Here is a 57,671-nt window from a genome sequence, read left to right on the forward strand (position 1 = left end):
CATGCCGGTATAAACCAGTTCATGACCTTCGGCGTCCTTCGCCTTCACGATACGGCCTTTCTCGTCGCGCTCCACAATCGCATCAACCGGAGAAACCCAGTTACGTTCACCGTTCGCGCCAACGTAGTAGAACGCATCTGCCAGCACCATACCCTGACACAGCAGCTGTTTTGCCGGTTCGTCGGAGTTGACCAGGCCTGCGTCACGCATCAGTTTGTGGAAGAAGCGGAAGTAGAGCAGGTGCATGATGGCGTGTTCAATGCCACCGATATAGATGTCTACCGGCAGCCAGTAGTTTGCAGCATCGGAATCCAGCATGCCTTCTTTGTACTGCGGGCAGGTGTAGCGCGCATAGTACCAGGAGGATTCCATAAAGGTGTCAAAGGTGTCGGTTTCACGCAGCGCTGGCTGACCGTTGACGGTAGTTTTTGCCCACTCAGGATCGGCTTTGATCGGGCTGGTGATGCCGTCCATGACCACGTCTTCCGGCAGGATCACCGGCAGCTGATCTTCCGGCGTTGGCATCACGGTGCCGTCTTCCAGGGTCACCATTGGGATTGGCGCACCCCAGTAACGCTGACGGGAAACGCCCCAGTCGCGCAGACGGTAGTTCACTTTACGCTCGCCCACGCCCAGGGAGGCCAGTTTGTCGGCGATGGCGTTGAAGCCCTCTTCGAAGCTCAGGCCGCTGAACTCACCGGAGTTAAACAGGGTGCCTTTTTCAGTCAGCGCTTGCTCAGAGAGATCGGGTTCAGAGCCGTCAGCAGCAAGAATAACAGGCTTGATGGTCAGGCCGTATTTGGTGGCAAATTCGTAGTCGCGCTGATCGTGACCCGGCACGGCCATCACGGCGCCTGTGCCGTATTCCATCAGTACGAAGTTGGCGGCCCAGACGGGGATGGCTTCGCCCGTCAGCGGGTGGATCGCTTTGAAGCCGGTATCAACGCCTTTTTTCTCCATCGTCGCCATGTCGGCTTCGGCCACTTTCGTGTTGCGGCATTCGTCGATAAAGGTCGCCAGCTCCGGATTGTTTTCCGCCGCTTTTTGCGCCAGCGGGTGACCTGCGGCCACGGCCAGGTAGGTCGCGCCCATGAAGGTGTCCGGACGGGTGGTGTAGACGGTCAGCGTCTGGTCGTAGTTTTCTACGTTAAAGGTAATTTCCACACCTTCGGAACGGCCGATCCAGTTGCGCTGCATGGTCTTAACGGTGTCAGGCCAGTGATCCAGATTATCCAGATCGTTCAGCAGTTCGTCAGCGTAGGCGGTGATTTTGATAAACCACTGCGGGATCTCTTTACGCTCTACTTTGGTGTCACAGCGCCAGCAGCAGCCATCGATAACCTGCTCGTTCGCGAGAACGGTCTGGTCGTTCGGGCACCAGTTAACGGCGGACGTTTTCTTGTAGACCAGGCCTTTTTTATACAGCTCGGTGAAGAACTTCTGCTCCCAGCGGTAGTATTCCGGGGTACAGGTTGCCAGCTCGCGGCTCCAGTCATAGCCAAAGCCCAGCATTTTCAGCTGGTTTTTCATGTACGCGATGTTGTCGTACGTCCACGGAGCCGGTGCCGTGTTGTTTTTCACCGCCGCGCCTTCAGCAGGCAGGCCGAACGCATCCCAGCCGATAGGCTGAAGTACGTTTTTGCCCAGCATACGCTGGTAGCGTGCAATCACGTCACCGATGGTGTAGTTACGCACGTGGCCCATGTGTAGTCGACCAGAAGGATAGGGAAGCATCGACAGGCAGTAATACTTCTCTTTGCTCTCGTCTTCGGTTACTTCAAAGGTGCGCTTCTCGTCCCAGTGTTGCTGGACTTTTGATTCTATCTCTTCCGGGCGGTATTGCTCTTGCATGGCAGCCAGTGGTCCTGTGTTCAATACAGCTACAAATGTAGCCAATGGATGTGGTAATTCAGATCCGCATAGCATAGCCCAAACGCCCGCGTCAAAACAGCCTTTCACGCAAATGCACTTTGCAGGAATTTACCGGGTCTGTGCTTCACCTGACAAAGCGGCGACGAAATAAGGTCTATTATTAGAGACAGTTACTTACCCGGGAGGCAAAATGATGAACAAGGTTGCTCAATTTTACCGTGAACTGGTAGCGACTCTGACGGAAAGGCTGCGTAACGGCGAGCGTGATATCGACGCGTTGGTCGAACAGGCACGCGCACGCGTGACGCAAACGGGTGAGTTATCGCGAACCGAAGTGGAAGAGGTGACGCGCGCCGTGCGCCGCGACCTGGAAGAGTTTGCGCGAAGCTATGAAGAGAGCCAGGACGAAATCGCCGACAGTGTTTTTATGCGGGTAATTAAAGAGAGCCTGTGGCAGGAGCTGGCGGATATTACCGATAAAACCCAACTGGAGTGGCGCGAGGTATTCCAGGATTTAAACCACCACGGTGTCTATCACAGCGGCGAAGTGGTGGGGCTGGGGAACCTGGTGTGTGAGAAGTGCCACCACCATATCGCCGTTTATACGCCGGAGGTGCTGTCGCTGTGTCCGAAATGCGGGCACGACCAGTTCCAGCGTCGGCCGTTTGAGCCGTAGGTAAAAGCAAAACGGCAACGTCGTTGCCGTTTTTAGTGTCTGCTCCCTCTCCCTGTGGGAGAGGGCATCAGGCCGCAGAATAATAAGCCAGCCTCTCCGCCAGCAAATCCACAAACGCTTCCCGATCGATATCCACCATCACTGTGGTATTCGGCTTGTTTCCCGTCAGCGAGTAATAGTCCACCACCGTCATTCCCTGGGTATATTTCCCCTGTGTTTCCACACCAACCCAACGCTCGACCGTGGTAAACATTTCCGGCTTCAGTAGCCAGGCGATGGTGCATGGGTCATGCAACGGGGCGCCGTGGAATCCCCACTTCTCGGCTTTGTGATACTCCATAAAGAAATCGAGCAGCTCTGCCACGGTTGTTGCAACCGGGTTACCCACAGTACGAAATCGTTCGATGTCCTGCGCCATAATTTGTGCGCGGTGGGTAACGTCCAGCCCCGCCATCACAATCGGCAGGCCCGACTGGAAGACGATTTCTGCGGCTTCCGGGTCAACAAAGATGTTGAACTCCGCGGCTGGCGTCCAGTTCCCCAGCCCCATTGCCCCGCCCATGATGATGATACGGGCGATATTGCTGTGCAGTTCAGGATGGCTGTTCAGCAGCAGCGCTACGTTGGTCTGTGGGCCGGTCGCCACCAGCGTCACGGGCTCTGCGCTTTCACGCAGAACTTTCGCCATGAGCTCGACGGCAGTACAGTTTTGTGGTGCGAAACCCGGCTCCGGCAGCGCCGGGCCATCCAGCCCACTTTCACCGTGAACGTTATCCGCAATGATCAGCTCGCGCATTAGCGGCTTAATGGCGCCACCTGCGACCGGAATATCGGTGCGTTTTAGCAGCGTTAACATGCGCAACACGTTTCGCAGGGTTTTATCCGGCGTCTGGTTCCCTGCAGAGGAGGTGACAGCTTTTACGTCCAGTTCAGGGGAGGCAAGAGCAAGGACGAGTGCGATTGCGTCATCATGACCCGGATCGCAGTCGAGAATAATAGGCTGTGCCATGGCGTTCTCCATTCTTAGCATTATTTGTGACAAGGTTAACGCTGCGATGTGACGCCGAATAGAAAAAGAGATCTAAAGCGTGAAGCAGTGCGCAATCCACAGATTGCGCACTAAAAAGATTAATGCAGGATTTTGGCGAGGAAGTCTTTTGCACGTTCAGATTTAGGATTTGCGAAGAACTCTTCTTTCGGTGAGTCTTCAACAATTTTCCCTTCATCCATGAAGATCACACGGTTGGCCACTTTACGGGCGAAGCCCATTTCGTGCGTCACCACCATCATGGTCATCCCTTCGTGCGCCAGTTCCACCATAACGTCCAGCACTTCGTTGATCATCTCAGGATCGAGCGCGGACGTCGGCTCATCAAACAGCATCGCCACCGGATCCATGCACAGCGCACGCGCGATTGCCACGCGCTGCTGTTGGCCACCTGAAAGCTGCGCCGGGAACTTATCCGCATGTGCAGACAGCCCGACGCGTTCCAGCAACTTCAGTCCCTTTTCACGCGCCGCTTTTTTGTCGCGCTTCAGCACTTTCACCTGCGCCAGCGTCAGGTTCTCAATGATGGAGAGGTGAGGGAACAGCTCAAAATGCTGGAACACCATCCCAACGTGGGAGCGAAGCTGGGCAAGGTTGGTTTTGCGGTCATTCACTTTGGTGCCGTTAACGACAATCTCGCCCTGCTGGACAGGTTCCAGCCCATTAACGGTTTTGATAAGCGTCGACTTACCGGAGCCGGACGGGCCACATACCACCACCACATCGCCTTTTTTCACTTCTGTTGAGCAGTCGGTCAGCACCTGAAAGTGCCCATACCATTTAGAAACATTTTTCAGGGAAATCATTATACGGTCCTTTTCTTCAGCCAGCTGACCAACAGCGATGCGCTTAAACTAATCACAAAATAGACCCCGCCCGCGAAGAGGATCATCTCAACCTGCGTTCCGTCACGTTCGCCAATGGTGGAGGCGGTACGGAAGAAGTCTGCCAGGCTCAGCACGTAGACCAGGGAGGTATCCTGGAACAGGACGATGCCCTGCGTCAGCAGCAGCGGAACCATGGCGCGAAACGCCTGCGGCAGAATAATGAGCTTCATGGACTGCCAGTGCGTCATACCGAGCGCCAGCGCAGCGCTGGACTGCCCGCGCGAGATACTCTGAATACCTGCGCGGATGATCTCGGAGTAGTAGGCGGCTTCAAACATGGAGAATGCCACCATGGCAGAGATCAGGCGGATATCGGTTTTCGGCGACAGTCCCAGCACGTTCTGTAAAAAGCCGGGAACAATCAGGTAAAACCACAACAGCACCATGACCAGTGGAATGGAGCGGAACACGTTAACGTAAGCCGTAGCAAACCAGGCGAGCGGTTTAAAGCTCGACAGGCGCATCACTGCCAGCAGGGTGCCCCAGACAATACCGACGATAATGGCGATTACGGTGATCTTTAAGGTGATCGCCAGTCCATCCAGCAGATAAGGCATGGAGGGAACAATGGAACTCCAGTCAAATTCGTACATTATTTGCCCCCCAGATTGCCCGGCAGGCGTACTTTGCGTTCAACCAGGTTCATCACCAGCATGATGAAAGCGTTAATCAGAACATAGGCGAGCGTGATTGCCGTGAAGGATTCCCATGCGTGAGCGGAGTAATCCAGCAGTTTGCCCGCCTGCGCCGCCATATCTACCAGACCAATGGTTGAGGCGATGGCCGAGTTTTTTACCAGGTTCATCATCTCGGAGGTCATCGGCGGAACGATGACGCGGTAAGCGTTAGGCAGCAGTACGTAACGGTAGGCTTGTGGCAGGGTCAGGCCCATCGCCAGTGCCGCATTCTTTTGTCCGCGTGGCAATGACTGTATGGCGGCACGCACCTGCTCGCAGACGCGCGCAGCGGTGAACAGTCCCAGACACAGCATGGAGGAGACAAAGAATTGTACGTTAGGATCCAGCTCGGCCTTGAACCACATGCCGAGATCTTCCGGCAGCAGTTCCGGGATCACCAGATACCAGGTAAAGAACTGCACAATCAGCGGAACGTTACGGAACAGTTCCACATAGAGCGTGCCAATCGAAGAGAGAAAACGGTTAGGGACGGTACGCAGAATACCGAACAGCGAACCGACAAGAAACGCGATAATCCACGCCGTTATCGATAACGCAACGGTAACCTGAAAGCCGCTCCACAGCCAGCCGAGATAGGTGGTGTTGCCGAACGGGGCTTGTTGCAGAAAGATGCCCCAGTTCCAGTCAATTGACATAGTAAACTCCAGAAAAAAGAGGGTAGCAGCGCTACCCTCGAAGATTGGTGAGAAGCTCAATTTTTGCGCTGAGTGGGGAACGACCACTCAACGTATAGTCTGTCCATGCTTCCCGACAATCGAGAGGGCAGGAGATCCCGCCCCTGTCGTTCTAGTTAGTTAAGAGCTTTGTCGTTTGGTGATTTGAACAGCGCTTTCATGTCGTCAGACAGTTCAAAGTTCATGTTCAGGTTTTTTGGTGGAATTGGGTTCTTGAACCATTTGTCGAACCATTTTGCCGCTTCGCCAGAGGTTTGCGCCTGAGCGATGGTGTCATCGATCAGCTTTTTGAAGCCTTCATCGCCTTTACGCAGCATACAGCCGTAAGCTTCTTTCGACTGCGCAGTCCCGACGATTTCCCAGTTGTCTGGTTTCTTCGCCTTGGCGCGCTCGCCTGCCAGCAGAGCGTCATCCATCATAAACGCAACGGCACGACCGCTTTCCAGGGTACGGAAGGAGTCGCCGTGATCTTTCGCGCTGATGATGCGCATGTCCATTTTCTTCTCGTCGTTCAGCTTGTGCAGCAGCACTTCGGACGTGGTACCGGAGGTCACGACAACCGCTTTGCCTTTCAGGTCAGCAAAATCTTTGATATCGCCGCCTTTCTTCGTCAGCAGGCGGGTGCCTACAACGAAGATAGTGTCCGAGAAAGCGGCCTGTTTCTGACGCTCAAGGTTGTTGGTGGTTGAGCCACATTCAAAATCAAATGTGCCGTTTTGCAGCAGAGGAATACGGTTCTGTGAAGTGATGGGGATCAGCTTCACTTGCAGGTCAGGTTTGTTCAGCTTTTTCTTCACGGCTTCAACGATGGCGTTGGAGTAATCCTGTGAATAGCCCACGACTTTTTGCGTGTTGTCGTAGTAAGAGAACGGGACAGAAGATTCACGGTGGCCGACCACGATCACGCCGTTTTTGGCAATCTTGTCGAGAGTGCTTCCTGCTGCCGGAGCGTCTTCAGCGTGAACGATGCCCGCAGACATTCCCATAACCAGCATTGCTGTGGCCAGTTTACGTAATTGCATACCCAACTCCTTTCTTATCAGCGCCAGTGACGCTTTGATACCCATTGTGATGTTGTTATATCTCGCGCAATGCGAGTGCAGTGTTATGCAAGCTTGTTAACATTTAGTCTGGCTTAATGTAAAGATTTTGCTGCGTTATTGTTTATTTTTGCGAAGCGCGCCGCACCATTCAGAGGCAATAATCTCTCGTTGCACCGTTTCGGTGCTACCGGAGATCCATGCTGGTGCGACAAGGTTGCACGTTAAGCCAGACAGCGTTTGCGTAATTAAACAAAGCAACAGGCGTGCCAGAATTGAATTTTAGGAGGAAATTGTCGGGTGGCGGCTGCGCCGGAGAGTAGGCCGGGTAAGGCGTAGCCGCCACCCGGCAACAGAAGGCCAGGTTATCTACGACGCTGACGCAGGCTCATCACTACGGCGGCAAAACCGAACAGCGTGGTCAGGATCCACAGCGGCCAGTTCCCGGTGCGCGCATAAGGCGTCAGGCCCGTAGCTGGCGTCACTTTCGTGGTCAGCACCTCACGGGTGAACTGCGGGATCATGGCCTGGATTTCACCCTGCGGGCCAATCACGGCGGTGATGCCGTTATTGGTGCTGCGCAACAGCGGACGTGCCAGCTCCAGAGAACGCATTCGTGCCATCTGGAAGTGCTGCCACGGACCGATCGATTTACCGAACCACGCATCGTTTGAGATGGTCAGCAGATAGTCGGTGTCCGGGCGGAAGTTATCGCGCACCTGCTCGCCGAGGATAATCTCGTAGCAAATAGCGGCCGTCAGGGCAAAACCGTGCGCATGCAGCTGCGGCTGAACGTAAGGGCCCCGGCTGAATGAGGACATCGGCAGGTCAAAGAACGGTGCCAGTGGGCGCAGAATAGACTCCAGCGGAACAAATTCGCCAAACGGTACAAGGTGATTTTTGTTGTAACGATTGGTGGAGGTATAGCTGTATTCGCTGTCCTTACCGAGCGTAATGATCGTGTTGTACGTGTCATAGCGGTTCTGCTGATTGAGACGCGCATCCACAATTCCGGTAATCAGCGTACTGCCGCGCGCGCGCAGCAGATCGTCCATCATCTTCAGGAAGGGCTGCTGATTGATCTCCAGATCCGGGATCGCAGACTCAGGCCAGATGATGAGCTGCGATTTACCCATCACCTTTTCGGTGGCGTTGGCGTAGATTTTCAGCGTGTTCAGCAGCTGATTCTCATCCCATTTCAATGACTGCGGGATATCGCCCTGTATCAACGATACCTGCGTGGCGCGCGCGGGCTCCAGCGTGAACCACTGGATATAACGCAGTGGGAAAGGCAGGGCAAACAGGATTAACGCGGCAACCAGCGGCTTCCAGTTACGTGTCACCAGAGCCAGCACCAGCAGGCCGCTGACCGCCATGAGCAGGAAGTTAATCGCCTCTACGCCCATGACGGGAGCCAGACCTTTCAGCGGGCCGTCCACCTGGCTATAGCCGAACTGCAACCACGGGAAGCCGGTCAGTACCCAGCCGCGCAGAAATTCGGTGATTTGCCAGACAACGGGAGCCGCTATCGCGACGCGCAGCCAGGTCGTTTTAGGCCACAGACGAGATAGAATACCGGCGAACAGGCCAGTGTAGAGCGAAAGATAGGCGGCGAGCAGCACAACCAGGAAGACGTTAACCGGCCCCGGCATTCCGCCAAATTGCGCGATACTGACGTAAACCCAGTTGATACCAGAGCCAAACAGCCCCAGCCCCCAGAAGTAGCCTATGGCCGCGGCCTGTACCGGACGACGGTTCAGGGTAAGACCCTGTAGCCCCATCAGGGAGAGAATAGCGGCTGGCCAGATATCGTAAGGAGAAAAAGCCAGCGTACCGCTGGCTCCGAGTAACAGCGCCAGCAGCAAACGGACGCGCTGGCGTTCAAAGAGTGGGGCAAATGCCATTTACATTAATCTTCCAGTTTTGGCACCGGTGAGTCGTCCGGCATTCTGACATGAACCTGAATAATACGTCGGCTGTCAGCCATTGCGACCTTGAACTGGTAACCATCGATGTCAACGGTTTCACCGCGGGCCGGAAGATGGCCGAAGGCCTGCATCACCAGACCACCAATGGTGTCCACTTCTTCATCGCTGAAGCTGGTGCCAAAGGTGTCATTGAAGTCTTCAATGGAGGCCAGCGCGCGCACGGTCCAGGTGTGGCGGCTCAGCTGACGGAAGTCGATATCCTCTTCTTCGTCATATTCATCTTCGATTTCGCCCACAATCAGCTCGAGGATGTCTTCGATTGTGACCAGACCGGAAACGCCACCAAATTCATCAATAACAATCGCCATGTGATAGCGCTGGGAGCGAAACTCCTTCAGCATCCGATCCACACGTTTACTTTCCGGCACAACCACGGCCGGACGTAACACTTTTTCCATACTGAAGGCTTCGGCATCGCTGCGCATAAACGGCAGCAGATCTTTCGCCATCAAAATCCCTTCGATGTGATCTTTGTCTTCGCTGATGACCGGGAAACGTGAGTGAGCCGATTCGATAATCACATCGAGGCACTCGTCCAGCGTCTGGTTGCGTTTCAGGGTAATCATCTGCGATCGGGGGATCATGATGTCGCGGACGCGCTGGTCGGCGATGTCCATCACCCCTTCGAGCATTTCGCGCGTATCTTCGTCGATAAGGTCGTTCTGCCCGGAATCACGAATCAGCTCCAGCAGTTCGTCACGGTTTTTCGGTTCGCCGTGGAAAAGCTGGTTCAGGATGAGGGAGAAAAATCCCTTTTTAGTGGTTGTCGTGTCGCTACTGTGTGAATTGTCGTCGCTCATGGCGTTTGTTAAGGGTTCTCTTGTTAGTTCAACGTTAACCGCCGCGCTATGTCCCTGCGCGGCGGCATGGTAGTCAGTGACTGACTATTCTTTCTCGGCAATGTACGGATCCTCATAGCCCAGAGCAAGCATTATCTCTGTCTCGAGGGATTCCATCTCTTCCGCTTCGTCATCTTCAATATGGTCGTAACCCAGAAGATGCAGGCTACCGTGCACCACCATGTGTGCCCAGTGCGCTTCCAGCGGCTTTTGCTGCTCTTTGGCTTCCTGCTCAACCACCTGACGGCAGATGATCAGATCGCCCAGCAGCGGCATCTCAATGCCCGGAGGGGCTTCGAATGGGAAAGAGAGCACATTGGTCGGCTTATCTTTCCCGCGATAGGTCAGGTTGAGCTCATGGCTTTCTGCTTCATCCACCAGGCGAATCGTGACCTCTGATTCTTCCTGAAACTGGGGGATAACGGCATCCAGCCATTTCTGAAACTGTGCCTCTTCTGGCATGCTGGAATTATCTTCACAGGCCAGCTGTAGATCGAGGATCACCTGACTCATTTCTGTTCATGCTCCTGCGCTTCGCGCTTACGTTCTGCGGCCAGTTCGGCTCTGCGCTTCTGATCTGCCTCTTCCCAGGCCTCATAAGCGTTAACGATACGCGCGACCACCGGGTGGCGTACCACGTCTTCACTGTGGAAGAAGTTGAAGCTGATTTCCTCTACCTCGGCCAGGACTTCGATGGCGTGACGCAGACCCGATTTGGTGTTACGCGGCAGGTCTATCTGAGTGACGTCACCGGTAATAACCGCTTTCGAGTTAAAGCCAATACGCGTCAGAAACATCTTCATCTGTTCAATGGTGGTGTTCTGGCTCTCATCCAGAATGATGAACGCGTCGTTAAGCGTACGCCCACGCATGTAGGCCAGCGGGGCCACTTCAATCACGTTACGTTCGATGAGCTTTTCAACTTTCTCGAAGCCGAGCATTTCGAACAGCGCGTCGTACAGCGGGCGCAGGTAGGGGTCCACTTTCTGACTTAAATCGCCCGGCAGGAAGCCGAGTTTCTCACCGGCTTCTACAGCAGGGCGGGTCAGCAGGATACGGCGGATCTCCTGACGCTCAAGTGCATCGACCGCAGCAGCAACGGCCAGATAGGTTTTACCCGTACCCGCCGGACCCACGCCAAAGGTGATGTCATGGTCGAGAATGTTGGCGATGTACTGTGCCTGGTTCGGGGTACGAGGCTTAATCACGCCGCGTTTGGTTTTGATGTTGATGGCTTTGCCATAGTCCGGCACGCTTTCCGCGCTCTGCTCAAGCACGCGCGCCTCTTTGATGGCCAGGTGGATCTGTTCAGGTTCAATATCCTGGATCTCACCGCGCATCGGGGCGGTATCAACATACAGGCTGCGGAGAATATCTGCCGCGGCGTTGACGCAGATTGGGCGTCCGGTGAGTTTGAAATGGTTATCGCGACGATTGATTTCGATACCCAGACGTCGCTCCAGTTGTTTGATGTTGTCATCAAACGGCCCGCACAGGCTCAGCAGGCGAGCGTTGTCTGCGGGCTCAAGGCTAATTTCACGCGTATCTATGTTCAAACTGTTCCTCTTTATTTGGTTAACTGACCTGTGGCCACACGGCGTAATAAAACGGTCATTACCGAAATTATTCACGCCATAGAATAAAGGCGCAAGCGTTGCGGTAGATATTGGGGGTGATGAGAGGAAATACAAGGCCTGCCGGACAGGCAGGCCAGAGGGATCAGGGCTGGTAAATACCTACGCCAGAATCGTTGACTTTACGGGTGCGAGAGATAACGGATTCCGGAGTCTGTGCAATACGCAGACCCATTTCGTCCTCAGTGCGTACCACCTTCCCGCGCAGCGAGTTCGTGAGCACTTCGACAATCTCGACGTCCACAAACTTACCAATCATGTCCGGGGTGCCTTCAAAATTCACCACGCGGTTATTTTCGGTTCGACCAGACAGTTCCATGATGCTCTTACGGGAAGTGCCTTCCACCAGAATACGCTGGACAGTGCCGAGCATACGACGGCTCCAGGCGTTGGCCTGCTGGTTGATACGCTCCTGCAAAATATACAGACGCTGCTTTTTCTCTTCTTCCGGCACATCGTCAACCATATCGGCCGCTGGGGTGCCCGGGCGTGCTGAGAAGATGAAGCTGTAGCTGACGTCGAAATTCACCTCGCCGATGAGCTTCATGGTGCGCTCGAAGTCATCAGCGGTTTCGCCAGGGAAGCCGACGATAAAGTCGGAGCTAATCTGGATATCCGGGCGCGCTTCACGCAGCTTGCGGATGGTGGACTTATACTCCAGCACCGTATGTGGACGACCCATCAGGTTCAGCACGCGGTCAGAGCCGCACTGGATCGGCAGGTGCAGGAAGCTCACCAGCTCTGGCGTATCGCGATAGACGTCAATAATGTCGTCGGTAAATTCCATCGGATGGCTGGTGGTAAAGCGAATGCGGTCAATGCCGTCAATCGCCGCCACCAGACGCAGCAGTTCAGCAAAGCTGCCGGTGGTGCCGTCGTAGTTTTCCCCGCGCCAGGCGTTCACATTCTGGCCCAGCAGGTTCACTTCGCGAACGCCCTGCGCGGCAAGCTGCGCGATTTCAAACAGGATATCGTCTGCCGGGCGGCTCACTTCTTCACCGCGGGTGTAAGGTACCACGCAGTAAGTACAGTATTTGTTGCAGCCTTCCATGATGGAGACGAAGGCGGTCGGGCCATCAGCGCGCGGCTCTGGCAGACGGTCAAATTTCTCGATCTCCGGGAAACTCACGTCAACCACCGGGCTACGGCTGCCGCGAACCTGATTAATCATCTCTGGCAGGCGGTGCAGGGTCTGAGGGCCAAAAACGATATCCACATAGGGTGCTCTCTGGCGGATCAGCTTACCTTCCTGCGATGCGACGCAGCCCCCCACGCCAATGATCAGGTCCGGATTTTTCCGTTTGAGAAGCTTCCAGCGGCCTAACACATGAAAGACTTTTTCCTGTGCTTTTTCACGAATTGAACAGGTGTTCAGCAGCAGCACATCGGCTTCTTTCGCATTTTCAGTCAGTTGGTATCCGTGGGTGGTATCCAGCAGATCGGCCATCTTCGATGAATCGTATTCGTTCATCTGACAGCCCCAGGTTTTTATATGGAGTTTTTTAGTCATCGACTTGCTCAGCTCAGGATTGCAAGCCGCGTATTGTAATGCTTTGGTGCGGTTGTGACCAGTATGAAGGTTGTCAACCTCAGGGTCGCAAAAATCCGGTAAACTTAAGGTATTCTCCAATAAGGAATAGTGACCATGACACTCCTGAACACCGAAGTTGCCGTTGTTGGCGGCGGTATGGTCGGCGGCGCACTGGCGCTGGGGCTGGCGCAGCAGGGATTTGACGTAACCGTTATTGAACAGGCGGCTCCGCCGGTATTCGATCCTTCCAGCCAACCGGACGTGCGTATTTCCGCCATCAGCGCGTCCTCTGTTGATCTGCTTCGCGGGCTGGGCGTCTGGGAGGCGGTGCTGGCGATGCGCGCGCACCCCTACAGCCGTCTTGAAACCTGGGAGTGGGAAAATGCTCACGTCTCGTTTGACGCCGCCGAGCTGAAACTGCCGCGTCTGGGCTATATGGTGGAAAACAACGTGCTCCAGCAGGCGCTCTGGCAGGCGCTGGAGGCGCACCCGAAGGTGACGCTGCGCGTTCCGGACTCGCTGAAAGCCCTGCATCGTCATGAAGGTGGATATCTCCTGACGCTGGATAACGACGATGAGCTGGCCGTGAAGCTGGTGGTGGGGGCGGATGGCGCGAACTCGCAGGTCAGGCAGATGGCAGGCATTGGGATCCATGCCTGGCAGTATCAGCAATCCTGCATGCTGATCACCGTGCAGTCAGAAAACGCGCCGGGCGAAAGCACCTGGCAGCATTTTACGCCGAACGGCCCGCATGCATTCTTACCGTTGTTTGATAACTGGGCTTCGCTGGTGTGGTACGACAAACCGGCGCGTATTCGACAGTTGCAGGGGCTGTCCATGGAACAGTTGCAGCGCGAAATCCGCCAGCACTTCCCGCGCCGTCTGGGTAACGTGACCCCGGTTGCCGCTGGCGCATTCCCGCTGATGCGACGCCATGCGTTGCAGTATGCCCGTGAAGGGCTGGTCCTGGTGGGAGACGCGGCGCACACCATTCATCCGCTGGCGGGGCAGGGGGTTAACCTGGGATACCGTGACGTCGATGCGTTACTGGATGTGCTGGGTAACGCTCGCGCCCACGCGGAAGCCTGGGCCAGCCATCAGGTACTGAAGCGCTACCAGACGCGCCGTATGGCGGATAACTTCATTATGCAGTCGGGGATGGATCTGTTCTATGCCGGGTTCAGCAATGACGTGGGTCCGGTGCGGATATTGCGCAATATTGGATTGATGGCAGCGGAACGTGCCGGTGGTCTGAAGCGTCAGGCACTGAAATACGCCCTCGGACTCTAATCTTTATTCCCTCTCCCCGTGGGAGAGGGTTAGGGTGAGGGCATCAGGCCGCACTATTCTGAGCAACAAAAACAAAAAAGCCCGCAGAGCGGGCTTGTTTGTTTTAAGTGGCTGGGGTGCAGGGATTCGAACCCCGGAATGCTGGTATCAGAAACCAGAGCCTTACCGCTTGGCGACACCCCAATTGCGTTAAACAAACTGCTTAACGACTTTAAAGTGGCTGGGGTACGAGGATTCGAACCTCGGAATGCCGGAATCAGAATCCGGTGCCTTACCGCTTGGCGATACCCCAACAATGTTCAGTTTACCGAATCGTATTCGATAACATAAATATGGTGGCTACGACGGGATTCGAACCTGTGACCCCATCATTATGAGTGATGTGCTCTAACCAACTGAGCTACGTAGCCAGTACTGCAATCTTCGATGGCTGGGGTACCTGGATTCGAACCAGGGAATGCCGGTATCAAAAACCGGTGCCTTACCGCTTGGCGATACCCCAATACCGCGGAGAACCGCATGATCGAAGAAATATGGCTGGGGTACCTGGATTCGAACCAGGGAATGCCGGTATCAAAAACCGGTGCCTTACCGCTTGGCGATACCCCATCCGTGCAACGCTTACCTGGGAATGGTGCGGGAGGCGAGACTTGAACTCGCACACCTTGCGGCGCCAGAACCTAAATCTGGTGCGTCTACCAATTTCGCCACTCCCGCAAAAAAGATGGTGGCTACGACGGGATTCGAACCTGTGACCCCATCATTATGAGTGATGTGCTCTAACCAACTGAGCTACGTAGCCATCTTTTTTTCGCGTTACCTTATCGGCGTTGCGGGGCGCATTATGCGTATAGACCCTTGCAGCGTCAACACCTTTTTCAATGAAAATAGCCGGAATGTGACTGTTTGGTTAGGTTGCGAACAGCGAGGCCGAATATTCGACAATTATTGGTTATTAATCGATTTTATGCGGGGAAAAGAGAGGCAAAAAAATCAGGCCCCGGAGGGCCTGATGATAATCTGAACATTATTTATAGGCAGACTGGTGAACGCCCACTGCGCGTCCTGACGGATCGTTCATGGCTTTGAAGGATTCATCCCATTCAATGGCTTTAGCAGAAGAGCAGGCGACCGATGGACCACCCGGTACGCACTCGGCTGCACTTGGAACCGGGAACAGCTCCTCAAAGATTTCACGGTACAAATACGCTTCTTTCGAGGCTGGCGTGTTGTACGGGAAGCGGAAGCTCGCAGTTTCCAGTTGTTGATCAGAAACCTGTTTTGCCGCCACCTCTTTCAGGGTGTCGATCCAGCTGTAACCCACGCCATCGGAGAACTGCTCTTTCTGACGCCACGCCACGCTCGCCGGCAGGTAGGATTCAAAACATTCACGCAGGATATGTTTCTCCATTTTGCCGTTGCCGCACATTTTGTCCTGCGGGTTGATGCGCATCGCCACATCGAGGAATTTCTTATCGAGGAACGGCACGCGGGCTTCCACACCCCAGGCGGACATCGCTTTGTTGGCGCGCGCGCAGTCAAACATGTGCAGCGCCTGTAGCTTACGCACCGTTTCTTCATGCAGCTCTTTGGCGTTTGGCGCTTTGTGGAAATAGAGGTAACCGCCAAACACTTCGTCAGAACCTTCGCCGGAGAGCACCATCTTGATGCCCATCGCTTTGATCTTACGCGACATCAAATACATCGGCGTGGAGGCGCGAATGGTGGTCACATCATAGGTTTCAATGTGATAGATCACATCGCGGATCGCATCCAGACCTTCCTGTACGGTGAAGTGAATTTCATGGTGCACCGTGCCGAGATGGTTCGCCACTTCCTGGGCGGCTTTCAGGTCAGGTGCCCCTTCCAGACCCACGGCAAAGGAGTGCAGCTGCGGCCACCAGGCTTCAGAGCGCTCCTGATCTTCCACGCGACGTGCGGCGAATTTCTTGGTAATCGCGGAGATCACGGAGGAGTCCAGACCGCCGGAGAGCAGTACGCCATAAGGTACGTCTGACATCAGGTGGCTTTTCACTGACTCTTCCAGGGCCTGACGCAGTTCGGCTTTATCCGTCACGTTGTCTTTCACCGCTTCATAATCAAACCAGTCGCGCTGGTAGTACGGGCGGATCTCGCCGTCTTTACTCCACAGGTAGCTACCTGCCGGGAACTCTTTGATGGTGCGGCACACCGGTACCAGGGCTTTCATCTCTGAGGCAACGTAGAAGTTACCGTGTTCATCGTGTCCCATGTACAGCGGGATAATACCAATATGGTCGCGGCCAATCAGGTAAGCGTCTTTTTCGCTGTCGTACAGCGCGAAGGCGAACATACCTTGCAGGTCGTCGAGGAACTCCGGGCCTTTCTCCTGATACAGCGCCAGGATCACTTCGCAGTCTGAGCCGGTCTGAAACGCGTAGCGATCGCCGTACTCAGCGCGCAGCGCCTGATGGTTGTAAATTTCACCGTTAACAGCCAGCGCGTGCGTTTTTTTCTCGTTATACAGCGGCTGTGCGCCAGCGTTGACATCAACAATGGAAAGACGTTCGTGAGCCAGAATCGCTTTATCGCTGGCGTAAACGCCTGACCAGTCCGGACCGCGATGGCGCATCAGGCGGGACAATTCGAGTGCTTTTTTACGCAGTTCGCCCGCGTCAGTTTTGATATCCAGTACGCCAAAAATAGAACACATAACCTTCTCCGTTAACCCTGTTGCGTTGTGATGTTGCTTGCTTATGAAAATGCCGCAAAAAGGGGAGGGGGCGCAAGCGTTTTACCGATGAAAACGTAAAAAGTGCAATGGCAATTGCCGAATCTTAAAAAAAGAGTATGCATTAAGCCATTCTATTGATGATTTCTCAATGAAGAGCTGATTTCGTTAGATGAAGTGATGTTTTCAGGCAGCAGAAATGAAAAACCACGCCCTGAGACGTGGTTCTGAATCAAATAACGTCGATTTCGTCGACAGAGGGGTAAATCCAGCTTGGCCGGAACGGCATCGTATCAATGTCATCAAGCTGTGAAACGCCAGAAAGCACCAGGATGGTTTCAAGCCCGGCCTGGAAGCCGGCCAAAATATCGGTGCGCAGGTTGTCGCCAACAATGACGGTTTCTTCTGAGTGTGCCTGCATCGTATTCAGTGCAGCGCGGATGATCCACGGGCTCGGTTTGCCGACAACAAACGGCTTACGGCCTGAGATTTTTTCGATACCGGCGCACAGCGCACCGCAGGCGGGATAAAAACCACGACCATGCGTATCCGGGTTAGTGGCGATAAAACGTGCACCATTGGCGACAAAGTAGGCTGCTTTATGCATCATCTCCCAGTTAAAGGAGCGCGTTTCGCCCACGATGACAAAGTCCGGATTCACGTCGGTGATGGTGAAGCCCGCTTTATACAGCTCGTGGATCAGCGCGCCTTCGCCAACCACGTAGGCTTTTTTGCCTTCCTGACGCTTCAGGAAATCCGCGGTCGCCATCGCAGAGGTATAAAACACGCTGTCCGGGACGTTGACACCCGCAGTAGCAAAGCGATTTGCCAGATCCTGACCAGTCTGTGAAGGGTAGTTCGTGAGAAGAACCAGTGGCATTCCTTTGTCGATGATGCGGTGAAGAAACTCCGCAGCACCTGGCACGGCAACGTTGTCGTGCATCAGCACGCCGTCGATATCACAAATTACATTCTTAATGGTCATGGACTATCCGACATCAAAAAAAGAAGGCGTTACTATAAGGTCCGATCAGGATTCCAGCAAATGTTGCAGCAGGATCCCGTTGAGCATGGCACGTTTTACCAGGGCGAATGCGCCAATTGCCGAGCGGTGATCGAGCGTAGATCGCACCACCGGCAAATTCTGGCGAAATGCCTTCAGCGCCTGGGTATTGATGCAGCCTTCAATGGCAGGCAGTAATACTTTTTCGGCTTCAACGATCTCGCCGGCAATCACCACTTTTTGCGGATTAAACAGGTTGATGGCAATGGCGATGGTCTTACCCAGGTGGCGTCCTACCTGTTCGATCACTTCGCAGGCCAGCGCATCGCCTTTGTTTGCCGCTTTGCAGATGGCACCGATCTTACAGTCGCCCAGCGTGACGCGGCTCTGATAACCCTGCTCCAGCAGGTGGCGGACGCGATGTTCAATGGCGGCATTGGCGGCAACGGTTTCAAGACAGCCAAAGTTACCGCAGTGGCAGCGCTCGCCAAGCGGTTCCACCTGGATATGACCGATCTCGCCTACGTTACCGTTACGACCAATAAAAATGCGGCCATTCGAGATGATACCCGCGCCTGTACCACGGTGAACGCGCACCAGAATAGAGTCTTCGCAGTCCTGGCTCGCACCAAAGTAGTGCTCCGCCAGCGCCAGCGAGCGGATATCGTGACCAACAAAGCAGGTCAGCTTGAAGCGTTTTTCCAGTGCCTCAACCAGCCCCCAGTTCTCTACCTTAATGTGCGGCATGTAGCGAATAACGCCGCTTTCCGGGTCAACCAGACCGGGTAAAATCACCGAGATGGCGATGAGTTCACGGATCTTGCGCTGACAGCTTTCGATAAACTGCGCGATGGTATTCAGTAACGCGTGTTCGAGCGTCTCCTGCGTGCGCTCAGGAAGGGGGTAATGCTCTTCGGCAATGGCCTTGCTGCTCAGATCGTAGAGCGTAAGCGTGGTGTCATGACGGCCTAAGCGAACGCCAATGGCCTGAAAATTGCGGGTTTCAGTGACGATGGAAATCGCGCGGCGGCCGCCGGTGGAGGCCTGCTGATCCACTTCTTTGATCAGGCCGCGCTCAATAAGCTGACGTGTAATTTTTGTCACGCTGGCGGGAGCAAGCTGGCTTTGTTCGGCTATCTGAATGCGTGAGATTGGCCCGTGCTGGTCAATCAGGCGATAAACTGCCGCGCTGTTAAGTTGTTTAACGAGATCGACATTACCGATTTGAGCTTGTCCGCCTGGTGTCATACTTTTACTTACTCAGTGACGACCTCGTTACCATTAACGATGGTCTTAATAATTTTATAATCGTGTGTGAACGCCGTCAGGTTTGCAACCATACCTGGCGCAATACCGCCGAGCTGTTTATCGACGCCAATAGCGCGCGCCGGATAAAGCGTGGCCATGCGCAGCACTTCCTCAAGCGCAATGCCGCAATGTTCAACGAGGTTACGTACCCCTTCGATCATCGTCAGAGAAGAACCGCTCAGCGTGCCGTTCTCATCCACACACAGTCCATTCCGGTAGTATATTGTTTTACCAGCAAAAATGAACTGGTCAATATTCGCTCCTGCCGGAGCGGTAGCATCCGTGACCAGGCAGAGCTTGTTGCCTTTAAGGCGCTTGGCGTTGCGGATGTTGGTGTAATCGACATGCAAGCCGTCGGCGATAATGCCGCAGTAGACGTCTGGTTCATCCAGAATTGCGCCAACCAGTCCCGGTTCGCGACCGGTAATATACGGCATCGCGTTATAAAGGTGTGTGGCAAATGTAATACCTGCGCGGAAACCGGCCTTCGCCTCTTTCAGCGTCGCGTTCGAATGGCCCGCAGATACCACAATCCCGGCGGCGGCCAGTTTGCTGATAACGTCCGTGCCGGTCATTTCCGGTGCCAGCGTCACTTTGGTGATCACATCGGCATTGGCGCACATGTAATCCACCAGCTCGGCATCCGGTTTGCGCACGTAGTTCGGGTTATGGGTGCCTTTCTTGACCATATTCAGCCATGGTCCTTCCAGGTGCAGACCCAGCGCCTGATTCGGATGTTTTGCCAGGTATTCGCGCATGACGCGGATACCCTGTTTCATCAGGTCATCGCTGCTGGTAATCAGCGTTGGCAGATAGCTGGTGCAGCCCGATTTCTCGTTGGCGTTTTGCATGATTTCCAGCGTTTCAACCGTTACCGCCTCTGCGGTATCGTTAAACTGGACACCGCCGCAGCCGTTAAGCTGTACGTCGATGAAACCGGGGGAGATTACTGCTCCATTGAGGGAACGTTGTTCGATCTCCGGCGGCAGTTCCGCCAGCGGGCAAACACGTTCAATCAGGCCATTGGCGATTACAATCGCATGGTCATCCAGAATTTCATGGCCGGTATAAATCCGACCGTGGGTTAAAGCGTACATATCGACCCCCGGTTAAAAAAGCGACCGCCCCTGATAAAAGAGGCGGTTATTCAATTACAGACCTTTAATGTTCTCAGCTTCCAGCTCGTTGAAGTATTTCAGCGTTTTCACTTTCAGCTCCATGGTGGACGGTTCGTCACACACGACAACCGCTTTTGGATGCAACTGTAAGCAGCTGATCGTCCACATATGGTTCACGTTGCCTTCAACGGCAGCCTGAAGCGCCTGCGCTTTCACTGCGCCCAGCACCAGAATCATCACTTCTTCGGCATCCAGCAGTGTACCCACACCCACGGTCAGCGCGTATTTAGGCACCTGATTGACGTCGCCGTCAAAGAAGCGGGAGTTAGCCACACGCGTGTCATGGGTCAACGTTTTAATACGGGTACGGGAAGCCAGTGAAGATGCCGGTTCGTTGAACGCGATATGACCATCGTTGCCTACGCCGCCCATAAACAGGTGGATTTTACCGTAAGAACGGATTTTTTCTTCATACTGACGGCATTCTGCGTCAATATCAGGCGCGTTTCCATTCAGCAGGTTAATGTTTTCAGCCGGAATATCAACGTGATCGAAGAAATTACGGTGCATAAAGCTGTGGTAACTTTCCGGATGTTCCTTTGGCAGGCCGACATATTCGTCCATGTTGAAGGTCACAACATGTTTAAAGCTAACCTGGCCCGCTTTGTGCATTTCAACCAAAGCCTTATACGCGGTCAGGGGAGTACCACCGGTTGGAAGACCGAGTACGAAAGGACGATCGGCTGTTGGTTTGAACGCGTTGATGCGGTTAACGATATGACGAGCAGCCCATTTTCCGACTTGTTCAGCTGTTGCCAGGGGAATCAGTCTCATTATTCACCTCTAAAGTTTAAGTAAAAGTGGGCGGATGATTAGTGCAACCTGAACTAAGCGTAACCTGGAACCTTTCAGGCCGGATCAATCCGTCTTGATTTTTTGAATGATAAAATAAGTTTTCATGGTTAGCCAGTGAAAGGGAGGGTTTAATACGATATTTGGTGACAATAATCACAAAAAATAGGTGTTTAATTTGCGATACGAATTAATTTTTCACACACTCACACTGCCAGTGAATCATCAACAGTATCTATCGTTCGTGACACAATAAAAACATAGTTTATGCGCGAGTCTTAACAAAGGGTCTCGTAGGGGGAATAGGATGAATATTTTAGGTTTTTTCCAGCGCCTCGGTAGGGCTTTGCAGCTCCCTATCGCCGTGCTACCGGTTGCAGCATTGCTGCTGCGATTCGGGCAACCCGATCTTCTTAATGTGCCGTTTATTGCCCAGGCAGGCGGCGCCATTTTTGACAACCTTGCGCTGATTTTCGCCATCGGCGTGGCGTCAAGCTGGTCAAAAGACAGCGCCGGTGCAGCGGCACTGGCAGGGGCGGTAGGTTACTTCATCCTCACGAAAGCGATGGTAACCATCAACCCGGAAATCAACATGGGTGTACTGGCGGGTATCATTACCGGTCTGGTCGGTGGCGCCGTGTACAACCGCTGGGCGGGTATCAAACTGCCTGACTTCCTGAGCTTCTTCGGCGGTAAACGTTTTGTGCCGATTGCGACGGGCTTTTTCTGTCTGATCCTCGCCGCCATCTTTGGCTACGTTTGGCCACCGGTTCAGCATGCTATCCATGCGGGTGGCGAGTGGATCGTGTCTGCGGGCGCAATGGGCGCGGGCATCTTCGGTTTCATTAACCGTCTGCTGATCCCAACCGGTCTGCATCAGGTACTGAACACCATCGCCTGGTTCCAGATTGGTGAGTTCACCAACGCGGCTGGCGCGGTATTCCACGGTGATATCAACCGCTTCTACGCAGGCGACGGCACCGCGGGCATGTTCATGTCCGGCTTCTTCCCAATCATGATGTTTGGTCTGCCTGGCGCCGCGCTGGCAATGTACCTGGCTGCGCCGAAAGCGCGTCGCCCAATGGTTGGCGGGATGCTGCTGTCCGTTGCGATCACCGCCTTCCTGACCGGCGTGACCGAGCCACTGGAATTCCTGTTCATGTTCCTGGCTCCGCTGCTGTATCTGATGCACGCGATCCTGACCGGTATCAGCCTGTTCGTTGCCACCCTTCTGGGTATCCATGCAGGCTTCTCCTTCTCCGCAGGCGCTATCGACTATGTGTTGATGTACAACCTGCCGGCGGCAAGCAGCAACGTCTGGATGCTGGTGGTGATGGGCCTGATCTTCTTCGTTATCTACTTCGTTCTGTTCAGCGCGGTTATTCGTATGTTTAACCTGAAGACGCCGGGCCGCGAAGATACGAAAGATGATGTTGTGACCAGTGAAGCCAACAGCAATACCGAAGAGGGTTTAACCCAGCTGGCAACCAGCTATATTGCCGCTGTGGGTGGCACCGACAACCTGAAAGCGATCGATGCCTGTATTACCCGTCTGCGTCTGACCGTGGGCGACTCCGCGCGCGTGAGCGATGCAATGTGCAAACGCCTTGGTGCGTCTGGTGTGGTGAAGCTGAACAAACAAACCATCCAGGTTATCGTGGGTGCGAAAGCCGAATCTATCGGCGATGAAATGAAAAAAGTGGTTGCCCGTGGGCCGGTCGCTGCCGCCTCAACGGATAACGCGCCAGTAGCTGACGCGCCGGTTGCAAAACCGCAGGCTGTGCCAAATGCGGTGACCATCGCTGCGCTGGTTTCTCCGGTGACAGGTGACGTTGTTACGCTTGAGCAGGTGCCTGACGAAGCGTTCGCCAGCAAAGCGGTCGGTGATGGCGTGGCGGTGAAACCAACGGACAAAACCGTGGTCTCTCCGGCAGCCGGTACTATCGTGAAAATCTTCAACACCAACCACGCGTTCTGCCTGGAAACGGAAAAAGGCGCGGAGATCGTTGTCCATATGGGTATCGATACCGTTGCGCTGAACGGTCAGGGCTTTACTCGCCTGGTGGAAGAGGGCGCTGAAGTGGCGGCAGGCCAGCCGATTCTGGAAATGGATCTGGAGTTCCTGAACGCCAACGCGCGCTCCATGATAAGCCCGGTAGTGTGCAGCAACATCGACGACTTCAGCGGTCTGGTGATCCAGGCGCAGGGGCAGGTAGTTGCAGGCCAAACGCCACTGTATGAGATTAAAGGCAAGTAATCGCTCCTGAGTAGAGTTATGCCTTTAGCGGCGGGGGATATCCTCCGCCGCTTTTTTTTGCAGCAATTGCCCCCATTATTTTCTTCCGGGACGTTTTAAGGGTTGTCACTACGTCCGGCTTATAAGATCATATGCCGTTATACGTTGTTTACGCTTTGAGGAATCCACGATGAGTGAGGCAGAAGCCCGCCCGAGTAACTTTATTCGTCAGATCATCGATGAAGATCTGGCCAGTGGTAAGCACACCACAGTCCACACGCGTTTCCCGCCGGAGCCAAATGGCTACCTGCACATTGGTCACGCCAAATCGATCTGCCTGAACTTTGGTATTGCGCAAGACTACCAGGGGCAGTGCAACCTGCGTTTCGATGACACCAACCCAGTAAAAGAAGACATCGAATACGTTGAGTCGATTAAAAACGACGTGCAATGGCTGGGCTTCAACTGGTCTGGCGATATCTGCTACTCCTCAGACTATTTCGATCAGCTGTATGCCTATGCGGTTGAACTGATTAACAAGGGTCTGGCATACGTCGACGAGCTCTCTGCTGACGAAATCCGTGAATACCGCGGTACGCTGACTCAGCCCGGTAAGAACAGTCCGTTCCGCGATCGTAGCGTGGAAGAGAACCTGGCGCTGTTTGAAAAAATGCGTGCCGGTGGCTTCGAAGAAGGTAAAGCGTGTCTGCGTGCTAAAATCGATATGGCGTCTCCGTTCATCGTGATGCGCGATCCGGTGCTGTACCGCATTAAGTTCGCAGAACACCACCAGACCGGTAACAAGTGGTGCATCTACCCGATGTACGACTTCACCCACTGCATCAGCGATGCGCTGGAAGGCATTACGCACTCTCTGTGCACGCTGGAATTCCAGGACAACCGTCGTCTGTACGACTGGGTGCTGGATAACATCACCATTCCTGTGCATCCGCGTCAGTACGAGTTCTCTCGTCTGAACCTGGAATACACCGTGATGTCCAAGCGTAAGCTGAACCTGCTGGTCACTGACAAGCACGTTGAAGGCTGGGACGACCCACGTATGCCGACCATTTCTGGCCTGCGTCGTCGTGGCTACACCTCTGCGTCCATTCGTGAGTTCTGCAAACGTATCGGCGTCACCAAGCAGGACAACACCATCGAAATGGCGTCTCTGGAATCCTGCATTCGTGAAGACCTGAACGAAAACGCGCCGCGCGCGATGGCGGTGATCGATCCAGTGAAACTGGTTATCGAAAACTATCCGCAGGGCGGGAGCGAACTGGTCTCTATGCCTAACCATCCGAACAAACCGGAAATGGGCACCCGCGACGTGCCGTTCAGCGGTGAAATCTGGATCGATCGTGCCGACTTCCGCGAAGAAGCGAACAAGCAGTACAAGCGTCTGGTGCTGGGCAAAGAAGTACGTCTGCGTAACGCCTATGTAATCAAAGCCGAGCGCGTAGAGAAAGATGCGGAAGGTAACATCACGACCATCTTCTGTACGTACGACGCAGAAACGCTGAGCAAAGATCCGGCGGATGGCCGTAAAGTGAAAGGCGTAATCCACTGGGTGAGCGCGCAGCATGCGCTGCCGGTTGAGATCCGTCTCTACGACCGTCTGTTCAGCGCGCCTAACCCAGGCGCAGCGGAAGACTTCCTGGCGGTTATTAACCCTGAGTCTCTGATTATCAAGCAGGGGTATGCCGAGCCGTCTCTGAAAGCCGCTGAAGCCGGTAAAGCGTTCCAGTTCGAACGTGAGGGTTATTTCTGCCTGGACAGCCGTTACAGCACGGCAGAAAAACCGGTATTTAACCGTACCGTGGGTCTGCGTGATACCTGGACTAAGATCGGCGAATAATAACGCTGCTCTGGTCAATGAGAAACAAACGCCGCGTAACGCGGCGTTTTTTTATTTAACGATCATGTCGTTAAGCATCGGGATAATCTTTTAAAGCCCACATTCCAGGTCAATGTGGTGCTACTTATTTTATTTAAAAAAAGTTTGTTGTTTTCCAAAAACAGAAACGCTGAAAAATATATTCTCATTCTCAATGTTACTTACTGAAAATTAGCGTATTCCCCCGCCAGTACTCGCTTCCCGGTAAATGTTACAAAGCACTACGAAATATGTGCTCTTCGTCATAATCCTGACTTTTGCCTGATTAAAAGCATTGATAATTCGCGTCGCGAAAAATAACCTAAAGACGGTAGTTAATTTGAGGGTATTTCTGACTACCCCTGACCATTTGGTCTTTTCTGTTTTTCGCCGTTTAAGGCGTTTTAATTCGTCAAAGAGGAATAATCTATGCGTACGTTCAGTGGCAAACGTAGTGCGCTGGCGCTGGCTATCGCCGGTGTGACAGCAATGTCGGGCCTGGTGGTTGCGCCAGAGGCAAAAGCAGCAGGTTTCATTGAAGATTCCACCCTTACGGGCGGTATTTATTACTGGCAACGTGAGCGTGACCGTAAAGACGTCACTGAAGATAAATACAAAACTAACCTTTCTCACTCGACCTGGAACGCCAACCTGGATTTCCAGTCGGGATATGCCGCCGATATGTTCGGGATCGATATTGCAGCGTTCACCGCAATTGAAATGGCCGAAAATGGCGACAGCGGCCATCCGAACGAAATTGCGTTCTCCTCCAGCAATAAAGCTTACGACGAAGACTGGTCCGGCGATAAAAGCGGAATCAGCCTGTATAAAGCGGCTGCAAAATTCAAATATGGCCCGGTCTGGGCGCGTGGTGGTTATATCCAGCCAACCGGTCAGACGCTGTTAGCGCCGCACTGGAGCTTTATGCCAGGTACCTATCAGGGCGCGGAAGCCGGTGCTAATTTTGACTACGGCGATGCGGGGGCGTTGAGCTTCTCCTATATGTGGACCAACGAGTACAAAGCGCCGTGGCACATTGAGATGGACAAGTTCTATCAAAACGATAAAAAAACCAAAGTTGATTATCTCCACTCGCTGGGGGCGAAGTACGACTTCAAAAACGATCTGGTGCTGGAAGCGGCTTTTGGTCAGGCTGAAGGTTATATTGATCAGTACTTTGCTAAAGCCAGCTACAAATTTGATATCGCAGGTAGCCCGCTGAGCACCAGCTATCAGTTCTACGGTACGCGCGACAAGGTCAGCGATGGCAGCGTAAATGATATTTATGACGGCACCGCGTGGTTACAGGCGCTAACCTTCGGCTACAAGGTGGGTCAGGTTGATTTGCGTCTGGAGGGAACATGGGTCAAGGCAGAAGGGCAGCAGGGCTATTTCCTGCAACGTATGACGCCAACCTACGCCTCTTCCAACGGTCGTCTGGATATCTGGTGGGATAACCGCTCTGACTTCAACGCCGACGGCGAAAAGGCAGTCTTCTTCGGCGCAATGTATGACCTGAAGAACTGGAACCTGCCTGGCTGGGCAGTGGGCGCGTCCTACGCGTACGCCTGGGACGCGAAGCCAGCGGATATGGCTACGCCAGACGCCTACTACGATCCGAACTACCGTCTGAAAGAGTCTTCATACAGTCTGGATGCGATTTATACCCTGCAGGAGGGCCGTGCGAAAGGCACGATGTTCAAACTGCACTTCACCCAGTATGACAACCACTCCGATATCCCGAGCTACGCGGGCGGTTACGGCAACATCTTCCAGGATGAGCGCGACGTGAAATTCATGGTCATTGCGCCATTTACCATCTTCTGATGAATGCTGCGGCGGGCTGTGTCCCGCCGTTATGGAGAATGAACATGATGAAAAAAAGGGTAATCGTTGCGCTGCTGGCATTCGGGCTGGTGGCGTGCGCGCAGGATCAGGCGCCGAAAGAAGACTCCCGTCTGAAAGAGGCGTATAGCGCTTGCATCAATACCGCACAAGGTTCACCTGAGAAGATTGAAGCCTGTCAAAGCGTGCTGAACGAGCTAAAAAAAGACAAAGCCCATGAGCAATTCGCCACGCAGGAAAACGTTCGCGTGATGGATTACCAGGCCTGCATTCAGGCGCGTAAAACCGGTAACGATCAGGAAGTGGCGAAGCGTTGCGATAAGATATGGGACGAGATTCGCAATAACAATAAATAAGTTGCTTTACGCCCGGTGGCGCTGCGCTTACCGGGCTTTTTCCAGGCAAAAAAAAGCCAACCTCACGGCTGGCTCAGAGTATGAACACTGACTTATTTTGCGTCGTGCGCATGTTCATTTTCGCGGCAATCCCCTTCAGCACAGTGACCGTACAGGTACAGGCTGTGGTTGGTCAGGCGGATGCCATGACGGGCGGCGATTTCACGCTGGCGTGATTCAATGGAATCATCGCTAAATTCAATGACCTTGCCACAGTCGAGGCAGATCAGGTGATCGTGGTGGTGCTGCTGAGTCAGCTCGAACACGGATTTACCGCCTTCGAAATTATGACGAGTAACAATGCCCGCGTCATCAAACTGGTTCAGCACACGATAGACGGTTGCCAGCCCAATCTCTTCACCCATATCGATAAGACGCTTATAAAGGTCTTCCGCACTGACATGGTGATTGTCTGGCCCCTGAAGCACTTCAAGGATTTTTAACCGAGGAAGCGTTACTTTCAGGCCAGCTTTCTTTAATGCGGTATTGTTGTCAGTCATGCGGAATCTGTCCTGTTGCTAAACGATTCACTTCAAAAGAAGAAGTGACAGAAAATGCACTTGGGATAATGCGTCTCATTATAGAACTGCCATGGCTAAATGAAAACTGCAAGTCTCAAGCAAAGTATGCTTATAAAAACGTGGTATCACCAACAAACTTGTTCGATGGCACCCACTTTTTACCAGGGGGATATTGTACAGGTCTGGACGAAAAAGTTAAAAGTTTGTAGCAATTAATTTAATCGGTTTTACCTGGACAACGGGCGCAACCGGAGTTGCGCCGCAGGGATATCAGGCGTTAAGGATATCGTCCAGGTTCAGCTCTTCACGAACCTGCTTAACCCATTTTTCTACACGCTCTGCGGTCAGCTCTGGCTGACGGTCTTCATCAATGGCAAGGCCAACGAAGTGATCGTCATCTGCCAGACCTTTGGAAGCTTCGAAGTGGTAACCCGCTGTTGGCCAGTGACCAACGATCGCCGCACCGCGCGGCTCAATGATGTCGCGAATAGTGCCCAGCGCATCACAGAAATACTCAGCGTAGTCTTCCTGATCGCCACAGCCAAACAGGGCAACCAGCTTGCCGTTGAAGTCGACTTCTTCCAGCGTCGGGAAGAAATCGTCCCAGTCACACTGTGCTTCACCGTAGTACCAGGTCGGGATGCCCAGCAGCAGGATGTCATAGCCCTCGAGATCTTCTTTGCTGCTCTTGGCGATGTCATGCACATCAGCAACGTCTTTACCGAGCTGTTTTTGAATGTTTTTTGCGATATTTTCTGTATTGCCGGTATCACTGCCAAAGAAAATGCCGATGATTGCCATGAGTAAAATAACCTCTTGAAACTTAATGGTATGGTGGCGCAAATTGTCCACGGATAAGGGCAATAATAGCAGAACAGGCAACCCTGCGGAAACAGCTATCACGCAGGACTGCACTCTGTGCTACATGAAAAAGGTAATATTGGGGATTTTCTGACTCACGCCTTGCCGCGTAACGTCTCAAGCTGGGCGATCAGCATCTCTTCGATCAGTTCGCTGCGGCTGATGTTGCGCGCGTCAGCTAACTCGTTAAGCGCATCGACGGCATCGGCATTCAGCTTGAGTTCGACACGCTTAAGCCCACGATTTTTATCGCGTTTAAGCTGGTTGCGTTTATTGATACGCAGCTGTTCATCGCGCGAAAGCGGATTCGTTTTCGGTCGTCCCGGTCGACGCTCATTCGCGAACAGATCTAGTGTCGTACGGTCCGTTTGTTCTTTGGCCATGATTCTGAGACTTCGGGGGAAACACGCCGCCCTGCTAATGCCCGGGCGATAAGCGCGCCATCATACATCACCCAAATCCACACGCCAACGACTGGAAGCCCGTCGTCTTCCGGTCGCTGGCTTTTTAATCAATTCGCTGTATCAGTAAGATAGCGGCGAATGGCGCGCAGGACCGCATCCGGTTTTTCCGCGTGGACCCAGTGCCCGGCACCGGCGATGACGTGAGCGCGAGCCTGCGGAAATTGCGCCAGCAGCGTGTCACGGTACGCGTCAGTGACGTAAGGGGAGTTGCCACCGCGAATAAAGAGGGTAGGGTGCGGCCAGGCGGGGACATTTTCCCACCCCACAATATGCGAATACTGATCCCACAGTACCGGGACGTTAAAGCGCCATTGTCCGTCAACAAAGGATTTCAGCAGGAACTGGACCACGCCTTCTTCATCGAGATGCTCGCGCATAACGGCTGCCGCCTGCTGGCGTGTGGAGACGCCTGACTCTGTCACGGCATTGATCGCAGCGAAAATCTCATCGTGACGGCGAACGTCGTAATTGACGGGCGCAACGTCAATGACCACCAGACCGGAAATTCGCTCAGGGGCCAGCGCTGTAAGCGCCATCACCGCTTTACCGCCCATTGAATGCCCGATGAGCGTCGCTTTCTGGATATTGTTCGCATCGAGGGCGTCACGCAGATCCTGCGCCATGGCTGCGTAGGTCATCTCCTCCGAGCGCCCTGAAAGACCGTGATTGCGCATATCAACCTGGAGGATCTCGTGATCGGTCACTAAATCGCGCGCCAGCACGCCCAGGTTATCCAGGCTACCAAACAGGCCGTGAACCAGTACGATGGGAGAATTATTGTTCGGCGATTGTGCAGTTTGCGCTCGGGTATTCAATTTCATGGCAAAGTTCTTTTTTTAGGTTTGTCAGGTTAGGGTATCATGTTGACCATTCTGCCGCCCGGGGGCAAGGATCCAGTTTAATCTGACTTTTGCCGCCAACCTGGTTTGACGCTATCCGCTGTTGGGATTAGACCTTATAATCTCAACGACTTGTATTCAGATAAGATATCGCACTGGATTAAGATGAAAACAATCGAAGTTGATGACGAACTCTATCAGTATATTGCCAGCCAGACGCGGCATATTGGGGAGAGCGCGTCCGACATTTTACGGCGCATGCTTAAAATTTCCGCCGCCTCACAGCCCACTCCTGTCACTAAAGATGTCGTGTCTCAGCCGAGCGTTGTTGCACAAGTAAAACCTGCCGTCATGCCGGCAAAAGACAAAGTGCGCGCGATGCGCGAGCTGCTGCTGTCCGATGAATATGCAGAGCAGAAAAAGGCGGTTAACCGCTTTATGCTGGTGCTGTCTACACTTTATTCACTGGATAACAACGCATTTGCAGAAGCGACAGAGTCGCTGCACGGTCGCACGCGCGTTTACTTCGCAGGTGACGAGCAGACCCTGCTGCAAAATGGCAACCAAACCAAACCCAAACATGTTCCCGGTACGCCATACTGGGTGATCACCAATACCAATACGGGCCGCAAGTGCAGCATGATCGAACATATCATGCAGTCCATGCAGTTCCCGGCGGAATTGATCGAAAAGGTTTGCGGTACAATTTAACCCTTGCATCAGAAGGACCAGGCAATGGCAAATCACAGCCGTGCAGGACAACCTGCACAACAACGCGATTTGATTAACGTCGCTCAACTGACCGCGCAGTACTACGTGCTGAAGCCGGTGGTAGGCAACGCAGAACACGCAGTGAAGTTTGGTACATCTGGCCACCGCGGCAGCGCGGCGCGCCATAGCTTTAACGAACCGCACATTCTGGCCATTGCTCAGGCCATCGCGGAAGAGCGCGCCAAAAATGGCGTCACCGGTCCGTGCTATGTTGGGAAAGATACCCACGCCCTGTCTGAACCTGCTTTTATCTCCGTGCTGGAAGTACTGGCGGCAAACGGCGTAGACGTGATTGTTCAGGAGAACAACGGTTTCACGCCAACGCCTGCGGTTTCTAACGCTATTCTGGTACATAACAAAAAAGGTGGCGCGCAGGCGGACGGTATTGTGATCACCCCGTCCCACAACCCACCGGAAGATGGCGGCATCAAGTACAACCCACCTAACGGTGGCCCGGCGGATACCAACGTCACGAAAGTGGTGGAAGATCGCGCCAACGCGTTACTGGCTAACGGTCTGAACGGCGTGAAGCGCATCTCGCTGGATGAAGCCATGGCGTCCGGCCACGTGAAAGAGCAGGATCTGGTGCAGCCGTTCGTGGAAGGGCTGGCGGATATCGTCGATATGGCCGCTATCCAGAAAGCCGGTCTGAAGCTGGGCGTGGATCCGCTGGGCGGCTCCGGTATTGAATACTGGAAACGCATTGCCGAGCACTACAAGCTGGATCTGACCATCGTGAACGATCACGTCGATCAGACCTTCCGCTTTATGCACCTGGACAAAGACGGCGCGATCCGTATGGACTGCTCCTCCGAATGCGCAATGGCTGGCCTGCTGGCGCTGCGCGACAAGTTCGACCTGGCGTTTGCCAACGACCCGGACTACGACCGCCACGGTATCGTCACCCCGGCTGGGCTGATGAACCCTAACCACTACCTGGCTGTTGCGATCAATTATCTCTTCCAGCATCGTCCGCAGTGGGGCAAAGAGGTTGCGGTGGGTAAAACGCTGGTCTCTTCCGCCATGATTGACCGTGTGGTCGATGCGCTGGGCCGCAAGCTGGTGGAAGTGCCGGTGGGCTTCAAGTGGTTTGTTGACGGTCTGCACGACGGCAGCTTCGGCTTTGGTGGTGAAGAGAGCGCGGGGGCATCCTTCCTGCGCTTCGACGGCACCCCATGGTCAACCGATAAAGACGGCATCATCATGTGCCTGCTGGCGGCGGAAATCACCGCGGTTACCGGTAAGAACCCGCAGGAACATTACAACGACCTGGCAGCACGCTTTGGTGCGCCAAGCTATAACCGTATTCAGGCTGGCGCGACCTCTGCTCAGAAAGCCGCTCTGTCCAAACTCTCTCCGGAGATGGTCAGCGCAAGCACCCTGGCAGGTGACCCGATCACCGCGCGTCTGACGGCGGCACCGGGTAACGGCGCATCCATCGGCGGCCTGAAAGTGATGACCGAAAACGGCTGGTTCGCCGCGCGTCCATCCGGTACGGAAGATGCGTACAAAATCTATTGCGAAAGCTTCCTCGGCGCTGAGCACCGCCAGCAGATTGAGAAAGAAGCGGTAGAGATTGTCAGCGAAGTGCTGAAAAACGCGTAAATGGTGTCTGGTGCGGGCTGATGCCCTCACCCCGGCCCTCTCCCACAGGGCTGAGGGTTCCCCACAAATTAATGCGAGCACTGAGCAATCCCCTCGCCCCTCCGGGGAGAGGGTTAGGGTGAGGGGAACATACGGCGGTGGTGGTCATTCCGTTCACTTTATGTTCCTTGCTACTCTGTAACGACATGACCGGTGAACGTGCCAGGGTGGCTCAGTCGCCACCACCCTGGCGACCCGGGCTCCCGGCGGTAAATCGCCGCTTCGCGGTGCCCTCGGCTTATTCCTTCCGGCTTATCGGGTACGGGGGGAGGCAACGTCCCTGTAAAGCCGCCCTCTCGGCGCATCCCTGCGCCTCGCCCCGGCCTGCAGGAAACGCCTCAGCGATTTACAGCCGGACCAGGGCATCGCTGACAGCCCTCAGTCATTTAGAAAGCAACTTTATTGCTTCTGCATAAAAAAATTACTGGGGAACCCTCTCCCACAGGGAGAGGGAGAAAACATTAATCTCGTAGGCCCGGTAAGCGTTAGCGCCACCGGGCTTCTTTTTTAACTATGCTTATTCTTCAGTTCAAACCGTGGTGACACCAGACCGTACAGCGTCCAGCCCATAAAGGTCACCATCGCGCCATACAGCATCGCCTCCTGACCGGACGAGTAGAGCGCATAGAAGCTGTAAATCGCCCCAATCAGCGCCACGATATTGGCCGCCCGGGCTTTGCGCGGATCCACCTTCGCCACCTTCTGAATAATCACCAGTGCCGCCATCGACAGAATGTACGGAATGATGTTCGTCACCACCGCCAGGTTGACCAGTACATTAAACTGGCTGTTCAGTGACGGGCTGATGGTCATCAGCGACAAACCGCTCTGGAAAATCACAATCGCCAGCATACCCTGTACCGGCGCATCCGCTTTGGTGACGCGGGAGAAGATTTTCGGGAAATAACCTTCGTCAGCGGAGGATTTGAATACCTGGGCGATGGTGAACTGCCAGCCCAGCAGCGAGCCGCAGCAGGACATCACCATCAGTCCCATGATCACTTTCCCTACCTCTGGCGTAAACATCTGCGCAAACGCCAGCCCGAACGGCGCCGTGGAGTTGGCGAGATCCATGTTGGGCACAATTCCCGCAATCACGTTGGTTGAGACGATATAGATCACCGCCGCCCCCAGCGTCCCGCCGAGTACCGCGATCGGCACGTTCTTTTCCGGGTTTTCCACCACTTCCGCATTCGCACAGGCTGACTCCAGCCCGAGGAAAGCCCATAGCGTCATGGCGATGGACGATCCCACGGCGGTAAAGAACGGCACGTGGTGCGGGTTCCAGGAATTGGCGTACAGCGTCGGGCTGAACCAGAACCAGCCGATGATGCACAGACCGACTACCGGAATGATCACGCCCCAGACGGTGATGCTGCTGAGTTGTCCGGTGATGCGCGCGCCGCCAAAGTTGGCGACGGTGCAGATCCACAGCACGCCGATGGTCGCCAGCCCAATCTGCACCGGGGTCAGCGTCGCGCCAAACAGCTCCGTACCGTAACCCACTGCGGAGATGGCAATCGCCACGTTGGCGATCAGCAGCGACACCCCGTAGGTATAGTTGGCCATGAAGTTACCGGACTTACCAAACGCATATTCGGCATAGCCGCCCATGCCGCCAGACTTACGGCTGAACATCCCGCACTTGGCAAACGCCCACGCCAGCGCCATTGAGCCGACTGCCGTTACCAGCCAGGAGATAATCGAAATCGTCCCCACTTCAGCGAGCTTAGTAGGCAGCATGATGATCCCGGACCCCATCATATTCACCATGGTGAGGATAGTGAGTTGTACCACGCCCATCTTGTTGGACTTACTCATAATTTTTCTCCCTTCAGCAGAGACGGCTGAGCGGCGGGTTGTTTAATGACGTAGCAGCGCACCTGTTTGCGCCCGTCACACTCCTCGACGTAAACCCCCTGTAACTCCGGCGCAAAGCCCGGCAGCAGATTGATCCCGTCTTCCAGCGCGGCGAAATAGCGCAGCACGGAACCGCCCCAGACTTCCCCCGGAACCACGCACAACACCCCCGGTGGGTAAGGCAGCGCGCCTTCCGCGGCGATACGGCCTTCCGCGTCGCGCAGTGACACCAGCTCGACCTCACCGCGCAGATAGGCATAGTTCGCCTCCTGCGGGTTCATCATGACGCGCGGGAAGTGAGACTTGCGGAACATCTCTTTCTGCAACTGCTTCACGTTATGGCGGGCGTAGAGGTCGTGCATCTCCTGACAAATCTGACGCAGGGAATAATCCGCATAACGTTCCGGATGTTGCTTATAAAGAGAGGGCAGAACCTCTTTCAGCGGCACATCGCTCTGGAGCAGTTTTTCGAAGCGCACCAGCTGGGCGACGAGCTGCTGCAATTTGCCCATGTCCTCCGCCGGGGTGAGCAGGAACAGAATGGAATTGAGGTCGCATTTTTCCGGCACGATGCCGTTTTCACGCAGGAAGTTGGCGAGGATGGTAGCGGGCACGCCGAAATCATCGTACTCGCCGGTGCGGGCGTTGATGCCTGGCGTGGTCAGCAGCAGTTTGCAGGGATCAATAAAATACTGATGCTCGGCATATCCCTCAAAGGCGTGCCAGCGTTCGCCCGGAACGAAATGGAAGAAGCGCAGATCGGTGGCGATCTCCGCCGTATCCCAGCTTTCCCACGGACGGCCATCCACCGTCTCCGGCACGAACGGGCGAATAAACTGACAGTTCTGAAGGATCAGTTTTCGCGCTTCGATACCCGTCACCACGCAGTCCATCCACATGTTGCGCCCACTTTGCCCCTCGTGCATGCGGGCGTTGATATCCAGGGCGGCAAACAGCGGATAAAACGGGCTGGTGGAGGCGTGCATCATAAAGGCGTTGTTGAGGCGCTTATGCGGAACATAGCGCGGCTGGCCTTTTATGTGGCTGTCCTTCTTATGGATTTGCGAGGTTTGCGAGAAGCCCGCCTGCTGCTTATGCACCGACTGGGTAACCAGAATGCCCGGATCGTTTTCGTTCAGCTCCAGCAGCAGCGGCGAGCAGTCGGCCATCATCGGGATAAACTGCTCGTAACCCACCCAGGCGGAGTCAAACAGGATGTAATCGCACAGGTGACCAATCTTATCCACCACCTGACGGGCGTTATAAATGGTACCGTCGTAGGTGCCCAGCTGGATCACTGCCAGACGGAAGGGACGTTCATCCCGCGCGCGACCAGGCGCGACTTCTGACACCAGTTCCCGCAGGTAACTCTCGTCGAAACAGTGTGCGTCAATACCGCCGATAAACCCGTACGGGTTGCGCGCTGTTTCCAGATACACCGGCGTCGCTCCCGCCTGTAACAGTGCTCCGTGGTGATTAGATTTATGGTTATTGCGATCGAACAGCACCAGATCGCCTGGCGTGAGCAGGGCATTGAGCACTACCTTATTGGAAGAGGAGGTGCCGTTCAGCACAAAGTAGGTTTTATCCGCATTAAAGACTTTTGCCGCATGCTGTTGGGCGATGCATGGCGCACCTTCATGGATCAGCAGATCGCCCATTGCCACGTCGGCATTACACAGATCGGCGCGGAAAAGCGTTTCGCCAAAGAAATCGACAAACTGGTTTCCGGCCGGATGGCGGCGGAAGAACTGGCCTCCCTGATGTCCGGGGCAGTCAAACGCGCTGTTCCCCTGCTGGACGTAATCGACCAGCGCGCGGAAGAACGGCGGGCGGAGCTGGGTTTCGTACTTCTGCGCAGCCGCTTCAAGCTGGCGTCCGTAGTACGCATTGCTGGTGTCGGAGTACTCAAAAACGCCGTGAATACGCGACAGAAATTCAGCCGGAACCCTTTCTTCTTTATGTGTGGCAATAAACACCGGAATACCGAATCCCGTGGCTTCTATTTCTTCTATGGCGCCATTGAAAATATCACTGACGGCCAGAACCACGGCTGCCACATCAATATAATCTGATGCGGTGATATCCACGATCTCGCGCGAAGTGGTAAAGCATTCAGGGCAGGCACGGCTGACGGCAATTTTTAACGTTTTCATCTTTATCTCTTTATTTCAGGCAATATGGGTCCCTCGACTTCTTGCGGTAAAGAAATCGATTTTTTCCGGAAAAAAAAGCAAAGCGTGTCCGCTGATACGAAATCAGTTAATTGCTTTTTTGCTGAGTAGAATTCAGTCCGCCCGGTTGCGGAGAATCTGAATCACAAGGAATGAGCGCAGGTGTTCACAGGCAACAGCCTGTAAAATAGCGTTTTTCAGGATAACCTGTAAGCAGATGCGCCAGAAGTCGAAGGACTACCGGGCGTTAAAGAGATGAAAGTCAAAACAGTTTCGGTGGGCAAACATCATGATATGTGTTGTCCGCCTTATATGGGGCATTAAACGATTATTGTTTTCCATGTTCATTTTCCTTTCAGTAATTGAAAGCACGGTCATTTTATCCAGGAAAAAGGGATTAACTGTGAAACAGATCACCAATAACCGATCATTTCAGAAATAATTAGTCGTTATGAGTGAATAACGCAGATCAAAATGCTGTTTTGTTGGTTTGGTGTTAAGTTGGTGTTCTAAATATGTTTAGTGAGGGCGAATATAGGCATGAAAATAATCTCTTCATTATTTTCATGCCTATATTCAGGCTGGTGTGTTCTTTATTTAAAATTAAAGTGAATACTTATTCAGATCATAAACCGATATCCGATACCGGTTTCTGTTAATAAATGACGAGGACGCGCGGGATCGGCTTCAAGTTTCTGGCGAAGGTGTCCCATATAAATGCGTAAATAGTGACTATGTTCGACAGCATTCGGTCCCCAGACCTGGCTTAACAGCTGTCGCTGCGTTAACACTTTTCCGTGGTTACTGAGCAACACGGCCAGCAGACGAAACTCGATAGGCGTAAGGTGGATCTCTTCTTCCCCTCGCACGATGCGGCGGGCGGCAAGATCGACGCGGATATCGCCAAAGACGTACACCGGTTCAGAAGGGGTCGTGGCACTGTGTCGACGCAGCGCCACACGCAGCCGGGCCTGTAACTCGCCAATGCCAAACGGTTTGATCAGATAATCATCCGCTCCGGCATCCAGCGCGGCGATTTTATCCGTCTCTTCGGTGCGGGCAGAGAGCACCAGAATGGGCATCTGGCTCCACTGACGCACCTCACGAATAAAATCGATGCCGTCGCCATCCGGAAGTCCCAGATCCAGGATCACCAGATCTGGCTTGCGGGTGGCGGCTTCAATTAACCCCCGTTGAAGCGTTCCGGCTTCATGAACGCGCAAACCGTCGCCTTCCAGCGCGGTACGCAGAAATCGGCTGATAGCGAGCTCATCTTCAACAATCAGAACGTTAATCACAAATCCTCTGGTAATTCATCAAGTTCTGGTGGAGTTTCAAGAGGAAGTGTAACACAAAAGCGTGCCCCACCTTCCGGGCGGTTCTCTGCGGAAATGGTGCCGCCATGCACGTCAACAATCGCCTGGCAGATCGCCAGCCCCAGCCCGACGCCCGGAATGGCAGATTCCTTATTACCGCGCGCAAATTTTTCGAATATGGCGCGCTCCTGGCCGGCCGGAATACCCGGCCCGGTATCCCAGACATCGAGCCGCAGCACACGTTTATCCACCCTGGCAGCAATCCCCAGCCGGGCCTTTGCCCCGGCGTATTTAGCGGCATTTTCCAGAAGATTAATCAGCACGCGCTCAAACAGCGGGCCATCCACATGGATTAACGTCAGGGGTTCCGGCATGTCCAGCTCGATATGGCGCCCGCCGAGACCCGGCTCCAGCATCTTCAGCGCACTGCCGACAACCTCCTCAAGGGTGAGCCACTCTTTTTTGAGGTTAAACCCGCCGGACTGAATGCGCGCCATGTCCAGCAGGTTGTTCACCAGACGCGTGGTATTTAGCACGTGCTGACGAATTTCGCTGGCCTGCATCGCATGTTTTGATCCTTCCGCCGCCAGATCCAGCGTCAGAATTTCGGACTGGCCAAACAGCACGGTAAGCGGGGTGCGCAAATCGTGAGACAGCGCTGCCAGCAGCGAATTGCGAATACTTTCGCGCTCGCTTGCCAGCCGTGCCTGCTCTTCGCTGGCGGTGAGCGCCAGCCGTTCAAGGGCGCTGGCGACCAGCAGGGTGAAGGTTTCCAGCAGGCGCTGCTGCTCGGGGATCATCAGCTGACGCAGGTTAGACGGCTCGACGATGACCAGCCCGTGATTTTTATCCGCGCTGCGCAGCGGCAGGATCTGGTAAGGCACCCCGGGCAGAGTGTCGGTGCCGGCACCGGCAGGTAAACCCTTATCAAAGCTCCAGCGGGCAATCGCTTCATCCCAGGGCGTCATCCCCGAAGGGGAGGTCAGCGGGCGAAGGCGCCCCTGCTCGTCGGGGAGCAAAATCAGGTTACTGGCATGAAAGGTCGAACGGATAAACTGCTCGCTGGTCTGGACGATATCCTGCTGCGTGCGGCCGACCGCCAGCGATTTTGACATCTCATACAGATGGCGGGTGCGCTGCTCGCGATAGCGGGCAATGCGTGCCTGGTAGCGCACGCCTGCCGTCAGATTCCCGATCACCAGCCCGACGGTAAGCATCACGGCAAAGGTCAGAATGTACTGCACGTCCGAGACAGCAAGCGTCCCGCGCGGAGCGATAAAAAAGAGGTCGAAGCTGATGACGTTGATCACCGTTGCCAGCACCGACGGCCAGCGGCCATAAAAGAGCGCGACCACAACGACGCCCAGCAGATAAATCATGACCAGATTGGCGGCATCGAAGGCGATTAGCCACTGGCTGGCAATCACCGTAATCAGGGCGCAAAGGACCACGGCCACCAGGCAGCCCCGGATCTGGACGCGCCATTTATCGCCAAAGGTGCGTGCGTCCGGCGTACGGCCGGGCAGGGGGGCGGGCTTGTCATCCAGCGCGACGATGACTAAATCCAGATCCGGCGCGCGGCGTGCCAGCCTGTCGGCAAAAGATTCGCGGCTAAACCAGCGGCGATGCTGGCGACGTCCAATGACAATCTTGCCCAGGTTATGCTCGCGCGCGTAGCGCAGAATGGCTTTATCTTCCTGCGGATCGGACAGGGTTGCGGTTTCGGCACCCAGCTCCTGCGCCAGCCGCAGCGCGCTCAAAATGGCGCGACGCTGATTTTCCGGCAGGCCGTGAAGCTGTGGCGTTTCGACATACACCGCGTGCCAGACGCTGCCAAACTTCGCCGCAAGCCGGGCGGCGGTGCGGACCAGTTTTTCATTGCCGCTGCCGTGACCAATGCATAACAGAATGGCGTCACGCGTGTGCCAGACGCGCTCCCGCCCCTGCAGGTCTCGCCAGGCGCGCATCTGGTCATCCACGCGATCGGCGGTGCGGCGCAGGGCCAGCTCGCGCAGGGCAATCAGGTTTCCTTTGCGGAAAAAATGTTCGATAGCGCGTTCGGCCTGGCCGGCAATATACACCTTGCCTTCGTGCAGGCGCTGGCGCAGATCGTCCGGCGGCAGGTCAACCAGTACGACTTCATCGGCAGAATCAAAAAACGGATCGGGGACGGTTTCCCGCACCTGGATACCGGTTACCCCGCTCACCACGTCGTTCAGGCTTTCCAGATGCTGAACATTCACCGTAGTGAAGACGTCGATGCCGGCTTCAAGCAGCTCCTCAACATCCTGCCAGCGCTTCGGGTGGCGTGAGCCAGGCGCGTTGCTGTGCGCCAGTTCGTCCATCAGGATCAGCGCGGGGCGGCGGGCGAGGGCGGCATCAAGATCGAACTCCGTCACCAGCCGCCCGCGATGGCTGATACGCTGGGGCGGCTGCGTCGCCAGCCCCGTCAGCAGCGCCGCCGTCTCTTTGCGACCGTGGGTTTCCACCACGCCGATGAGAATATCAAGCCCCTGCGCCCGAAGCCGCTGGGCTTCCGTCAGCATGGCGAAGGTTTTCCCGACGCCCGCGCAGGCGCCGAAGAAAATTTTCAGCTTGCCGCGGTGGGCTTCAGCCGTTTGTTCAAGCAGCCTGTCCGGATCCGGGCGCATGGGCTCATCGGTCATTTAGTTCTTCCTTAGCGCATCCAGCGCCAGATTCAGCTCAACAATGTTCACTACCGGCATGCCGATGAAGCTGACCAGCGGCTTTTGCGTATGTTCTGCAACCAGCTGGCTCACCTGCTCGACGGTCAGCTGACGGGCGGCGGCCACGCGTGGGATCTGCCACGCCACTGCGTCCGGCGTCAGGCTGTAATCCAGCCCGCTCGCGGAGGCGGTGACCAGCTCAACCGGCACCTCACGGCTGGCCTGCGGATTCGCGGCGCGCAGGGCGGCAACGCGTTCAGCAACGGCTTTGTCCAGGTCAGGATTACTGCCAGCCAGATTGCTGCCGCCGGAGGCCATTGGATTATACGGGCTTTCCGCAGTGGCGGAAGGGCGTCCCTGGAAGTAGCGCGGGTCCGTAAAGTTTTGCCCAATCAGACGCGAGCCGCGGTTTTCACCGTTCTGGATAATCAGCGAGCCGTTGGCCTGGTCCTCAAACCACCACTGGCCCAGCGCGGTTGTCATCAGCGGGTAAAGCCCGCCGGTAATCAGAGACAGCAGAATAAACAACAGTATAGCGGGACGTAACATCGTCATGAGATTCACCTTTTAAACCAGCCCGAACAGCGTTAACAATATGTCGATAACCTTGATCCCAATAAAGGGCACCACCAGCCCACCCAGACCGTAAATCCACAGGTTACGGCGCAGCATGGCGGCGGCCGTCAGTGGCTTATAGCTCACCCCTTTCAGCGCCAGAGGAATAAGAAAGACAATAATCAGCGCGTTGAAGATCACCGCGCTCAAAATGGCCGAGGCTGGAGAGTGCAGGTGCATCACATTCAGGGCATTCAGCTGCGGATAGGTTGCCGCAAAGGCCGCCGGGATAATGGCGAAATACTTCGCCACGTCGTTGGCGATACTGAACGTGGTCAGCGAGCCGCGCGTCATCAGCATCTGCTTCCCGATATGCACCACTTCGATCAGCTTGGTCGGGTTCGAGTCGAGATCCACCATGTTGCCCGCCTCTTTTGCCGCCTGGGTACCGGAGTTCATCGCCACCGCCACGTCGGCCTGCGCCAGCGCCGGGGCGTCGTTGGTGCCGTCGCCGGTCATCGCCACCAGACGACCTTCCGCCTGATACTGGCGAATGAGCGCCAGCTTCGCTTCCGGTGTCGCTTCGGAAAGGAAATCATCCACGCCCGCTTCGGCGGCAATGGCCGCCGCAGTCAGACGGTTATCCCCGGTGATCATCACCGTTTTAATGCCCATCTTACGCATCTGGGCGAAACGCTCTTTAATACCGCCTTTAACGATATCCTTCAGAGCGATAACCCCCAGAACGCTTGCACCTTCCGCCACCACCAGCGGGGTTGCCCCCTGACGCGCCACGCTTTCCACCAGGTGGTCGACTTCCGGAGGGAAATGTCCATTATTGGCTTCAATATGACGGCGAATGGCATCAACGGACCCTTTACGGATCATCCGGTCCTGAATGTTAATTCCACTCATGCGGGTTTGCGCCGTAAAGGGCACGAACGTGGCGTGCAGGCTTTGTACGTCGCGCTGGCGCAGGTTAAAGCGCTGCTTGGCGAGGATCACGATACTGCGACCTTCCGGCGTCTCATCGGCCAGCGAAGAAAGCTGTGCCGCGTCGGCCAGCGTTTTTTCATCCACGCCGGGAGCAGGTAAAAAGTCAGAGGCCTGACGATTACCCAGGGTGATGGTCCCGGTTTTATCCAGCAGCAGTACGTCTACGTCACCCGCCGCTTCAACGGCGCGTCCGCTGGTGGCGATGACGTTCGCGCCCAGCATACGGCTCATCCCCGCCACGCCAATCGCGGAAAGCAGGCCGCCGATAGTGGTGGGGATCAGACAGACCAGCAGGGCGATCAATACGGTGATGCTGACCGCTGTACCGCCGTAGGCGGAGAAGGGCCACAGGGTCGCCGTTGCCAGCAGGAACACAATGGTGAGCGCCACCAGCAGAATGGTCAGGGCGATCTCGTTCGGCGTTTTACGACGCTGTGCGCCTTCCACCATGGCGATCATCCGGTCGAGAAAGGTTTCGCCCGGGTTAACGCTGCACTGGATCACCAGCCAGTCGGAAAGAATGCGCGTTCCGCCGGTAACTGAGGCGAAATCTCCGCCCGACTCACGGATCACGGGCGCGGATTCCCCGGTAATAGCGCTTTCGTCTACCGACGCGCCGCCCTCAATTACCTCCCCGTCGCAGGGGATGATGTCCCCGGCTTCCACCAGCACCACGTCACCTTTGCGCAGTTCATCCGCCGGAACGTGGTCCATCTGCGCGCCGTATTTAGGTTCGCGTAATTTGCGCGCAAAGGCGGTTTTTTTGACCCCTTTCAGACTGTTGGCCTGCGCCTTACTGCGGCCTTCCGCCAGCGCTTCGGCAAAGTTGGCGAACAGCACGGTAAACCACAGCCACAGGCTGATGGCGCCGGTAAAGGTTGCATTTCCTGAAAGGTGTCCCGTTCCCATGGCAATCGCCAATGCGGTGGTGAGTAAACTTCCAGTCCAGACAATAAACATCACCGGGTTGTGCCACTGCACTCGCGGGCTCAGTTTTTTTACCGCATCCATGAGGGCCTGACGAACTAACGTCGGTTCGAGCAGGGCCAGTTGTTTACGACTCATGACAAATTCTCCGCAAAATCAGCGTAAAGAGAGATATTCCGCAACCGGGCCTAACGCGAGGGCGGGGATAAAGGTCAAGGCACCTACCAGCAGAACGGTGCCAATCAGCAGGCCGACGAACAGCGCGCCGTGAGTCGGTAACGTACCGGTAGTGGTCGGCTGGATCTTCTTATTCACCAGTGTTCCGGCGATCGCCATGACGGGAATAATCACGCCGAAACGACCGAAGAACATGCAGAACGCCAGCAGACAGTTCCAGAACGGTGAGTTGGCACTTAACCCTGCAAAGGCGCTGCCGTTGTTGTTTGCGGCAGACGAAACGGCGTAAAGCACTTCGCTAAAGCCGTGAATGCCCGGGTTAAAGATGCCGCTGCGCCCGGCGTCGGTCATCAGCGCCAGCGCGGTACCGAGCAGCACAAGGGCGGGGGTGACCAGGATTGCCAGCGCGGTTAATTTCATTTCGCGGACGTCGATTTTTTTGCCGAGATATTCCGGCGTGCGGCCGATCATCAGCCCGGCGATAAACACGGCGAGCAGAACGAACAACAGCATGCCGTACAGCCCCGAACCGACCCCACCGAAGACTACTTCGCCAATCTGCATCAGCCACATCGGGATCATGCCGCCAAGCGCAGTGAAAGAGTCGTGCATGGCGTTCACCGCCCCGCAGGAGGCCGCCGTGGTGACCACCGCATAGAGGCTGCTGGCAAGAATGCCGAAGCGGCTCTCTTTGCCTTCCAGGTTGATATTGCTGTTAGCCCCCAGCTGCATGAAGTGGCTGTTGCCGTTCCATTCGGCCCACATCACCAGTGCTACGCAGACCACGAAGATTAACGACATGGCCCACAGCAGCGTACGGCCCTGGCGGCGATCGTTAACCACATCGCCAAAGGCGAAGCAGAGCGCGGCGGGGATTAGGAAGATCGCCAGCATCTGTACAAAATTGGTTAATGCCGTTGGGTTTTCAAACGGATGCGATGAGTTGGCGTTGAAGAAGCCGCCCCCGTTGGTGCCCAGCATCTTGATTGCTTCCTGCGACGCCACTGGCCCCATTGGCAGGAGTTCCCTGCCCCCTTCAAGCGAGGTGTAAGGGGTATAAGGCAGCAGGTTTTGCAGAGTGCCTTGCTGTATAAAGAACAGGGCAATAATCAGCGCAACAGGCACCAGGATCCAAAGGGTGATGCGCGTGACATCAACCCACGCGTTGCCGAGCGTGCTGACATTCTGACGGGCAAACGCGCGCGTCAGGGCGAAGATCACCGCGATACCGCTGGCTGCAGACAGAAAGTTTTGCACGGTTAACCCGGCCATCTGGCTGAAGTAGCTGAGCGTGGTTTCACCGGCGTAAGACTGCCAGTTGGTATTGGTGACAAAGCTGACCGCCGTGTTCAGCGCCAGATGCCAGGATAAACCTGGTAACTGCTGCGGATTCAACGGCAAATTGCCCTGGAGCATGAGCAGCGTAAAGAGGGCAATAAGCCCCACGATATTCAGAAGCAGTATCGCCATCAGGTACTGGCCCCAGCTCATTTCCCGGTCGCTGATACCTGAAATGCGCCAGAGCACGTTTTCAATTTTTCGCGTACCCGGCAGTGGCACGTTGTTTATCAGCCGCGCCAGCGCTGTTCCCAGCGGCCTGGCGAGCACAAACAGCAGCAGTAAAAAGCTGGCAATAAGCAAAAACGCCTGAGCAGCCATCAGAATGCCTCCGCATTAATCAGGGCATAAATCAGATAACCCAATAACAGGAACACCAGCACGATGCCGGCAATCAGACCTGCACTCACACTCCACCTCCGGGTGACTTTTGTTGTTGTACAAACGGTAGGATTTGTGGCGCAAAGATTTCGCAAAAATCAGAAGGGCAGGTGTAAAAAAAGTATAAAAATGGGAAAGACCACAATTTAACTATTGTTAAGTAAACTGTTAACTTTTTTGTAACTTAATTACAGGCGTGAATGTAAATATTCACGAAATGGATGAAAATAAGTGGTCGGATGAGTAGTAAAATTACAAACAAAGCGGTATTATTTTAACCAGGTCACAGATTTCACATTTTCCGGAGACGGTTTCCGGCCAACTACAGGGGAGAAAAATATGGATCTTTATAAAGAGTATCCGGCTCATATCGTGTTCATGCGTCGCACTTTCGCCGTAGTGGCTGGCGTGCTGGCCCTGCCGGTGATGCTGTTCTGGAAAGATCGCGCACGTTTTTACAGCTATCTGCACCGCGTCTGGGCGAAAACCAGCGAAAAGCCGGTGTGGATGGATCAGGCCGAGAAAGCAACCTGCGATTTCTACTGATACGGTGTGACATCGTAGCCATAAAAAAACCGCCTACAGCAAAGTGGCGGTTTTTTTGTCCCTCGGGATTCGCGGTCCGTTGGGTAATCTTGCAGCCCCTACCCGGGATTTTTATCATACCCTTCTTTAAAAAGTTCGCAATCCACTTCACCTTTATAAATTCCTAATTTTACTGAAATAACTTACTTTTGGCGTTGGTGTTAATTATGATGCCACATCCCTTTCCGCCATCTCGCAAATGGGCATCGGTCCTGGGAAAGGTGTATCCATAGCCGTAAAGCAGCCCGCCTACCCGGGCTTGTGTCCACCGATTTATCACCGGTGGTGATAGGTGGAGCGGTTAGCAGCAGGGACCGCATAGTGAAACGCTATTTATGCATCGCGTTCATTGTCGCCAGCGCACTCGTTGTAAAGAGTGATAAACCGGATGTGTTTAATGCCTTTACCCCGATAGCGCAGGACAAGTAGCGTTAAGGCCGCCTCGGGCGGCCTTTTTTATTTCATCCCGTCTACACTTCATGGCAAAGTAGTTCAATGCATGCCTTTTTCCTTTTACGGCATGCCCTTACGGACATAATGGACAATTGCCTGGAGTTTTATGCCCACCCATCTGGTTTGGTTTCGCGCGGATTTACGCATTCACGACAACTTCGCTCTCGCGGCCGCCTGCCGCGCTAAAGACGCGAATGTGCTGGCCCTGTTTATCGCCACGCCTGAACAGTGGCGGCAGCATGACATGGCGCCCCGGCAAGCGGCATTACTCAGCGCGTATCTGAATGACCTGCAACATTCACTGGCCGAAAAAGGCATTCCGCTGATCTATAAAGAGGCCCATGATTTTGCCGCACAGCTTGAGATGGTGCAGGCAATCTGTAAGCAGCACGCGGTAACGCGTCTTTTTTACAACTACCAGTATGAATTTAACGAGCAGCAGCGGGAGCGTCAGCTGCAGAAAAACCTTACGGGCGTGGTCTGTGAAGGCTTTGATGACAGCGTGATGCTCGCACCGGGCAGCGTGATGACCGGCAGTCACGAGATGTATAAAGTTTTCACGCCATTTAAAAATGCTTTTATCAAACGCCTGAAAGAGGGGCTGCCAGAATGCGTTCCCGCCCCGGCCATAAGAGGGGAAACGATAACGGATCTGCAGGACATCAGGCTGAATTATCCCCAGCAGTCGTTTGATGAAACGGTATTCCCCGCCAGCGAGAAAGCGGCTATCGCCCGCTTGCGTCAGTTCTGCGCGCAGGGGGCGGCGGATTACGAGGCGCGGCGGGATTTTCCAGCGATTGAAGGCACCAGCCGCCTGTCGGCCTGTTTAGCGCTGGGCGCGCTCTCCCCGCGCCAGTGCTTACATCGGCTACTGGCGGAACAGCCTCAGGCGTTAGACGGGGGGGCGGGCGCAGTGTGGCTGAACGAACTGATCTGGCGTGAGTTTTATCGCCATCTGATGACGTATCATCCTGATTTATGTAAACATCGCCCCTTCATTCGTTGGACCGATAAGGTACAGTGGCAGTCGAATGAGAAGCTGCTTAAGGCATGGCAGCATGGGCTCACCGGCTTCCCGATTGTTGATGCGGCTATGCGGCAGCTCAATGAAACCGGGTGGATGCATAACCGTCTGCGTATGATTACCGCCAGCTTCCTGGTGAAGGATCTGCTTATCGACTGGCGAACCGGAGAGCGTTATTTTATCTCTCAGCTGATCGATGGCGATCTGGCGGCGAATAACGGCGGCTGGCAGTGGGCGGCCTCCACCGGCACGGATGCGGCTCCCTATTTTCGGATCTTTAATCCGACCACGCAGGGACAACGATTTGACGTCGACGGCGAGTTTATCCGTCGCTGGCTGCCTGAACTTAAGGATGTCCCCGCCAAAGCCATTCATGAACCCTGGGCATGGGCGGATAAACAGCGTGTTACCCTGAACTATCCCCGTCCCATTGTCGACCATAAACAGGCGCGCGTCGCCACGCTGGCGGCGTACGAAACCGCCCGAAAAGTTTGAGAGAATGATGATGAAAAACAGTGAACTGGAACGCCTGATTAACGAAAAACTCAACACGGCCTCGTTTAGCGACTACGGTCCGAATGGCTTGCAGGTGGAGGGTCGCGAGACGGTGCAAAAAATCATCACCGGCGTAACGGCAAGCCAGGCGCTGCTGGATGAGGCTGTGCGTCAGGAAGCCGACGCGGTAATTGTCCATCACGGTTATTTCTGGAAAAACGAATCACCGATTATTCGCGGCATGAAGCGCAACCGTCTCAAAACGCTGCTGGCGAATGACATCAACCTGTACGGCTATCACCTGCCGCTCGATGCGCATCCTGAACTGGGGAATAACGTTCAGCTTGCGCAGCTGCTGGGGATAACCGTGATGGGCGAAATTGAACCCCTGGTGCCGTGGGGTGAACTGTCGATGCCGGTTCCGGGTCTGGAGCTGGCATCGTGGATCGAAGCACGCCTGGGGCGTCGTCCGCTGTGGTGCGGCGACACCGGGCCGGATACCGTGAAGCGCGTGGCATGGTGCACCGGCGGCGGCCAGGGCTTTATTGATAGCGCGGCGCGTTTCGGTGTCGACGCCTTCATTACCGGCGAGGTTTCCGAGCAGACCATTCACTCTGCCCGTGAACAAGGCCTGCATTTTTACGCGGCAGGCCATCACGCCACCGAGCGTGGCGGCATCCGCGCCCTCAGCGAGTGGCTGACGGAAAATACCGATCTGGATGTGACGTTTATTGATATCCCTAATCCGGCCTGATGAGAGGTAGTTAAGTGCAGCGAGCGCGTTGTTATCTTTTGGGTGAAACCGCAGTGGTTCTAGAACTTGAGCCTCCGGTGACGCTTGCCACGCAAAAGCGTATCTGGCGTCTGGCTCAACGACTGCCCGAGCTACCTGGCGTGGTTGAAGCTATTCCGGGTATGAATAATATCACCGTGGTGCTGCGTGATCCGCACACGGGGGCGCTGGATGCCATTGAGCGTCTGCAACGCTGGTGGGAGGAGAGCGAGGCGCTGGAGCCGGAATCGCGGACGATTGAGATCCCGGTTGTCTATGGCGGCAAGGGAGGCCCCGACCTTGGCGTCGTGGCCGAGCACTGTGGATTAACGGAGAAGCAGGTTGTGGAGCTGCATAGCTCAGTCGACTATGTTGTCTGGTTTTTGGGATTTCAGCCGGGTTTCCCCTATCTGGGCGGGTTATCGCCCCAGTTGCATACGCCGCGCCGGGCTGAGCCGCGCCTGAGCGTACCGGCGGGCAGCGTGGCGATTGGTGGCGAACAGACGGGAATTTATCCGCTCGCCTCGCCGGGAGGCTGGCAGCTTATCGGGCACACATCCACGCCGTTATTTGAACCTGGCCAGGACGCACCCATACTCCTGCGTCCGGGGGATACCCTGCGCTTTATCCCGCAAAAGGAGGGGATATGTTAACGCTTATTCGCGCAGGGCTTTACACCTCGGTACAGGATGCCGGGCGCTTTGGCCTGCGTCAGTCGGGCGTGAGCTACTGCGGTGCGCTTGATCGTCCCTCGCTGGAGATTGCCAACCTGCTGGTAGGCAACGCCGGCAGCACGGCGGCGTTAGAAATTACGCTGGGTCAGTGCGTGATTGAGTTTGGTCAGGAAACCTGGTTTGCCTTAACCGGCGCGGGCTGTGACGCGACGCTGGACGGCAAAGCGGTGTGGACCGGCTGGCGCCTGCGGGCGAAAGCCGGACAGCGTCTGACGCTCAAGCGTCCTCTGCACGGCGTGCGCAGCTATCTTGCGGTGGCGGGAGGTATCGACGTGCCGGAGGTGCTGGGCTCATCCAGCACCGACCAGAAAGCGGGAATGGGCGGACATGAAGGACGGCTGCTGCGCGACGGCGATCGCCTGGCGATTAAGCCATCAGCGCGCCATTTCACCACCACGCAGGGCGTGAAGCAGCTGTTGTGGGGGAACCTGATCCGCGCCCTGCCGGGGCCGGAATATCATGAGTTCGATGAGGCCTCAAAAGAGTCTTTCTGGCGCTCGCCATGGAAGATCAGCCCGCAGAGTAACCGCATGGGTTACCGGCTTCAGGGCCAGCCGCTGACCCGCACGACTGACCGGGAGCTGCTTTCCCATGGTCTGTTGCCGGGGGTGATTCAGGTGCCGGGCAACGGACAGCCCATCGTACTGATGAACGATGCGCAAACCACGGGAGGATATCCGCGTATTGCCTGCATTATTGAAGCGGATCGCTACCATCTGGCGCAAATTCCTCTCGGTCAGCCAATTCATTTTGTGCAGTGTTCGCTGGAGGAGGCGCTGAAAGCCCGTCAGGATCAGCAGCGTTATCTCGAACAGCTGGCGTGGAGACTCGATGGTAAAGATTGATTTAAACGCCGATCTGGGGGAGGGCAGCAGCGCCGATGCGGCGCTGATGACGCTGGTCTCCTCGGTGAACATCGCCTGTGGGTTTCATGCCGGCGATGCGCAGACCATGCTGGCGAGCGTGCGCAATGCCATGAAAAATGGCGTGGCGATAGGCGCTCACCCCAGCTTTCCGGACCGGGAAAACTTTGGTCGCACGGCGATGGATCTGCCGCCTGAGACGGTTTACGCGCAAATGCTCTACCAGATCGGCGCCCTGGAGGCGATAGTGCGCGCTGAGAAGGGCGTGTTGCGTCACGTCAAGCCGCACGGCATGCTCTATAACCAGGCAGCGAAAGATCCGGCGCTGGCAGACGCCATTGCCCGCGCGGTACGGGACTGCAATCCGCGTCTGATTCTGGTTGGCCTGGCGGGCAGCGAGCTTATCCGTGCCGGCGAACGGCTGGGGCTGATTACGCGGCAGGAAGTGTTTGCCGATCGGGGATACCTGCCGGACGGCAGCCTGGTTCCGCGTACGCAGGCCGGTGCGCTGATCACCGACGAAGGTAAAGCGCTGGCGCAGACGCTGGAGATGGTGCGCTTCGGGCGAGTAACCTCAACGGAGGGTACAACGGCAAACGTTCAGGCTGATACGGTATGCTTACACGGTGACGGCGAGCATGCGCTCCAGTTTGCGCGACGCCTGCGGGCGGCGTTCTCGGAAGAGGGCATTGTTGTCAGCGCAGAATAATCATGAAAGGACAATAACATGCCAGAAGGTCCGGAGATCCGCCGCGCGGCGGATAGCCTGGAGGCGGCGATAAAGGGCAAACCTCTGACACACGTCTGGTTTGCCTTTCCTCAACTCAAACCGTTTGAATCGCAGCTGGTGGGACAGACGGTGACCCACATTGAAACGCGCGGCAAAGCGTTACTCACCCACTTTTCCCATAACCTGACGTTATATAGCCACAATCAGCTTTACGGCGTCTGGCGGGTGGTAAAGGCGGACGAGCAGCCGCAAACGACCCGCGTGCTGCGCGTGCGGCTACAAACGGCGGATAAGGCGATCCTGCTCTACAGCGCTTCTGATATCGAAATGTTAACGCCGGAGCAGTTGCTCACGCACCCGTTCTTACAGCGGGTTGGGCCGGACGTGCTGGATATGCGCCTGACGGCAAGCGATGTGAAAGCCCGGCTGTTATCGCCCACATTCCGCAACCGGCAGTTTTCCGGGCTGTTGCTCGATCAGGCATTTCTGGCGGGGCTGGGAAACTACCTGCGGGTGGAGATCCTCTGGGAAGTCGGGCTGGCGCCGCAGCACAAAGCGTCGCAGCTAAGCGATGAACAGCTGGAGGCGCTGTCCCACGCGTTGCTGGATATTCCACGGCTGTCGTACAACACGCGTGGCGTGGTGGATGAGAACAAGCATCACGGAGCGTTGTTTCGCTTCAAGGTGTTTCATCGGGCGGGTAAAAAGTGTGAGCGGTGTGGCGGGGTGATTGAGAAGGCGACGATCTCTTCCAGACCGTTTTACTGGTGTCCTGGGTGCCAGATGTAAAAAAGCCGGGTGGCGGCTACGCCTTACCCGGCCTACATCTCGCACTTGTAGGCCCGGCAAGCGAAGCGCCGCCGGGCGTGTTTTTTAGCGCTTAATATCAGACTTAAAGTCACGCTGCTCGTAGCCGGTATACAGCTGACGAGGACGGGCGATTTTCATGCCTTCGCTGTGCATTTCGTTCCAGTGCGCAATCCAGCCTACGGTACGCGCCATGGCGAAGATCACGGTGAACATGGAAGACGGAATGCCCATCGCTTTCAGGATGATACCGGAGTAGAAATCGACGTTCGGGTAGAGTTTTTTCTCGATGAAGTACGGGTCGTTCAGCGCGATGTGTTCCAGCTCCATCGCCACTTCCAGCAGATCATCTTTGGTGCCCAGCTCTTTCAGCACTTCGTGGCAGGTCTCACGCATAACGGTCGCGCGAGGGTCGTAGTTTTTGTAAACACGGTGACCGAAGCCCATCAGACGGAAGGAGTCATTCTTGTCTTTCGCGCGGCGCACGAACTCAGGAATGTGCTCAACGGAGCTGATCTCCTCCAGCATCTTCAGTGCTGCTTCGTTCGCGCCGCCGTGCGCCGGTCCCCACAGGGAGGCGATACCCGCAGCGATACAGGCGAACGGGTTCGCGCCGGAAGAGCCTGCGGTACGGACGGTAGAGGTCGAGGCGTTCTGTTCGTGGTCAGCGTGCAGGATCAGAATACGGTCCATCGCGCGTTCCAGCACCGGGTTCACTTCGTACTCTTCACACGGCGTGGAGAACATCATGCGCAGGAAGTTACCTGCGTAGGAGAGGTCGTTGCGTGGATACACAAACGGCTGACCGATAGAGTATTTGTAACACATCGCCGCCATGGTAGGCATTTTGGACAGCAGACGGAACGCCGCGATATCACGGTGACGTGGGTTATTCACGTCCAGAGAATCGTGGTAGAACGCCGCCAGCGCACCGGTAATACCGCACATGACCGCCATCGGATGAGAGTCACGACGGAACGCATGGAACAGACGGGTAATCTGCTCATGGATCATGGTGTGACGGGTCACGGTGGTTTTAAATTCATCGTACTGGGCCTGCGTCGGTTTTTCGCCGTTCAGCAGGATGTAGCACACTTCCAGATAGTTGGATTCGGTGGCTAACTGATCGATGGGGAAGCCGCGATGGAGCAGGATACCTTCGTCACCGTCAATGTAGGTGATTTTGGATTCGCAAGATGCGGTAGAGGTGAATCCAGGGTCAAAGGTGAATACCCCTTTGGAACCCAGCGTACGGATATCAATAACATCCTGACCGAGCGTGCCTTTTAGCACATCCAGTTCAATAGCATCATCACCATTTAGGGTGAGTTTTGCCTTTGTATCAGCCATTTACGGTCTCCTTAGCGCCTTATGCTTAAGACTGCGCTTTACCGGATTTGCTTTCAGCTGTTAATCATCGTTACCAGATTGTTATTTGGCTTACCGCTCAGCTCACGAGGAGAAACCAGGGTACAGAGCTATGGCGCCTTGCAGGTAAACGAATGAAATATCAGTGAAACAACAGCAAATCAGCGTTTTTGCAGTCCGAATTATTCAAACCTGTATATCACTAATAACTGTCCTGATAACTTCGGTCAATACCATCACACTGTTACATAACTATTTGTCAGGTGAAAGAGAGACCTCATAACTTTTGCGCATTATATGCCTTTTCTGATGACGTTTGTAACAATATTGTTTAACATTTGTCAAATCAGATGATTAAAAATTAAAAAGATGTTGTTATCGTGACCCCGATCACTGTTCCAGAGAAAACCCAACAAACTGTATGTAGGTTAATTGTAATGATTTTGTGAACGGCCTATACTGCCGCCAGGTCTCCGGAACACCCTGCAATCCCGAGCCACCCAGCGTTGTAACGTGTCGTTTTAGCATTTGGAAGCAATGTTTTGCATGACGCGCAGTTATAGAAAAGGAACGCTGTCTGACCCGCATCGCAGTCCGGAGGAAGGAAACAATAAGAACAGCATGTGGGCGTTATTCATGATAAGAAATGTGAAAAAACAAAGACCTGTCAATCTGGATCTCAAAACGATCCGATTCCCTGTAACAGCAATAGCGTCCATTCTGCACCGTGTTTCTGGTGTGATTACGTTTGTGGCGGTTGGTATCTTGCTGTGGTTACTGGGAACCAGCCTCTCATCTCCTGAAGGATTCCTCCAGGCCTCAGCCATCATGAACAGCTTCTTCGTGAAATTTATCATGTGGGGCATTCTGACCGCGCTGGCCTATCACGTGGTTGGCGGCGTTCGCCATATGCTGATGGACTTTGGCTACCTGGAAGAGACGTTCGAGGCCGGTAAACGTACCGCTAACATTTCATTTGTGATCACTGTCGTGCTTTCACTTCTCGCAGGAGTTCTCGTATGGTAAGCAACGCCTCCGCATTAGGACGCAACGGCGTACATGACTTCATCCTGGTCCGCGCTACCGCCATCGTCCTCACGCTCTACATCATCTATATGATCGGTTTCTTCGCCACTAGCGGCACACTGACGTGGGAAATCTGGAGTGGTTTCTTCGGATCGGCCTTCACCAAAGTGTTCACCCTGCTGGCCCTGTTCTCCATCCTTATTCATGCCTGGATTGGCATGTGGCAGGTGTTGACCGATTACGTTAAACCGCTGGCGATTCGCCTTCCGCTGCAACTGATTATTGTTGTTGCTCTGCTGGTTTACGTCATTTATGGATTTGTTGTGGTGTGGGGTGTGTAATGAAACTGCCAGTCAGAGAATTTGATGCTGTTGTGATTGGTGCGGGTGGCGCAGGTATGCGCGCCGCACTGCAAATTTCCCAGAGCGGCCAGACCTGTGCGCTGCTCTCTAAAGTATTCCCGACCCGTTCCCACACTGTGTCTGCGCAGGGCGGTATCACCGTTGCGCTGGGTAATTCCCATGAAGATAACTGGGAATGGCACATGTACGATACGGTAAAAGGTTCCGACTACATCGGCGACCAGGATGCCATCGAATATATGTGTAAAACCGGCCCGGAAGCGATTCTGGAGCTGGACCACATGGGTCTGCCGTTCTCCCGTCTGGAAAATGGCACCATCTATCAGCGTCCGTTTGGCGGCCAGTCGAAAAACTTCGGCGGCGAACAGGCGGCACGTACCGCAGCAGCGGCTGACCGTACCGGCCACGCGCTGCTGCACACGCTCTATCAGCAAAACCTGAAAAACCACACCACCATCTTCTCCGAGTGGTATGCGTTGGATCTGGTGAAAAACGCCGATGGCGCGGTGGTGGGTTGTACCGCACTGTGCATTGAAACCGGTGAAGTGGTCTATTTCAAAGCGCGCGCAACCGTGCTGGCCACCGGCGGCGCAGGCCGTATCTATCAGTCCACTACCAACGCCCACATCAACACCGGTGACGGCGTTGGGATGGCTATCCGCGCTGGCGTGCCGGTGCAGGACATGGAGATGTGGCAGTTCCACCCAACCGGTATCGCCGGTGCGGGCGTGCTGGTGACAGAAGGCTGCCGTGGTGAAGGTGGCTATCTGCTGAACAAACATGGCGAGCGCTTCATGGAGCGTTATGCCCCGAATGCGAAAGACCTGGCGGGCCGTGACGTGGTGGCGCGTTCCATCATGATCGAAATCCGTGAAGGCCGCGGCTGCGACGGCCCTTGGGGCCCGCACGCGAAGCTGAAACTCGACCATCTGGGTAAAGAAGTGCTGGAATCCCGTCTGCCGGGCATTCTGGAACTGTCCCGCACCTTCGCCCACGTCGACCCGGTAAAAGAGCCGATTCCGGTTATCCCAACCTGTCACTACATGATGGGCGGTATTCCGACCAAAGTGACCGGTCAGGCGCTGACCGTGAACGAGCAGGGTGAAGACGTGGTCATCCCTGGTCTGTTTGCGGTAGGCGAAATTGCCTGCGTATCCGTGCACGGCGCAAACCGTCTGGGCGGCAACTCCCTGCTGGACCTGGTGGTATTTGGCCGTGCGGTGGGGCTGCATCTCCAGGAATCTATTGCCGAGCAGGGCGCGTTGCGTGATGCGACCGACGACGAAATTGATGCCTCTCTTGAGCGCCTCAACCGCTGGAACGGCAACCGTAACGGCGAAGATCCGGTAGAAATCCGTAAAGCGCTGCAAGAGTGTATGCAGCACAACTTCTCGGTATTCCGTGAAGGTGACGCGATGGCCAAAGGGCTGGAGCAACTGAAAGCGATCCGCGAGCGTCTGAAGAATGCCCGTCTGGACGATACCTCGAGCGAGTTCAACACCCAGCGCGTTGAGTGCCTGGAGCTGGATAACCTGATGGAAACCGCGTTCGCGACCGCGATGTCGGCAAACTTCCGTACCGAAAGCCGTGGCGCCCATAGCCGCTTCGACTTCCCGGATCGTGATGACGAAAACTGGCTGTGCCATTCCCTGTATCTGCCAGAGTCGGAAACCATGACGCGTCGTAGCGTTAACATGGAACCGAAACTGCGTCCGGCGTTCCCGCCGAAGATTCGTACTTACTAATGCGGAGACAGGATAATGAAACTCGAATTCTCAGTTTATCGTTATAACCCGGATGTAGACGATGCTCCGCGTATGCAGGATTACACCCTCGAAGCGGAAGAAGGTCGTGACATGATGCTGCTGGATGCTTTAATCCAGCTGAAAGAAAAAGATCCTACGCTGTCGTTCCGCCGCTCCTGCCGTGAAGGGGTATGTGGCTCTGACGGTGTAAACATGAACGGCAAAAACGGTCTGGCCTGTATCACGCCAATTTCAGCGCTACAGCGTGCAGGCCAGAAAATTGTCATCCGTCCTCTGCCTGGCCTGCCGGTCGTGCGTGATTTGGTGGTGGACATGGGGCAATTCTATGCACAATATGAGAAGATTAAGCCTTACTTATTGAATAATGGGCAAAATCCACCCGCTCGCGAGCACTTACAGTCGCCTGAGCAGCGTGAAAAACTCGATGGGTTGTACGAGTGTATTCTCTGTGCATGCTGTTCAACGTCATGCCCGTCATTCTGGTGGAACCCGGATAAATTTATCGGCCCTGCGGGTCTGCTGGCTGCCTATCGCTTCCTGATCGACAGCCGCGATACCGAAACCGAGAATCGTCTGGAAGGGTTAAGTGACGCTTTCAGCGTATTCCGCTGCCATAGCATCATGAACTGCGTCAGTGTGTGTCCTAAGGGGCTGAACCCGACGCGCGCCATCGGCCATATTAAGTCGATGTTGTTGCAGCGCAGTGCGTAAGTAACAACGCCGGATGGCGCTGCGCTTATCAGGCCTACGTAACAGTAGGCCCGGTAAGCGTAGCGCCACTGGGCAAATTGCAGAAACCTTTAAAAACTGCCCTGAAGTTTAGACAGTTTCTAAAGGTTCCTTCGCGGGCCAAATGAAAAGAGCTCGCAGGTGAACCCCGGCACGTACACGTGGTGTGCGTGGTAGTTTCTACGGCGAAAGTAAGCATAAAAATGCTTAAGGGATCACGATGCAGAACGGCGCAATGAAAGCCTGGCTGGACTCTTCTTACCTCTCTGGTTCAAACCAGAGCTGGATAGAACAGCTCTATGAAGACTTCTTAACCGATCCTGACTCAGTGGACGCAAACTGGCGTTCCATGTTCCAGCAGTTGCCTGGTACAGGGGTCAAACCGGATCAATTCCATTCAAAAACACGTGATTATTTCCGTCGTCTGGCGAAGGATGCCTCACGTTACTCTTCTGCGATTTCCGACCCTGACACCAATGCGAAGCAGGTAAAAGTCCTGCAGCTTATCAACGCTTATCGCTTCCGTGGTCACCAGCATGCGAATCTCGATCCGCTGGGACTGTGGCAGCAGGAACGTGTAGCGGATCTCGATCCGGCTTATCACGATCTGACCGAGGCCGATTTCCAGGAAAGCTTTAACGTAGGTTCCTTTGCCATCGGCAAAGACACGATGAAGCTGGGCGATCTGATTGATGCGCTCAAGCAAACCTACTGCGGCTCCATCGGCGCGGAATATATGCACATTACCTCCACCGAAGAGAAACGCTGGATCCAGCAGCGTATCGAATCCGTGGCGGGTCACGCGAATTTCTCAGCAGACGAGAAAAAACGTTTCCTGAGCGAACTGACGGCAGCCGAAGGCCTTGAGCGCTATCTGGGCGCGAAATTCCCGGGCGCAAAACGCTTCTCACTGGAGGGCGGCGATG

Annotated in this window: 50 protein-coding genes and 7 tRNA genes (2 of these 57 running past the window's edge); 20 read left to right on the forward strand and 37 right to left on the reverse strand. The window is 55.0% G+C overall.

Translation table 11 applies throughout. The annotated features are described in order from the left end of the window. Positions 1-1,851, reverse strand: partial view of a leucine--tRNA ligase gene (gene leuS / locus BFV65_RS05880; protein WP_015571136.1) — the 5' portion only. It extends 732 nt beyond the left edge of the window; the window shows 1,851 of its 2,583 coding nt (coding positions 1-1,851); it begins with the start codon at positions 1,849-1,851; its stop codon lies off the left edge, out of view. Positions 1,852-2,065: 214 nt separating this feature from the next. Between leuS and BFV65_RS05885 the strand changes: the two genes are divergently transcribed. Continuing rightward, positions 2,066-2,548, forward strand: a complete 483-nt coding sequence (locus tag BFV65_RS05885) for a zinc ribbon-containing protein (protein ID WP_032621827.1) — start codon at positions 2,066-2,068, stop codon at positions 2,546-2,548. Positions 2,549-2,615: 67 nt separating this feature from the next. Here the strand turns inward: BFV65_RS05885 and rihA are convergent, their stop codons facing one another. The 10 genes from rihA to miaB all read right to left on the reverse strand — a co-directional run bounded on the left by rihA (position 2,616) and on the right by miaB (position 12,866). Then, entirely contained in the window at positions 2,616-3,557 is a 942-nt protein-coding gene (gene rihA, locus BFV65_RS05890) for a pyrimidine-specific ribonucleoside hydrolase RihA (RefSeq protein ID WP_069596356.1), read from the reverse strand. Positions 3,558-3,676: 119 nt separating this feature from the next. Then, complete coding sequence (locus BFV65_RS05895) at positions 3,677-4,402, reverse strand: amino acid ABC transporter ATP-binding protein (protein ID WP_006809622.1); 726 nt, start codon at positions 4,400-4,402, stop codon at positions 3,677-3,679. Further along, the gene (gene gltK, locus BFV65_RS05900; protein WP_022647437.1) at positions 4,402-5,076 is read right to left on the reverse strand and encodes a glutamate/aspartate ABC transporter permease GltK; all 675 of its coding nucleotides are present in this window, start codon (positions 5,074-5,076) and stop codon (positions 4,402-4,404) included. The genes BFV65_RS05895 and gltK overlap by 1 nt, the downstream gene beginning before the upstream one ends. After that, positions 5,076-5,816 (reverse strand): glutamate/aspartate ABC transporter permease GltJ, encoded by a 741-nt coding sequence (gene gltJ, locus BFV65_RS05905; RefSeq protein WP_015571133.1) that lies wholly within the window; start codon positions 5,814-5,816, stop codon positions 5,076-5,078. The genes gltK and gltJ overlap by 1 nt, the downstream gene beginning before the upstream one ends. A 155-nt stretch (positions 5,817-5,971) precedes the next feature. Beyond that, complete coding sequence (locus tag BFV65_RS05910) at positions 5,972-6,877, reverse strand: amino acid ABC transporter substrate-binding protein (RefSeq protein WP_022647438.1); 906 nt, start codon at positions 6,875-6,877, stop codon at positions 5,972-5,974. A 383-nt stretch (positions 6,878-7,260) separates the two neighbouring features. Further along, positions 7,261-8,799 carry an apolipoprotein N-acyltransferase gene (lnt, locus tag BFV65_RS05915; RefSeq protein WP_022647439.1) on the reverse strand — a complete coding sequence of 513 codons (1,539 nt, stop codon included), beginning with the start codon at positions 8,797-8,799 and terminating at the stop codon, positions 7,261-7,263. Positions 8,800-8,804: 5 nt separating this feature from the next. Next, on the reverse strand, positions 8,805-9,683 hold the full coding sequence (gene corC, locus BFV65_RS05920) for a CNNM family magnesium/cobalt transport protein CorC (RefSeq protein WP_003858679.1): 879 nt from the start codon (positions 9,681-9,683) through the stop codon (positions 8,805-8,807). 84 nt (positions 9,684-9,767) lie between these two features. Then, the gene (gene ybeY / locus BFV65_RS05925) at positions 9,768-10,235 is read right to left on the reverse strand and encodes an rRNA maturation RNase YbeY (RefSeq protein WP_069596357.1); all 468 of its coding nucleotides are present in this window, start codon (positions 10,233-10,235) and stop codon (positions 9,768-9,770) included. Further along, positions 10,232-11,278, reverse strand: coding sequence for a PhoH family protein (locus tag BFV65_RS05930; RefSeq protein WP_003858674.1), 1,047 nt, complete (start codon positions 11,276-11,278; stop codon positions 10,232-10,234). The genes ybeY and BFV65_RS05930 overlap by 4 nt, the downstream gene beginning before the upstream one ends. A gap of 163 nt (positions 11,279-11,441) precedes the next feature. After that, positions 11,442-12,866, reverse strand: a complete 1,425-nt coding sequence (gene miaB / locus BFV65_RS05935; RefSeq protein WP_003858672.1) for a tRNA (N6-isopentenyl adenosine(37)-C2)-methylthiotransferase MiaB — start codon at positions 12,864-12,866, stop codon at positions 11,442-11,444. Positions 12,867-13,001: 135 nt separating this feature from the next. Between miaB and ubiF the strand changes: the two genes are divergently transcribed. After that, the gene (gene ubiF, locus BFV65_RS05940; RefSeq protein WP_069596358.1) at positions 13,002-14,177 is read left to right on the forward strand and encodes a 3-demethoxyubiquinol 3-hydroxylase; all 1,176 of its coding nucleotides are present in this window, start codon (positions 13,002-13,004) and stop codon (positions 14,175-14,177) included. 108 nt (positions 14,178-14,285) lie between these two features. Here ubiF and BFV65_RS05945 read toward each other — a convergent pair. The 12 genes from BFV65_RS05945 to nagB all read right to left on the reverse strand — a co-directional run bounded on the left by BFV65_RS05945 (position 14,286) and on the right by nagB (position 21,150). Beyond that, positions 14,286-14,360, reverse strand: a tRNA-Gln gene (locus tag BFV65_RS05945). A 34-nt stretch (positions 14,361-14,394) separates the two neighbouring features. Further along, positions 14,395-14,469, reverse strand: a tRNA-Gln gene (locus BFV65_RS05950). A gap of 41 nt (positions 14,470-14,510) precedes the next feature. Further along, positions 14,511-14,587 (reverse strand) — tRNA-Met (locus tag BFV65_RS05955). Positions 14,588-14,604: 17 nt separating this feature from the next. Next, a tRNA-Gln gene (locus BFV65_RS05960) sits at positions 14,605-14,679 on the reverse strand. Positions 14,680-14,711: 32 nt separating this feature from the next. Next, positions 14,712-14,786 (reverse strand) — tRNA-Gln (locus BFV65_RS05965). A gap of 23 nt (positions 14,787-14,809) precedes the next feature. Then, positions 14,810-14,894 (reverse strand) — tRNA-Leu (locus tag BFV65_RS05970). 8 nt (positions 14,895-14,902) lie between these two features. Then, positions 14,903-14,979 (reverse strand) — tRNA-Met (locus BFV65_RS05975). A 225-nt stretch (positions 14,980-15,204) separates the two neighbouring features. After that, positions 15,205-16,869, reverse strand: coding sequence for an asparagine synthase B (asnB, locus tag BFV65_RS05985; protein ID WP_015571128.1), 1,665 nt, complete (start codon positions 16,867-16,869; stop codon positions 15,205-15,207). Positions 16,870-17,119: 250 nt separating this feature from the next. Beyond that, positions 17,120-17,872: a ribonucleotide monophosphatase NagD gene (nagD, locus tag BFV65_RS05990; protein ID WP_003858667.1), complete on the reverse strand. Its 753-nt coding sequence runs from the start codon at positions 17,870-17,872 to the stop codon at positions 17,120-17,122. 45 nt (positions 17,873-17,917) lie between these two features. Continuing rightward, entirely contained in the window at positions 17,918-19,138 is a 1,221-nt protein-coding gene (gene nagC / locus BFV65_RS05995) for a DNA-binding transcriptional regulator NagC (RefSeq protein WP_022647442.1), read from the reverse strand. Between the two features lie 8 nt (positions 19,139-19,146). Beyond that, positions 19,147-20,295, reverse strand: a complete 1,149-nt coding sequence (gene nagA / locus BFV65_RS06000) for an N-acetylglucosamine-6-phosphate deacetylase (RefSeq protein WP_069596360.1) — start codon at positions 20,293-20,295, stop codon at positions 19,147-19,149. A gap of 54 nt (positions 20,296-20,349) precedes the next feature. After that, on the reverse strand, positions 20,350-21,150 hold the full coding sequence (gene nagB, locus BFV65_RS06005; RefSeq protein ID WP_003858663.1) for a glucosamine-6-phosphate deaminase: 801 nt from the start codon (positions 21,148-21,150) through the stop codon (positions 20,350-20,352). 325 nt (positions 21,151-21,475) lie between these two features. Between nagB and nagE the strand changes: the two genes are divergently transcribed. The 4 genes from nagE (at position 21,476) to chiQ (ending at position 27,481) form a co-directional block, all read left to right on the forward strand. Further along, entirely contained in the window at positions 21,476-23,425 is a 1,950-nt protein-coding gene (gene nagE, locus BFV65_RS06010; protein WP_069596361.1) for a PTS N-acetyl glucosamine transporter subunit IIABC, read from the forward strand. A gap of 169 nt (positions 23,426-23,594) precedes the next feature. Further along, positions 23,595-25,262, forward strand: a complete 1,668-nt coding sequence (glnS, locus tag BFV65_RS06015) for a glutamine--tRNA ligase (RefSeq protein WP_069596362.1) — start codon at positions 23,595-23,597, stop codon at positions 25,260-25,262. A 447-nt stretch (positions 25,263-25,709) separates the two neighbouring features. Beyond that, on the forward strand, positions 25,710-27,107 hold the full coding sequence (gene chiP, locus BFV65_RS06020) for a chitoporin ChiP (RefSeq protein ID WP_017694280.1): 1,398 nt from the start codon (positions 25,710-25,712) through the stop codon (positions 27,105-27,107). A 47-nt stretch (positions 27,108-27,154) separates the two neighbouring features. Continuing rightward, on the forward strand, positions 27,155-27,481 hold the full coding sequence (chiQ, locus tag BFV65_RS06025) for a ChiQ/YbfN family lipoprotein (RefSeq protein ID WP_023299602.1): 327 nt from the start codon (positions 27,155-27,157) through the stop codon (positions 27,479-27,481). A gap of 92 nt (positions 27,482-27,573) precedes the next feature. On the opposite strand, the gene fur is transcribed toward chiQ, so the two are convergent. From fur to ybfF, 4 genes are all read right to left on the reverse strand, one after another. Next, a complete protein-coding gene (gene fur, locus BFV65_RS06030; RefSeq protein ID WP_003858655.1) occupies positions 27,574-28,020 on the reverse strand; it encodes a ferric iron uptake transcriptional regulator in 447 nt (148 codons plus the stop codon). A 291-nt stretch (positions 28,021-28,311) separates the two neighbouring features. Next, positions 28,312-28,842, reverse strand: a complete 531-nt coding sequence (fldA, locus tag BFV65_RS06035) for a flavodoxin FldA (protein WP_003858653.1) — start codon at positions 28,840-28,842, stop codon at positions 28,312-28,314. Between the two features lie 155 nt (positions 28,843-28,997). Continuing rightward, complete coding sequence (ybfE, locus tag BFV65_RS06040; RefSeq protein ID WP_003858652.1) at positions 28,998-29,285, reverse strand: LexA regulated protein; 288 nt, start codon at positions 29,283-29,285, stop codon at positions 28,998-29,000. Between the two features lie 128 nt (positions 29,286-29,413). Continuing rightward, the gene (gene ybfF, locus BFV65_RS06045; RefSeq protein WP_069596363.1) at positions 29,414-30,187 is read right to left on the reverse strand and encodes an esterase; all 774 of its coding nucleotides are present in this window, start codon (positions 30,185-30,187) and stop codon (positions 29,414-29,416) included. A 183-nt stretch (positions 30,188-30,370) separates the two neighbouring features. On the opposite strand from ybfF, the gene seqA reads away from it, so the two are divergent. Next, the gene (gene seqA / locus BFV65_RS06050; RefSeq protein ID WP_003858650.1) at positions 30,371-30,916 is read left to right on the forward strand and encodes a replication initiation negative regulator SeqA; all 546 of its coding nucleotides are present in this window, start codon (positions 30,371-30,373) and stop codon (positions 30,914-30,916) included. A gap of 24 nt (positions 30,917-30,940) precedes the next feature. Continuing rightward, positions 30,941-32,581: a phosphoglucomutase (alpha-D-glucose-1,6-bisphosphate-dependent) gene (pgm, locus tag BFV65_RS06055; RefSeq protein WP_023305695.1), complete on the forward strand. Its 1,641-nt coding sequence runs from the start codon at positions 30,941-30,943 to the stop codon at positions 32,579-32,581. Between the two features lie 546 nt (positions 32,582-33,127). Here pgm and potE read toward each other — a convergent pair. From potE to kdpF, 9 genes are all read right to left on the reverse strand, one after another. Next, positions 33,128-34,441 (reverse strand): putrescine-ornithine antiporter, encoded by a 1,314-nt coding sequence (gene potE, locus BFV65_RS06060; RefSeq protein WP_022647448.1) that lies wholly within the window; start codon positions 34,439-34,441, stop codon positions 33,128-33,130. After that, the gene (speF, locus tag BFV65_RS06065; RefSeq protein ID WP_022647449.1) at positions 34,438-36,636 is read right to left on the reverse strand and encodes an ornithine decarboxylase SpeF; all 2,199 of its coding nucleotides are present in this window, start codon (positions 36,634-36,636) and stop codon (positions 34,438-34,440) included. The genes potE and speF overlap by 4 nt, the downstream gene beginning before the upstream one ends. Before the next feature lie 255 nt (positions 36,637-36,891). Next, positions 36,892-36,996 carry a leader peptide SpeFL gene (gene speFL / locus BFV65_RS22830; RefSeq protein ID WP_003858645.1) on the reverse strand — a complete coding sequence of 35 codons (105 nt, stop codon included), beginning with the start codon at positions 36,994-36,996 and terminating at the stop codon, positions 36,892-36,894. Positions 36,997-37,274: 278 nt separating this feature from the next. Next, complete coding sequence (gene kdpE, locus BFV65_RS06070; protein WP_022647450.1) at positions 37,275-37,952, reverse strand: two-component system response regulator KdpE; 678 nt, start codon at positions 37,950-37,952, stop codon at positions 37,275-37,277. Next, positions 37,949-40,636: a two-component system sensor histidine kinase KdpD gene (gene kdpD, locus BFV65_RS06075; protein WP_069596364.1), complete on the reverse strand. Its 2,688-nt coding sequence runs from the start codon at positions 40,634-40,636 to the stop codon at positions 37,949-37,951. Before kdpD ends, kdpE begins: the two co-directional genes overlap by 4 nt. Continuing rightward, positions 40,637-41,212: a potassium-transporting ATPase subunit KdpC gene (gene kdpC, locus BFV65_RS06080; RefSeq protein WP_058677422.1), complete on the reverse strand. Its 576-nt coding sequence runs from the start codon at positions 41,210-41,212 to the stop codon at positions 40,637-40,639. A 12-nt stretch (positions 41,213-41,224) separates the two neighbouring features. Then, positions 41,225-43,273 (reverse strand): potassium-transporting ATPase subunit KdpB, encoded by a 2,049-nt coding sequence (gene kdpB, locus BFV65_RS06085; protein WP_069596365.1) that lies wholly within the window; start codon positions 43,271-43,273, stop codon positions 41,225-41,227. Positions 43,274-43,291: 18 nt separating this feature from the next. Next, the gene (gene kdpA, locus BFV65_RS06090; protein ID WP_045621782.1) at positions 43,292-44,971 is read right to left on the reverse strand and encodes a potassium-transporting ATPase subunit KdpA; all 1,680 of its coding nucleotides are present in this window, start codon (positions 44,969-44,971) and stop codon (positions 43,292-43,294) included. Continuing rightward, on the reverse strand, positions 44,971-45,060 hold the full coding sequence (kdpF, locus tag BFV65_RS06095; RefSeq protein WP_003858638.1) for a K(+)-transporting ATPase subunit F: 90 nt from the start codon (positions 45,058-45,060) through the stop codon (positions 44,971-44,973). The genes kdpA and kdpF overlap by 1 nt, the downstream gene beginning before the upstream one ends. 310 nt (positions 45,061-45,370) lie before the next feature. Here kdpF and BFV65_RS06100 point away from each other — a divergent pair, with 310 nt between their 5' ends. The 7 genes from BFV65_RS06100 (at position 45,371) to nei (ending at position 51,476) form a co-directional block, all read left to right on the forward strand. Further along, positions 45,371-45,577, forward strand: coding sequence for a YbfA family protein (locus BFV65_RS06100; RefSeq protein ID WP_014069366.1), 207 nt, complete (start codon positions 45,371-45,373; stop codon positions 45,575-45,577). Positions 45,578-46,175: 598 nt separating this feature from the next. Further along, positions 46,176-47,588, forward strand: a complete 1,413-nt coding sequence (phrB, locus tag BFV65_RS06105; protein ID WP_069596366.1) for a deoxyribodipyrimidine photo-lyase — start codon at positions 46,176-46,178, stop codon at positions 47,586-47,588. A 10-nt stretch (positions 47,589-47,598) separates the two neighbouring features. Further along, positions 47,599-48,342: a type 2 GTP cyclohydrolase I gene (locus tag BFV65_RS06110; protein WP_003858635.1), complete on the forward strand. Its 744-nt coding sequence runs from the start codon at positions 47,599-47,601 to the stop codon at positions 48,340-48,342. A gap of 14 nt (positions 48,343-48,356) precedes the next feature. After that, complete coding sequence (gene pxpB / locus BFV65_RS06115) at positions 48,357-49,013, forward strand: 5-oxoprolinase subunit PxpB (RefSeq protein ID WP_022647457.1); 657 nt, start codon at positions 48,357-48,359, stop codon at positions 49,011-49,013. Next, positions 49,007-49,939, forward strand: a complete 933-nt coding sequence (gene pxpC / locus BFV65_RS06120) for a 5-oxoprolinase subunit PxpC (RefSeq protein WP_022647458.1) — start codon at positions 49,007-49,009, stop codon at positions 49,937-49,939. The genes pxpB and pxpC overlap by 7 nt, the downstream gene beginning before the upstream one ends. After that, the gene (pxpA, locus tag BFV65_RS06125) at positions 49,926-50,666 is read left to right on the forward strand and encodes a 5-oxoprolinase subunit PxpA (RefSeq protein WP_038417003.1); all 741 of its coding nucleotides are present in this window, start codon (positions 49,926-49,928) and stop codon (positions 50,664-50,666) included. Before pxpC ends, pxpA begins: the two co-directional genes overlap by 14 nt. Positions 50,667-50,684: 18 nt before the next feature. Beyond that, on the forward strand, positions 50,685-51,476 hold the full coding sequence (gene nei, locus BFV65_RS06130; RefSeq protein ID WP_063150783.1) for an endonuclease VIII: 792 nt from the start codon (positions 50,685-50,687) through the stop codon (positions 51,474-51,476). Between the two features lie 84 nt (positions 51,477-51,560). Here nei and BFV65_RS06135 read toward each other — a convergent pair whose 3' ends face one another. Further along, positions 51,561-52,844, reverse strand: a complete 1,284-nt coding sequence (locus BFV65_RS06135) for a citrate synthase (protein WP_006809584.1) — start codon at positions 52,842-52,844, stop codon at positions 51,561-51,563. Positions 52,845-53,483: 639 nt separating this feature from the next. Between BFV65_RS06135 and sdhC the strand changes: the two genes are divergently transcribed. The 5 genes from sdhC to sucA all read left to right on the forward strand — a co-directional run. Next, positions 53,484-53,888 (forward strand): succinate dehydrogenase cytochrome b556 subunit, encoded by a 405-nt coding sequence (sdhC, locus tag BFV65_RS06140; RefSeq protein ID WP_026080740.1) that lies wholly within the window; start codon positions 53,484-53,486, stop codon positions 53,886-53,888. Continuing rightward, on the forward strand, positions 53,882-54,229 hold the full coding sequence (gene sdhD / locus BFV65_RS06145) for a succinate dehydrogenase membrane anchor subunit (protein ID WP_003858621.1): 348 nt from the start codon (positions 53,882-53,884) through the stop codon (positions 54,227-54,229). The genes sdhC and sdhD overlap by 7 nt, the downstream gene beginning before the upstream one ends. Next, positions 54,229-55,995 (forward strand): succinate dehydrogenase flavoprotein subunit, encoded by a 1,767-nt coding sequence (gene sdhA, locus BFV65_RS06150; RefSeq protein WP_003858619.1) that lies wholly within the window; start codon positions 54,229-54,231, stop codon positions 55,993-55,995. Before sdhD ends, sdhA begins: the two co-directional genes overlap by 1 nt. Positions 55,996-56,010: 15 nt before the next feature. Further along, positions 56,011-56,727, forward strand: coding sequence for a succinate dehydrogenase iron-sulfur subunit (locus BFV65_RS06155; protein ID WP_022647461.1), 717 nt, complete (start codon positions 56,011-56,013; stop codon positions 56,725-56,727). A 238-nt stretch (positions 56,728-56,965) separates the two neighbouring features. Continuing rightward, on the forward strand, positions 56,966-57,671 hold the 5' end (the start) of the coding sequence (sucA, locus tag BFV65_RS06160) for a 2-oxoglutarate dehydrogenase E1 component (RefSeq protein WP_022647462.1). 2,102 nt of this gene lie beyond the right edge of the window; only the first 706 of its 2,808 coding nucleotides appear in the window; it begins with the start codon at positions 56,966-56,968; its stop codon lies beyond the right edge, outside the window.

Source organism: Enterobacter hormaechei subsp. hoffmannii, from assembly GCF_001729745.1.
In the GTDB taxonomy this organism is placed as follows: domain Bacteria; phylum Pseudomonadota; class Gammaproteobacteria; order Enterobacterales; family Enterobacteriaceae; genus Enterobacter; species Enterobacter intestinihominis.

Bases quoted from the DNA above. Each gene is read 5' to 3' on its own strand.
- BFV65_RS05885 (WP_032621827.1), top strand. From the start codon at position 2,066: ATGAACAAGGTTGCTCAATTTTACCGTGAACTGGTAGCGACTCTGACG.
- rihA (WP_069596356.1), bottom strand. From the start codon at position 3,557: ATGGCACAGCCTATTATTCTCGACTGCGATCCGGGTCATGATGACGCA.
- BFV65_RS05895 (WP_006809622.1), bottom strand. From the start codon at position 4,402: ATGATTTCCCTGAAAAATGTTTCTAAATGGTATGGGCACTTTCAGGTG.
- gltK (WP_022647437.1), bottom strand. From the start codon at position 5,076: ATGTACGAATTTGACTGGAGTTCCATTGTTCCCTCCATGCCTTATCTG.
- gltJ (WP_015571133.1), bottom strand. From the start codon at position 5,816: ATGTCAATTGACTGGAACTGGGGCATCTTTCTGCAACAAGCCCCGTTC.
- BFV65_RS05910 (WP_022647438.1), bottom strand. From the start codon at position 6,877: ATGCAATTACGTAAACTGGCCACAGCAATGCTGGTTATGGGAATGTCT.
- lnt (WP_022647439.1), bottom strand. From the start codon at position 8,799: ATGGCATTTGCCCCACTCTTTGAACGCCAGCGCGTCCGTTTGCTGCTG.
- corC (WP_003858679.1), bottom strand. From the start codon at position 9,683: ATGAGCGACGACAATTCACACAGTAGCGACACGACAACCACTAAAAAG.
- ybeY (WP_069596357.1), bottom strand. From the start codon at position 10,235: ATGAGTCAGGTGATCCTCGATCTACAGCTGGCCTGTGAAGATAATTCC.
- miaB (WP_003858672.1), bottom strand. From the start codon at position 12,866: ATGACTAAAAAACTCCATATAAAAACCTGGGGCTGTCAGATGAACGAA.
- ubiF (WP_069596358.1), top strand. From the start codon at position 13,002: ATGACACTCCTGAACACCGAAGTTGCCGTTGTTGGCGGCGGTATGGTC.
- asnB (WP_015571128.1), bottom strand. From the start codon at position 16,869: ATGTGTTCTATTTTTGGCGTACTGGATATCAAAACTGACGCGGGCGAA.
- nagD (WP_003858667.1), bottom strand. From the start codon at position 17,872: ATGACCATTAAGAATGTAATTTGTGATATCGACGGCGTGCTGATGCAC.
- nagC (WP_022647442.1), bottom strand. From the start codon at position 19,138: ATGACACCAGGCGGACAAGCTCAAATCGGTAATGTCGATCTCGTTAAA.
- nagA (WP_069596360.1), bottom strand. From the start codon at position 20,295: ATGTACGCTTTAACCCACGGTCGGATTTATACCGGCCATGAAATTCTG.
- nagB (WP_003858663.1), bottom strand. From the start codon at position 21,150: ATGAGACTGATTCCCCTGGCAACAGCTGAACAAGTCGGAAAATGGGCT.
- nagE (WP_069596361.1), top strand. From the start codon at position 21,476: ATGAATATTTTAGGTTTTTTCCAGCGCCTCGGTAGGGCTTTGCAGCTC.
- glnS (WP_069596362.1), top strand. From the start codon at position 23,595: ATGAGTGAGGCAGAAGCCCGCCCGAGTAACTTTATTCGTCAGATCATC.
- chiP (WP_017694280.1), top strand. From the start codon at position 25,710: ATGCGTACGTTCAGTGGCAAACGTAGTGCGCTGGCGCTGGCTATCGCC.
- chiQ (WP_023299602.1), top strand. From the start codon at position 27,155: ATGAAAAAAAGGGTAATCGTTGCGCTGCTGGCATTCGGGCTGGTGGCG.
- fur (WP_003858655.1), bottom strand. From the start codon at position 28,020: ATGACTGACAACAATACCGCATTAAAGAAAGCTGGCCTGAAAGTAACG.
- fldA (WP_003858653.1), bottom strand. From the start codon at position 28,842: ATGGCAATCATCGGCATTTTCTTTGGCAGTGATACCGGCAATACAGAA.
- ybfE (WP_003858652.1), bottom strand. From the start codon at position 29,285: ATGGCCAAAGAACAAACGGACCGTACGACACTAGATCTGTTCGCGAAT.
- ybfF (WP_069596363.1), bottom strand. From the start codon at position 30,187: ATGAAATTGAATACCCGAGCGCAAACTGCACAATCGCCGAACAATAAT.
- seqA (WP_003858650.1), top strand. From the start codon at position 30,371: ATGAAAACAATCGAAGTTGATGACGAACTCTATCAGTATATTGCCAGC.
- pgm (WP_023305695.1), top strand. From the start codon at position 30,941: ATGGCAAATCACAGCCGTGCAGGACAACCTGCACAACAACGCGATTTG.
- potE (WP_022647448.1), bottom strand. From the start codon at position 34,441: ATGAGTAAGTCCAACAAGATGGGCGTGGTACAACTCACTATCCTCACC.
- speF (WP_022647449.1), bottom strand. From the start codon at position 36,636: ATGAAAACGTTAAAAATTGCCGTCAGCCGTGCCTGCCCTGAATGCTTT.
- speFL (WP_003858645.1), bottom strand. From the start codon at position 36,996: ATGGAAAACAATAATCGTTTAATGCCCCATATAAGGCGGACAACACAT.
- kdpD (WP_069596364.1), bottom strand. From the start codon at position 40,636: ATGACCGATGAGCCCATGCGCCCGGATCCGGACAGGCTGCTTGAACAA.
- kdpC (WP_058677422.1), bottom strand. From the start codon at position 41,212: ATGACGATGTTACGTCCCGCTATACTGTTGTTTATTCTGCTGTCTCTG.
- kdpB (WP_069596365.1), bottom strand. From the start codon at position 43,273: ATGAGTCGTAAACAACTGGCCCTGCTCGAACCGACGTTAGTTCGTCAG.
- kdpA (WP_045621782.1), bottom strand. From the start codon at position 44,971: ATGGCTGCTCAGGCGTTTTTGCTTATTGCCAGCTTTTTACTGCTGCTG.
- BFV65_RS06100 (WP_014069366.1), top strand. From the start codon at position 45,371: ATGGATCTTTATAAAGAGTATCCGGCTCATATCGTGTTCATGCGTCGC.
- phrB (WP_069596366.1), top strand. From the start codon at position 46,176: ATGCCCACCCATCTGGTTTGGTTTCGCGCGGATTTACGCATTCACGAC.
- BFV65_RS06110 (WP_003858635.1), top strand. From the start codon at position 47,599: ATGAAAAACAGTGAACTGGAACGCCTGATTAACGAAAAACTCAACACG.
- pxpC (WP_022647458.1), top strand. From the start codon at position 49,007: ATGTTAACGCTTATTCGCGCAGGGCTTTACACCTCGGTACAGGATGCC.
- pxpA (WP_038417003.1), top strand. From the start codon at position 49,926: ATGGTAAAGATTGATTTAAACGCCGATCTGGGGGAGGGCAGCAGCGCC.
- nei (WP_063150783.1), top strand. From the start codon at position 50,685: ATGCCAGAAGGTCCGGAGATCCGCCGCGCGGCGGATAGCCTGGAGGCG.
- BFV65_RS06135 (WP_006809584.1), bottom strand. From the start codon at position 52,844: ATGGCTGATACAAAGGCAAAACTCACCCTAAATGGTGATGATGCTATT.
- sdhC (WP_026080740.1), top strand. From the start codon at position 53,484: ATGTGGGCGTTATTCATGATAAGAAATGTGAAAAAACAAAGACCTGTC.
- sdhD (WP_003858621.1), top strand. From the start codon at position 53,882: ATGGTAAGCAACGCCTCCGCATTAGGACGCAACGGCGTACATGACTTC.
- sdhA (WP_003858619.1), top strand. From the start codon at position 54,229: ATGAAACTGCCAGTCAGAGAATTTGATGCTGTTGTGATTGGTGCGGGT.
- BFV65_RS06155 (WP_022647461.1), top strand. From the start codon at position 56,011: ATGAAACTCGAATTCTCAGTTTATCGTTATAACCCGGATGTAGACGAT.